The sequence below is a fragment of the Allobosea sp. P2_A10 genome (assembly GCF_056405115.1).
Genome location: NZ_JBFUCS010000005.1, coordinates 217,666 through 272,977, shown reverse-complemented (window position 1 = coordinate 272,977; position 55,312 = coordinate 217,666). Strand labels below are relative to the sequence as shown.

Below are 55,312 nucleotides of genomic sequence, written 5' to 3'. Positions count from 1 at the left end.
TATCTTGCTGCGGGTACTCGCTGATCGCGTCGCAGGGAGTTTGCCGATGGCCGGGGGAGAGCAGATGAACCGCTTCGTCTGCCGCGATTGCGGCTCGCCATCGATCGTGATCCCGCCACGGCTGGTTGACGAGGCGCCGGTGTCATGCGGCGGCTGCTACAGGGTGATTTCGAGCTGGAGCGAGTACAAATCCCGTATCAGCAGCCTGATCGTATCCGAATTCGACACGATCCCCGGGTCGTCGCGCACCTGCATCGATCCGCTGTCTGTCCGGCTGTTGCCGCGCGAGATCAGCATCTGCCAGCCGGCCTAGCCGGCGAAGCTCGCAATGGCCATCGCGACGCCGATGTCCCAAAGTGGTTGGCGAGTCTCGATTCGAGATGCCGATGCTTGTGGCGGCGAGAGGTTGATGCAGGGTTTCATCATCGAGAGCACCCGGTCCGGCCGGCCACCAGGCATTTTGCCATGAGCCGCGGCATCGCGCGTGGTGGCAAGGCGATCTATGGCGCGCCGCTTGGCATCCTGATGCTGGAGGCGCACTTTCCACGCATTCCCGGCGATATGGGCAATGGCACGACCTGGCCGTTTCCGGTGCTTTATCGTGTCGTGACAGGGGCAAGTCCCGACCGGGTCGTGCTGCAGGGCGCGGCAGGCTTGCTGCCCGATTTTATCGCCGCCGCGCAGGATCTGGTCAGGCTCGGTGCGGAGGCCATCACCACCAATTGCGGGTTCCTGTCGCTGTTCCAGCGCGAGCTCGCTTCGGCCGTCGGCGTGCCGGTCGCGACTTCCTCGCTGATGCAGGTTCCGTGGGTGCAGGCGACATTGCCGCCGGGCAAGCGCGTCGGGGTCGTCACGGTGAGCGCATCGAGCCTGACGCCGGCGCATCTCGCCGGTGCGGGCGTGCCGCTGGATACGCCGGTGACCGGAACCGAGAATGGCCGCGAATTCTTCCGCGTGCTGATCAAGGCGGAGAAGGACGATATGGATGTCGACCTCGCCGAACAGGATGTCGTGCAGGCCGCGCGCGATCTCGTGGCTGGTCATCCCGAGGTCGGCGCGATCGTGCTCGAATGCACCAACATGCCGCCCTATGCCGCGGCGGTGCAGGCCGCGACCGGGCTGCCGGTCTATGACGTCTACTCGCTGATCACCTGGTTCCATGCTGGCCTGAGACCGCGCGTTTTCGCTTGAGCCCGGCGCGTCGCGGCGATTGCATTCCGATCCGTTTCCAGCAGAATGAGCGCACTCTGCATACAGAGTGTATTTTCAAGCGCCAGATTGGTAGCGGGCGACCGCGCCGTCCGGCGGTCGCGCTACTCCAGGACTTTGCATGGCTTACGACCTCATCATCGCCGGCGGCACGATCGCCACCGCGTCGGATACTTTTTCCTGCGATATCGGGATCAGGGACGGACGGATCGCGGCGCTCGGACATGGACTGGGGGCTGCGACCGAGACGATCGACGCCAGCGGCAAGCTAGTCCTGCCGGGTGGCATCGACAGCCATGTCCACATCGCCCAGCCGAGCGGCGAGGGCATCGTCATGGCCGATGATTTCGCCTCGGGCACGCTCTCGGCGGCCTTCGGCGGCAACACCACCGTCATGCCGTTCTGCGTGCAGGAAAAGGGCACGAGCCTGCGCGAGACGGTGAAGGCCTATCACGGCCTCGCCGACGGCCAGTGCCATGTCGATGTCGCCTTCCATCTCGTGATTTCAGACCCGACCGAGCAGGTGCTGGGGCAGGATCTGCCGGCGCTGATCGAGGATGGCTACACCTCCTTCAAGGTCTTCATGACCTATGACGGCCTCGCCCTGAACGACCGCGAGATGCTCGAAGTGATGTCGGTCGCGCGCGAGACCGGCGCGCTCGTCATGGTCCATGCCGAAAATTACGACGCGATCCGCTTCCTGACCGACCGGCTGGAACGCGGCGGGCACATCGCGCCGAAATTCCATGGCACCTCGCGGCCTATTCCGGTCGAGCGTGAAGCGACGCATCGCGCGATATCGCTCGCCGAACTCGTCGATGTCCCCGTGATGATCGTCCATGTCTCGAACCGCGAGGCGATGGAGGAGATCGCGCGGGCGCGCTCGCGCGGCCTCAAGGTCTATGGCGAGACCTGCCCGCAATATCTCGTGCTGACCGAGGCCGACATGGACGGGCTCAACATGGAAGGGGCGAAATATGTCTGCTCGCCGCCGCCGCGTGACCGGGCCAGCCAGATCGCCTGCTGGGAGGGGCTGGAGAGCGGCATCTTCAACGTCTTCTCCTCCGACCATTGCCCGTTCCGCTATGACGACCCGGCCGGCAAGCTGACGCCGAAGGGCCGGACCTCGTTCCGCTGGGTGCCCAACGGTATCCCCGGCGTCGAGACAAGGCTGCCGATCCTGTTCTCGGAGGGGGTGGGCAAGGGCCGGATCACGCTGAACCAGTTCGTGGCTCTGTCATCGACCAACCACGCAAAGACCTATGGCCTGACCCATAAGGGCTCGATCGCGATCGGCATGGATGCCGACATCGCGATCTGGGATCCCGACCGCGAGGTTACGATCAGCCAGTCGCTGCTGCATCACGGGGCCGACTACACGCCCTATGAGGGCATTCAGGTGAAGGGCTGGCCCGTCACCACGATCGTACGCGGGCAGGTCGTGGTGCAGGACGGCGCGCTCAGGGGCAAGCCCGGCCAGGGCATGCATATCGCCCGCGAGCGCTCGGCGCTGGCTGCGCCTTCCGGACGGCTGCCGACCTCGTTTGAACCGGCCGGGCGGCGGGTATGAGGTCGCCCCGACTGCCGGGGCTTGATAGCAGCGGCGTGCGGGTTCAAAAGCGCGTTTGCAACCTGAGCACGAAGACTGCGCCATGACCCTGATCGAGCCGGCCGAAGCACCCGAGCAGACCGGCGGCTACAACCTCTCCAACCTCGCCTACAGGGCGGTGTCGGAGATGATCCGCGGGCGGCGTCTCAAGGGCGGCGAGCTGATCGTCGAGGCCAAGCTCGCCGATGTGCTGGGCATCTCGCGCACGCCGCTGCGCGAGGCGCTGCAGCGGCTGGAGGGCGAGGGGCTGGTGGTCAAGGCCGCCAACCGCTCCTTCATGGTCCGCAATGTCGATCTCGGCGAATATCTGCAGAGCCTCAAGGTCCGTGAAATCCTCGAAGGCGAAGCGGCTTTCCTCGCGGCGGGGCGGCTTTCGCTGTCGAAGCTGCTGATGGTGCGCACCGAAATCGAGGAACTGATGGCGGCGACGACCTATCACACCGACGCGCATTGGCGTTCCGACGACACCGTGCACGGGCTGTATATCGATGGCTGCGGCAATGCGGTGATGGGGAACATGATCCGCTCGCTGCGCGTCACGACGCGGCTGTTCGAGATCGCGCGTCTCGCCGACCGTGTCGGGCAGGATGCGGTCGAGCATCTCGAGATCGTGCTGGCGCTGGAGGCGGAGGACGCCAAGCGGGCACGCAAGGCGGCGCAGGCGCATATCAAGAGCCTGTCGAAATACTCGTTGGCGAATGTGTCCTGAGCGATCTGCTCCGATCGTTCCACGACCTCCGTCGTCATTCCGGGCCAGCGCAGCGCAGACCCGGAATCCATCGTAGGGCCTAAGTCTTCGCAGGGATGGCTCTACGATGGATTCCGGATCGGCGCCGCTTCGCGGCTTGTCCGGAATGACGCGCACTTCTGAAGCCAAGATCCTCACGCTCTCGACCGGATCAGCGCGACGCCGCTCGCGATCACCACGCCCGCGCCCAGCAGCGTCGCCGGCGTCGGCACTTCGCCGAAGACGACATAGCCGAGCAGGCAGGCCGCGATGATCTGGGTGTAGATCATCGGCGAGACGATCGCGGTCGGGGCCATGCGGAAGGCCTGAATCAGCAGGAGATGGGCCAGCGTGCCGAATGCGCCGCCGATGGCGAGCAGGCCCCATTCCCACGCCGCCATGCCAGACCACGACCAGGGCAAAGCGAGCGTCGTGATCAGCAACGCGAAGAAGCCGACATGGAAGAGCATGGCGAGCGGGTCTTCGTCTCCTGCGATCGCCCGCGTCAGGACATGATAGCCGGCATTGGCCAGCGCCATGGCGAGCGGAAAGACGAGATGTCCGCCGGCCTCAGGCGCTCCGGGCTGCAGCGCGACCATGACGCCGACAAAGCCGATGACGATCCAGAGCCAGCGCCGCCAGGACGGTCGCTCGTGGAGGAAGATGGAGGCAAGGATCGTCGCGATCAGCGGAGCCGAGAAGGTGATCGCATAGGTCTGCGCCAGCGGCATCGTCTTCAGGGCCAGCACGATGAAGACGGTAGTGCCGACCAGCATCGCACCCCGGCAGAACTCGATCAGAGGGTGGCGCGTCGCCAGCATCCGCCGCGCTCCAAGAAACGGCATCAGCGCGACGAGATAGACGACCTGAAAGAGATTGCGGCCCCACGCCAGGAACAGCACGTCGTGGCGCTGCGCCAGCGATTTCAGGATCGAGTCGAGGCTGACGAAGCAGAAGGTCGCAACGACCATCAGCAGCGCGCCAATCAGGACGGCGCGCTGCCGGGGAGGGGGAGCCGGATCAGAAATAGGGCGTGAACCCGGTCGGGTTGATCATCTTGATGCCGAACCACTTCACCCAGAGCGCATCGGTGCGGCCACGACGATGCATGTCGAAGATCGCGACATTGAGCCAGTCCTTCAGCCCGGTCGAATTCTTGGCGAGGCCGAAGCTGCAATAATAGACGTCGACCGGCGTCTCGACGACCTTCCACTTCACGTCCTTGAAGCGGTTCATCTGCTCGCCGACGAAATCGATCACGTCGATCATCGCGTCGCCGCGCCCTTGCGCCAGCGCCCGCACGGCGTCCGGGTAGTTGTCGAGCAGCGTCACCTTGGCCTGCTTGAGGTTGTCCTCGATGAACTTGACCGGCGTCGTGCCGCGCACCTGGATCAGGGTGACGCCCGGGCTGTCGAGTTCCTTCCAGTCCTTGTAGGGTTTGGCTTCGGTCGTCAGCACGCCGAAGACCTCGGTGTGAACAGGCACGGTGAAGTCGATCACCTTGGCGCGTTCGGGATTGCGCGTCATCGCGCCCATCACGAGGTCGATCTTGCCGGAAGCGACGAAGGGGATGCGGTCGGGCGAGCCGGTCTGGACGATCTCCAGCTTGACGCCGAGCGTCTTGGCGATCTCGGTGGCGAAATCGACGTCGAAACCGACGATCTCGTTCTTGTCGTCGAATTTGGCGAGCGGCGGCAGCGTCGGGTTGACGCCGACCTTGAGCGTGCCCGATTTCAGGATGTCGTCGAGCGGGCGCGCCTGTGCGGCCGGCGGGCTGAGCGTCGCGAGGCCGAGCAAGGCTGCGAGGCTGAGAGCGTATGTCTTGAACATGGTTCCCCTCTGGATTGTCTGGTCCGACGCCCTGATGCGCCGCCTCGTCGGCATCGTTCCGGGCTGGACAGGCAGCGCCGATTGTCTATGATTTGTATACAATATGAGTGCCGTGCAAAAGGCAAGACCACGAGGTTCGCGGATTTCGAGATGAATGCAATGCGGTTCGACAATGGCTTTCGGCGCGGCGAGACCCTGAGCTTCAGCGCCGATGGCGTGACGGTTCGCGCGCATCGCGGCGAGACGGTCGCGGCTGCGCTGATGGCTGCCGGCATGCTGGGTCTGCGCCGGAGCCCGCGCGACGGCGCGGCGCGTGGGGCCTTCTGTTTCATGGGGGTCTGCCAGGAATGCGCGGTGCATATCGAGGGCGCGTTGAAGCGGGCCTGTCAGGTTCCTGCCAGCCAAGGCCTCGTCGTCGAACTGCGGGGCGCAGTCTGAGATGGCGGCCGCCGCACATCAGTCGGCCGATCTGATCGTCATCGGCGCCGGGCCTGCGGGCGCTGCAGCCGCGCTTGCGGCGAGCCATGCGGGCATGGAGGTGGTGCTGCTCGACGAGGCGGCCGCGCCGGGCGGGCAGGTCTACCGGGCCCGGCCGGCCGGGCTTTCGCTAGCGCCGGAAGCTTCTGGGCCGGACGATCGCGCCGGCGATGCGTTGCGGGCCGCTGTCGCGGCCTCGTCGGTGACGTGGCGTGCCTCGGCGCTGGTCTGGTCGATCTCGGGCGCGTTTCGCGTCGATGCGGTGACGCCGTCGGGCCATGAGAGCTTCACCGCGCCGCGCCTGATCGCGGCGACCGGCGCGCATGAGCGGGTCGTGCCATTCCCGGGCTGGACGCTGCCGGGCGTGATCGGGCTGGCGGCTGCGACGATCCTGCTGAAGTCGCAGGGCATGGTTCCCGGTCGCCGCACCGTCGTCGCCGGTTGCGGGCCGCTGCTGGCGGCGGTGGCGGCCAAGATCGTCGCCGGCGGCGGGACGGTTGCGGCGGTGGTCGATCTGGCGGGCCCCAGCGACTGGCTCAGAGCGCTGCCGAAGCTCGCCTCGCGGCCCGATCTGCTGAAACAGGGCGTTGGCTGGGCGCTGAAGCTCAGGCAGGCGCGGGTTCCGGTATTGTTTCGTCAAACGGCGCTGCGAGCCGAGGGCGGCGAAGCGCTGGAGCGCGTCGTGATCGGCAGCGTCGATGCCGTAGGCTGCCCGACCGGCGGCGCTGAGCGGGTTTTCGAGGTCGACGCGCTGGCGGTCGGGCACGGGCTCGTGCCGGGCTCGGAGATCCCGCGCCTGTTGCGGGCCGCGCATCGTTTCGACGCGGCGGCGGGCGGCTGGGTGCCGGAGCGCGATGGCTTCGGGCGCTGCTCGGTTGCGGGACTTTATGCGGCCGGCGACGGCGCGGGCATCGCCGGCGCGGAGCCCGCCCGGCTCTCGGGCTACCTCGCGGGGCTGGCCGCCGCGCATGATTCCCGCTTCGTCGACGCCGCGACGGTCCAGCGCGAGGCCGCTACCATTCAGGCCGAACAGGCGCGGCTGCGGGGTTTTGCCGGCGCGGTCGGGCGGCTGATGCGAGCGCGCCCGGCGATGGTCGGGGCGATAGCGCCCGACACGGTGGTCTGCCGCTGCGAGGATATCAGGCGCGCCGAGATCGAGGCGGCGATCGCGGCCGGCGCGCGCGAGGTCAACCAGCTCAAGCATTTCACCCGCTGCGGCATGGGGCCGTGCCAGGGCCGGTTCTGCGGCGAGACGGCGGCCGAACTCCTCGCCCGCCATGTCGGCTCGCGAGAGGCGGCGGGGTACTGGACCGGCCGGCCGCCGCTGCGCCCGGTTCCGCTCGCCGATCTGCTCGGCACGTTCGATTATTCGGACATCCCCGTGCCGGAGGCTGCGCCGCTATGACGGCTGCCTATGATCTCGCGGTCGTCGGCGGCGGCATCCATGGCGCGACCGTGGCGCTGTTTTGCGCGCGCGCCGGGATGAAGACCGTGCTGTTCGAGCGCGGCAGCCTGTGCCGCGAGGCGTCGGGCGTGAACGCCGGCACGCTGACCATGCAGATGACGCGGGTGGCTCTGATTCCCTATGCGCTCAAGGCGCATGCGATGTGGGCCGCGGCGCGGGACTGGCTCGGACACGATGTCGGGGTCGTGGTCTGCGACGGGCTGTCGCTCGCGTTCACGCAGCGCGAGGCCGAGCTGCTGAGTTTCCGGGCCGGAAAACGCCGCGAGGCCGGCGCGCCGATCGAGCTGATCTCGGGCGTGGCCGCCCGAGAGGTCGAGCCCGGCGTGGCGGAAGGCGTGCTGCTCGCCGGCCATTGCAAGGTCGACGGCTACGCCAACGCCTATCTGACGGGGCTGGCCTATCGCCGCGCGCTGATCGAGGCCGGGGTGGATTTGCGCGAGCAGACTCCTGTGTCCGGCGTCGCGCGCGAGGCGTCGGGTTTCAGCGTGCTGACCCAATCGGGGGCCGTCGCGACCCGGCGGCTGGTGCTCGCCGGCGGCGTCTGGCTGGAGGAGATGACGGCCTGGCTCGGCATCGATTTAGCCATCAAGGTGTTGATCAACCAGCTCGCCGTGACCGAGCGCGTCGCGCCGGTAATGCGCACCGTGGTCGGCATCGCCAGCGGGTTGCTCTCGCTCAAGCAGTATCCGCACGGCACGGTCGTGATCGGCGGGGGCTGGCAGGGCAAGGGCGACCGCGCGCGCGGCGGGGCCGAACTCGTGCCTGAAAGCCTGATCGGCAATATGCGCCTCGCCTGTCATGCGATACCCGCGTTGAAGCAGGCCCGGCTCGCCCGCGCCTGGGCCGGGCTCGAGGCCGAGACGCGCGACGCGCTGCCGGCGGCCGGGCCGATTCCCGGCATCCCCGACGCCTATGTCTGCGGCAGCGTCCATTCCGGCTACACCAGCGGCCCCTACATCGCCCGGCTGCTGGCGCAGCGCATTCTCGGCCAGGAATCGGTCGATCCGCTTTTCCCGATCGACCGCCTGCTGACGCCGCCGGTCGCTCCTCTTCTTCCATCCGCCGCAGGCAGGGCCGCCGATGAACAGCCACACCATGTCTGAGCCCTTCGTGGCCGATGCGAAGGTCGCGGCCGCGATTGCGCGGCTTACCGGCATCCATGCCGCGACTTTGTGTCCGCTGAAGCCGGATTTCAGCCTCGACGAAGCGGCGCTCGCCGAACATGTCGGCGCTGTCGGGCGGCATGATGGCATCGAGGGGCTGCTGATCAACGGCCATGCCGGCGAGAATTTCCTGCTGACCCGCGAGGAGAAGCGCCGCGTCGTCGAAATCTGCCGCGAGACACTGGGGCCGGACGTCTTCCTGACCAGTGGCGTCAATGCAGAATCGAGCCTCGACGCCGCTTTGCATTCGGCAGACGTGGAGGCCGCCGGCGCGGACGCGATCCTGCTCTTCCCGCCCAATGCCTGGGGGCTGTTCCAGGACACGGATTCCGCGCTGCTGCATCATCGGCACGCGATGGCGGCGGGCAGTCTGCCGTTCCTGCTCTATCAGGCGCCGGTCGGCGCCGGCGCGATGCCCTATGACCTTGCGACGCTGGCGCGGCTCGTTGTCCTGCCGCGCGTGTGCGGCATCAAGGAGGGCAGCTGGGAGGTCGCGACCTATGACGAGAACCGCCGGCTCGCGAAGTCCCTGCGGCCCGATCTCGCCGTGCTCGGTTCGGGCGACGAGCATCTGCTGACGAGCTATCTGATCGGCTCCGAGGGCAGCCAGGTCAGCCTCGCCGCCGTCACGCCCTCACCGCTTGTGGCGCTCTGGCGTACGGCGCAGGCCGGCGACTGGGACGAGGCCAGGCACTGGCACGAGGTCATTCATCCGCTCGCCTGTGCGGTCTATCGCGAAGCGCCGGGCGGCCGGGCGACGCCGCGGCTCAAGGCCTGCCTGAAAATCCTCGGCCGGCTCGCCTGCGACGCTGTGCGCCCGCCCTTCATGCCCTTGCCCGTGGAGGAGTATCGCCGCCTGGAAAAGGCGCTGGCGCATGTCGAAAAAGCCGGCGCGCTCCGTTGACAAGCGTCTGCGCCAATGCTCCGATTGCATGCTGATCGTATACAATTAGTCGATTGCCTACCCGCCATTGTCGTTGAGGAGGAGGCCTGAATGTCCGTTTCGCGCTTTGCTTGCCTGCTCGCCGCCTGTGTCGCGCTGGCGGGATTTTCCGCTCCGGCTTTGGCCCGTTCGCTCGACGACATCCTGAAAGCGGGCGAGCTGCGCGTCGGCGTCAACCCGACATTGCCGCCGCGCGCGCTGTTCAACGAGAAGAACGAGATCGACGGTTTCGAGCCGGAACTGGCCAAGGCGGTGGCAGAGAAGCTCGGCGTCAAGCTGACGCTGGTGCAGGTCGGCTCGCCCGATCGCATCCCGTTCGTGGCGGCCGACAAGGTCGATGTCGTGATGGGCGCGATGAGCCGCACCTCCGAGCGCGCCAAGGTGATCGACTTCACCGCGCCGATCCATTCCGAGAATTACGGAATCGTCACCACCGACGGAAAGCCCTTCACCAAGCTCGCCGACCTCAACAGCGAGAGCGTGACGCTGATCCAGGTCCGCGGCACCACCGCGATCCCCTACATCCAAAGGATGCTGCCCAAGGCCAAGCTCGTCCTGCTTGACAACTACAACGATCGCGACCGGGCGCTGGCGCAGGGCAGGGGCGACGCCTCCTTCGACGGCATCGACGCCGTCGCCTATCGCTTGAAGATATTCCCGGCGATCAAATGGAAGATCATTCCGTCACCGGAATATGGCGTGACCTATTCCAGTTTCGGCGTCGCCAAGGGGAATTACGGGCTTCGCGACTGGCTCAATATCGCGCTCTACGAGCTGCATGTCGCCGGGGTGGTCGAGACGATCTGGGAAAAGTGGTTCCTCAAGCCGATGGACACGAAAGTGCCCGTCACACCGTATTTCTGATGGCCGATCGCGCTCCATCGATGACACCATCTCCGTCATTCCGGACAAGCCGCGTTAGCGGCGCCGATCCGGAATCCATCGTAAGGCGCCGTTGTGCTCCAGGATGGATTCCGGGTCTTCGCTTCGCTGCGCCCGGAATGACGGAGCCGGTGCCGCGATACATGCGGTCGCCCTGATGTCCTACACCCTCCAATACGGGCAGGTGACGCCCTATCTCGGCTATCTCGCCGGCGGCGCGTGGCTTGCCCTGCAGCTCGCCGCGATCGCCTTCGTCATCGGCTGGGCGGTCGGGATCGTCTGTGCCTCCGTGCTCGAATACGGGCCCAGGCCGGCGCGCTGGCTGGTCAAGGCGTATGTCGTGTTCGTGCTGAACACGCCGCTGCTGGTGCAGATCTTCTTTTTGTATTTCGCCTTGCCCGACTGGGGCATCGTGCTGAGTTCGTATGGCGCGGTGCTGCTCGGCATGTCGCTTAACGCCGGCGCCTATCTCACCGAAATCCAGCGCGCCGGTTTCCGCTCGATCCGCAAGGCCGAGGTCGAGGCGGCAGAGACGCTGGGCTTCTCGCGCGTGCAGACGATCCGCTACGTCGTCCTGCCGCATATCTGCAAGGTTTTGTTTCCGCCCCTGTCGAACCAGTACATCATCCTGACGATGACGACCTCGATCGCCGCCATCTTCGGCGTCGAGGAGCTGACCGGGCGGACCTACAACATCAACGCCCAGACCTTCCGCTCGCTCGAGATCTTCTCGATCGCGGCGGTCTACTACATCGCGCTGACGCTGGTCGCGAGCGCGGCGCTCTACGCCGTCGGGCGCTATTTCTTCCGCATCAAGGGCAAGGTGTTCTAATGGGAGGGCAGCTCTGATGGCGGCGCTCCTGGAGGAAGCCCCGCGCTTCTTCAGCTACTACAACATGATCTTCCTCGGGCAGGCCTTCGCGTTCACCGCGCTGCTCTCGCTCGTCGGCTGTGGCATCGGCTTCCTCGTCGGCTTTGGGCTCGCCGTGCTGCGCAACGACCGCATCACCGGCTTTGCGCCCCTGCGCTGGTTTGCGACCCTCTATGTCGAGATATTCCGGCGCATCCCGTTCCTGGTGAAGCTGATGGTGGTGTTCTTCGCCTTCCAGCTCGTCGGGGCCGATCTCGGCATGTTCGCGGTTGCGGCCACCACGGTCGCGCTGTCGTCATCTGCCTTCTCTGCCGAAAACATCCGGGCGGGGCTTGAATCGGTCCACAAGAACCAGTGGGACGCCGCCGAAGCGATGAACATGGGCGGGCTGACCGCTTTGCGCCGCGTGATCCTGCCGCAGTCCTGGCGCGTGATCATCCCGCCGTCGATGACCTATTCGGTCGGGCTGGTGAAGAGCACCTCGATCGCCTCTCAGATCGGCGTGCTGGAGCTGACCTACGCCGCCAAGATCCTGAATCAGAAGGGGTTCTCGGCCGCGATCTGCTTCGGCACCATCCTGATTCTGTATTTCGTCCTCTGTTATCCGCTGAACCTGTTCGCATCGCATCTGGAGCGCCGGCTTGCCCCATCTCGTCATCGATAGGCTTTCGGCCGACTACGGCGCGACGCCCGTCCTGCAGGATGTGAACCTGTCGGTCGAGCGCGGCGAGATCGTCTCGATCATCGGACCCTCCGGTTCGGGCAAAAGCACGCTGCTGCGGGTGCTGACCGGGCTCCTGAAGCCGCGCGCCGGCGTCGTGCATGTCGCCGGCGAGCAGGTCGACTATGGCAGCGCCAAGACGCTGAAGAAGGTGCGCGACCGCTTCGCCATCGTCTTCCAGCAATACAACCTGTTCCAGAACATGACGGCGCTGCGCAACGTCACCATCGCGCCGACCATCGTGAAGAAGCGCGACGCCGGCGAGGTCGAGCGCGAGGCGCGGGCCCTGCTGGAGAAGGTCGGCCTCTCGCATCGCATGGAGGCCTATCCCGACGAGCTCTCGGGCGGGCAGCAGCAGCGCGTCGCGATCGCGCGCGCTTTGGCGCTGCGGCCCGAAATCCTGCTGCTCGACGAGGTGACCTCGGCGCTCGATCCGGAACTGGTGGCGGAGGTGCTGGACACCATCCGGGTGCTGGCGGCGGAGGGCATGACCATGCTGATCGTCAGCCACGAGATGGGCTTCGTCCGCGAGGTCTCAAGCAAGGTCGTGTTCATGGCCGATGGGCGCGTCGTCGAGGTTGGCCCGCCGGCGCAGATCTTCGACGCGCCGCAGACCGAGCGCTGCGCCGATTTCGTCCGCCGCATCCTGCGGCATTGAGGGAAGAGCCCGATGACCTATGGCATGCACTATCTCAAGGGCGCGGTGGATTGCCATGTCCATAGCTGCCCGCATCTCAACGGCCGCAGCGCCAATGTCTTCGAATCGGTGCGCCAGGCGGCGGCGGCCGGCATGCGCGCCATCGGGTTGATGGACAACTTCCAGAACTCGACCGGCTATGCCGCGCTCGCCGCGGCCGAACTCGGCCATCTCGGCATCGAGGTTTTCGGCGGGCTGATCATGCAGCCGACCGCAGGCGGCGTGACCTATGAGGCGGCGCGCAACGCGGTCGATTACGGCTATGGGCCGGGCACCGGCGCGCGCTTCCTGTCGCTGCCGACGCATCACACCAAGGCGGTGGCCAGGCGCGAGGGGCGCACGGGCCTGTATCTGGAAGCGGCCTTCGGCGTGCCCGAGAGCGGCAAGGTGCCCGATCCCGTGCCGGCGATCATGGATCTCTGCGCAGAGCGCGACATCGTCTTCGATTGCGGCCATGTCGAGGGCTGGGAGGCGGTGGCCCTGGCGCAGGAGGCCAAGCGGCGCGGCGCGACGCGGGTCCGGACGCATTGCGGGCGCTACGACGTCGACGTGATCCGCGAACTGGTCTCGCTCGGCGCCTATGCCGAGTTCTGCTTCTTCCTGCTGACGCATGCGACGCAGGTCGGTCTGACCCATGTCGACCAGGAGAAGCACAAGGCGCCTGGGCAGACGGTGCAGGATCTCGCGCCGCGCGTCCGGGCGGCGGGCGACCGCGCCATCGCGTCAGGTGACGCCGGCATGTACCTGCTGCCGCCGCCGGTCGAAGCCTTCCGCGAATTCATGCTGCTGCTGGAATCGGAGGGCTTTACCGAGGCCGAGCTCAGGCGGATGAACACGGACAACCCGACCGCCCTGTTTCGGGTCGGGGCGTTCCAGTGATGCGCGACCGGGCGTAAGCGCTGCGACTTATCCCCGGCCCCCGACTGCCGAAGAATACTGGCCTCGCAACCGGCGCGCGCTTTGCCCGCCCAACCCGCGAGGCCATCCATGACCGCAACGCCGCGGCTCTCCCTGCCCCTGCTCGCCGCCGGCCAGGCGCAAAAACACGTCACGCACAATGATGCGCTCGTCCGGCTCGACGGGCTGATCCATCTGATGGTCGCCAGTCGCTCGCAGACCGTGCCGCCATCCTCGCCGGCCGAGACTTCGGCCTACATCATCCCGGCTGGCGCGACCGGCGTCTTCGCCGGGCGCACAGACGAGCTTGCGCTGTACGAGGATGCCGGCTGGACTTTCCTCGCGCCGCGCAAGGGTTGGCAGTGCTGGGTCGAGGATGAGGCGGAACTGCATGTCTGGACCGGCACGGAGTGGCGTCGCGCCAGCCCGCTGTCGAGCCTCGGAGCGAGCCTGTGGGGCGTCAACGCGACTGCCGACACGACCAACCGCCTCGCGGTCTCGTCATCAGCCAGCCTGTTCAACCATGCCGGCGCCGGCCACCAGATCAAGCTCAACAAGGCCGCCGCCGCACAAACCGCGAGCCTGCTGTTCCAGGACGGGTTTTCGGGCCGCGCTGAAATCGGGCTTTCCGGAGACGACGATTTGCGTTGCAAGGTCAGCCCGGACGGAGCGAGCTGGATCGAGGCCATGGTGATCGACCGGGCGACCGGCTCGGTCTCGCTGCCGGCGACCTCCTGGGCGCATGACAACCCGCTGCCGAACCTGCTGGTCAATGGCGACATGCAGGTCAACCAGCGCGGCTTTGCCGGCGGCGCGCTCGCGGCCGGTCTCTATGGCTTCGACCGCTGGAAGGCGCATAGCGGCGGCGCGACGCTGTCGCTGAGCGGCTTCGATATCGGCCTGAGCGTGGGCGCGATCGTCCAGCCGGTCGAGCCTTCGCTGTGGGGCGTGGCGTCCTTCGCCTCGACGCCGCTTTGCGTCTCCGTCGAAAATCTGAGCGGCGGCAGCCTTTCGGTGACGCTCGGCAGCGTGTCGGGTACGATCACGGCCGGGACGGGGCGTCGTTCCGTAACATTGACGCCGGCTGTCGGCGACAGCGGCACGCTGTCCCTGCGGCTTGCGCCGGCTTCGGGAGCGGTCTCCTTCCGGCGCATCAAACTTGAATTCGGAACGGCCGCGACCGGCTGGCCGGTCCGGTCTCTGGAACAGGAGCGGCAACTCTGCCGGCGCTATTTCTGGACGCATGAGGGCATCGTGTTGATCGACGCCTATCAGGTCGCGGCCGGCACGTTCCGGCAGCAGATCGCCCTGCCGGTGCGGATGCGGGCTGCGCCGTCGGTGAGCTATGCGATCTCGCAGGAGATCAACATCCAGGGCGGCACCGATCGTGGCGTCACCGTGCAGTCGCCCGACCGCGCCTATGCCCATATGGCGGCCCAAGTGACGGGGCGGGTTCGCGCCGCCTTCGACGACATCGTCTTCGACGCGGAGCTGTAGCTACTCGCTGACGAGCCTGCGCGCCTTGAGCAAGGCGAGCAGGCCTTCGTCGCGGCGCGCTTCAAGCTCCGCGATCGAGCGGCCGGCGGCCTCCTCGGCGACGCCCGCGACGATCGCCTGCTGAACCTCCGGCCCGAGTCCGGGATTGCCGAGCGATTCCCAGCGTCGGAGCTGACTCGGGCCGAGATGGGCGAGATAGCCGGCGATGCCGCCTTCGCCGCCGCCTAGATGGTAGGTCATGTGCGGCCCCATCAGAGCCCAGCGCAGGCCCGGCCCGTTGCAGAGCGCGGCGTCGATGTCGGCGACGCTGGCGACGCCCTGCTCGACCAGATGGACCGCCTCGCGATAGAGCGCGGACGCCAGCCGGTTGGCGATATGGCCTGGCATTTCGCGGTTCAGGATCACCGGCCGGCGGCCCTGCGCGCGATAATAGGCAGCCGCCCGCGCGACCACGCCGTCGTCCTCGCCGACGATCTCGACCAAGGGCACGAGATGGGGCGGGTTGAACGGATGGGCGACGATGATGCGGGCCGGCGTCGCGCAATCTGCGACGATCGCGCTGCGCACGAGCGCAGACGTGCTGCTGGCGATGATCGCGTCCGGCGCGGCGAGGCGATCGATCTCGGCAAGCAGCCTGCGCTTCACGGCCTCGTTTTCGGGGCCGTTCTCCTGCACGAAGCCAGCGCCGTCGAGCGCCTTGCCGAGATCGGTCGAGAAACTTATCGCGCCCGTGCCGGTCAGGCCGAGTTCGACAAGCTGGGCCCTGGCGCGCTCGACATAAGTCAGGAACTTCGCTTCCGCCGCTGGCGAGGGATCATAGGCGGAGACTGTGAGGCCATGCGCCGTTGCCAGCGCGGTCCAACTCGCGCCGATCATGCCGGCGCCGACGATGGCGAGGTGCTGGACAGGAGTTGTCATGATGCTTTGGCCTTCGCAATTGGCAGCGCGTCATTCCGGGCGCAGCGAAGCGGAGACCCGAAATGATGCGTAGGGAGACCCCTTTTCACTCCGGCTTCAGCCCGGTCGCCTTGATCAGCTCGCTCCATTTCTTCATCTCGCTGTCGATCAGCGCGGAGGCCTCCGCCGGGGTGCCGGGTCTGGGCGTCACGCCCTGGAGCTTCATGGCGTCCAGCGCTTTCTGCCCGCGCAGCGCCTTGCCGATCTCGGCATTGAGCTTGTCGATGACGGGTTGGGGCGTTCCCGCAGGGGCGAGCACGCCGAACCAGGAGCCGATCTCGAAATCGGGCAGGCCCTGCGCGATCGCGGTCGGATAGTCCGGCATGAAGGGCGAGGGCTCGCGGCCGGTGGTGGCGATCGCCTTGAGCGAACCAGCCTGAACGTGTTGAAGCACCGAGGGGATGGTGTCGAACATCACCTTGACCTGCCCGCCAATCATATCGGTCATCGCCGGGCCGGAGCCGCGATAGGGCACATGGCCGAGTTTCGTGCCGGCGCGCGCGTTGAACATCTCGCCGGCGAGATGCTGGGGCGAGCCATTGCCGGACGAGGCGTAGTTGAAATCATCGGGTTTGGCCTTGGCCAGCGCAATCAGTTCGGGAATGGTTTTCGCCTGTACCGAGGGGTGGACGACCAGCGCCAGCCCGACGGTGCCGGCCAGCGTCACCGGAGCGAAATCCTTCTTCAGGTCGAAGCCGGGCTTGGCCTGCAGGCCCATATTGATCGAGTGGCTGGTCAGCGCGCCCATCAGCAGCATGTAACCGTCAGCCGGAGCGCGTGCGACCGAAGCCGCGCCGACGCTGCCGGCCGCGCCCGCGCGGTTCTCGACGATGACGCGCTGGCCGATGCTTTGCGACAATTCCTCGGCGATGACGCGGCCGATGATGTCGGTCGCGCCGCCCGGCGCATAGGGCACCAGCAGCGTGATCGTCTTTGTCGGATAGGCCTGCGCGAAGGCGGGTGCAGCGGCGGCGATGGCGAAGACGGCGAGCGCGCCGCCCAGAAGCGAACGTTTCAGCATGGACGATATCCTCCGGTGGGGCGCGGGCCGGTTGCTCCGGCCTCGCATCGGGTTCAGCAGAAGTCGAAGTCGCAGCCCTCGTCGGCTTGCAGGACGCTTGAGAGGTAAAGCCCGCGATAGCCGCGCGACGGTTCGGTCAGATGGGCCGGGGCTATCCATTCGCCCTGCCGGCGCTCGAGTTCGTCGGCGTCGACCAGAAGCGCGATCTCGCGGGCGGGAACGTCGAGCCGGATCATGTCGCCGTCGCGGACGAGGCCGAGCGGGCCACCGACCGCCGATTCCGGCGTGATGTGCAGCACGATGGTCCCGAAGGCCGTGCCGCTCATGCGGGCGTCGGAGATGCGGACCATGTCTTTGACCCCGGCCTGGGCGAGCTTCCTGGGGATCGGCAGATAGCCTGCCTCGGGCATGCCGGGCGCGCCCTTGGGGCCGGCATTGCGCAGGACGAGCACATCGTTTGCCGTCACGTCGAGCGCGGGATCGTCCATGCGCGTCACCATATCCTCGACCGAATCGAACACCACGGCCCGGCCGGTGTGCTGGAGCAGGCCGGGGGAGGCGGCGGAATGCTTGATGACCGCTCCGCCCGGCGCGAGATTGCCGCGCAGGATCGCCATTCCGCCGGTCTGCTTCAACGGGTCGGCGGCGCTCCGGATCATGGTCTGGCCAGGCACGATCTCGGCTGCGTCGGCGATCTCGCCGATGGTCTGGCCTGTGATGGTGACGGCGTCGCAATCGAGATGGGCGCGCAGTTCCTTCATCAATCGGGGCACGCCGCCGGCCCAGTGGAAATGCTCCATGTAATGGTCGCCCGAGGGCTTGAGGTCGATCAGCACGGGAACCTGCCGGCCGATCTCGTCGAACTCCTCCAGATCGATGGTCATGCCGGCGCGGCGGGCGATGGCCGACAGGTGGACGAGCCCGTTGGTAGAGCCGCCGATCGCCTGCAGCACGACCATGGCATTGCGGAAGGCGGCTTTGGTGAGCAATTCGCCGGGCTTGAGTCCGCCCCTGGTCAGTGCCACCGCCTGCTTGCCGCTGGCTTCGGCCGCGCGGATGCGGTCGGCATGGGTTGCGGGGATCGTGCCCGAGCCGGGGAGCGCGATGCCGAGCGCCTCGACGAGGCAGCCCATGGTTGAGGCAGTGCCCATCACCATGCAGGTGCCTTGCGTCGGAGCGAGCCGGCCGCTCAGCACCTCGATCTCGGCTTCGTCGATCTGGCCGGCGCGGTGCTGGCCCCAAAGCCTGCGGCAATCGGTGCAGGCGCCGAGCACCTCGCCCTTGTGATGGCCGACCAGCATCGGGCCGGTGATGAGCTGGATCGCCGGGATATCCGCCGAGACCGCGCCCATCAGCTGGGCCGGTACCGTCTTGTCGCAGCCGCCGATCATCACGACCGAATCCATCGGCTGGGCCCGGATCATCTCCTCGGTGTCGATCGCCATCAGGTTGCGCAGGAACATCGAGGTCGGGTTCGAGAAGCTCTCGTGGATCGAGATCGTCGGGAACTCCATGGGCAGCCCGCCGGCCAGCATGACGCCGCGCTTCACCGCCTCGATCAGGCGCGGCACATTGCCGTGGCAGGGGTTGAAGTCGCTGAAGGTGTTGGTGATGCCGATGATGGGCAAGTCGAGCGCGTCGTCGGAGAAGCCCGCCGCCTTGATGAAGGCCTTGCGCAGGAAGAGCGAGAAGCCCGGGTCGCCATAGCTGGCGAGATTGCGGCGCATGCCGCGCGGAGCGGGCGTTTTAGGGTCGTTGGAGGCTGTCATGACTGGAAGAGACTTGCTGTCGCCAGGATTGTCAACAATCATGTTGGAGCTGGAGGCACTCATATGATCATGCTCGCCGCGATACCCTTGCCGGCCGTTAAACCGGCGACGCCCGAGCGCACGCGTATCGTCGCGGACGCGATCGAGGAGGAGATCGTGCTCGGCTGGCTGTTGCCGCGCGAGCGGCTGGTGGAGGAGGATCTTGCCGCCCGCCTCGGCGTGAAGCGCCATGTCGTGCGCGAGGCGTTGGCCGAACTGGAACGGGTCGGGCTGGTCGAGCGCGTGCCCAACAAGGGTGCGGCGGTGCGGTTGCTGGAGCCGCATGAAGTCCGCCAGATTTATTCGGTGCGTGAGGCGCTGGAGACGCTGGCCGCGCAGCAGATAGCGCTGCCGGCCGATGGCGAGGTCGTCGCGGCGCTCAAGGCGATCCAGACGCGCCATGCGGCGGCAGTCGCGGCAAGCGATGCGCGCGCCGCCTTCCGCGCCAACATGGCCTTTCACGAGGCATTATTTGCGGCCTGCGGCAATCGTCATCTGGTCGAACTGATTCAGACGATGGCCTCGAGGGTCCACGGCGCGCGCTCGATCACGGCGGCGAGCCCTGAGCATCTGGCGCTGGCCCGCGAAGAGCACTGGGCGATGATCGCCGCGCTCGAGGCCGGCGACCGGGAGAAGCTGGTCGCGCTCTGCCGGGCGCATCTGACGCCCTCGCGCGACGCCTATATCGCCGCCGTCGAGCGCAGGCAGGCGGCCGCTCAGTCCTTGTAGATGCTTTTCACATGCGCGTTGATCGCCGCGATCTCGGGCAGAGTTCCGCCGTTGCGGGCCTTCAGATGGTCCTCGTGCCAGTACCAGTCGTCGAAGCCGACATTGAGAACCTGATAGCCGGCCTCGCGGAGCAGCGTCCGCATCTCGCTGCGGCGCGGCTCGACGAAATTATGCTCGATGGTGAAGAGTGCGACGGCGTGCCGCTTGAGATCGATGGTCCTGAGGATGTCGAGCTCCGAGCCTTCGGTGTCGAGCGAGACGTAGTCGAAGCCGTATTCCGCAAAGCCGTCGGCAGCGGCCATCTCCTCGAAGGTGATGGTCTCGACGGTGATCAGGCCGTTGTCGCTGATCGCCTGACGACGATAGTCGGCGTAGCCGTCTGATTCGGCATATTCGGCGAGCGTGCCGATCTCCTGCGAGGCGACGAAGGAGAGCTTCTGTCCGCCTTCGCGGTGTACCGCCTTTTCGAGGCAGGTCGAATGGCGAAAGCGCTTCAGATCGGCGAACAGCACGGGATTGGGCTCGACCAGCACGCCACCCCAGCCATGCTCGGCCTCAAGGAAGCGGGTGTTGCTGTGGAGCACGCCGTCGAAGGCGCCAATCTCTGCAAAGCGCCCGCCGGTCCGGCCCAGGCACATCGCCAGAACCCAGCGCTCCTGCTCGATCTGCGAGTTGGTCAGGGTCTCGAAAGCGTCCTGCCAGGTCATATGGGGGGAGGATTGCATCGGCTTCCAGGCTATCGGTCTGGAGCCGCGCTCCCGTTTCTGGACCATAGCCGAGGTACGATCCCCGACAAGCGAAACGCGCCGTCAATTCCGGCGATGGGTGGCCGTCATGGTCGGGCTTGACCCGGCCATCTCTGAAACCAGAGCGAACTGGTCATGAGATTCTCGGGGCAAGCCCGAGAATGACGCGCTTGGTTCTCGGCGTCCGTGCGCAGTCTCAATGGATCTCCGGCTCGGCCACCTTCGCGGTGCCCTCAAGATAGTCGAAGTCGCAACCCTTATCGGCCTGCCGGATATGGGCGGCAGACATCTTGCCCCAGCCGCGCGGATAATCACGGTCGGGCGGTGTCCAACTCTTCAACCGCGTGGCGATCTCCGCATCGCTGAGATTCACCGAGATGGTGCGCGCCTCGACATCGACGCTGATGATGTCGCCGCTGCGCACGGCTGCCAGCGGGCCCCTGATATAGGCCTCGGGCGCGACATGCAGGACGCAGGCGCCGTAGCTGGTGCCGGACATGCGCGCATCGGAGATGCGCAGCATGTCGCGCACGCCCTGCTTGAGGAGCTTCTTCGGGATCGGCAGCATGCCCCATTCCGGCATGCCGGGACCGCCGACCGGGCCGCAGTTCTTCAGCACCATGATGTGGTCGGCGGTGACGTCGAGATTCTCGTCGTTCACCGCCTTCATCATGGCATCGTAGTCCTCGAAGACGATGGCCGGGCCCGAATGCCTGAGCAGGCGCGGTTCGGCGGCGGAGGGCTTGATGACGCAGCCATCGGGCGCGAGGTTGCCGCGCAGCACGGCGAGGCCATTGGCGGTCGAGACCGCCTTGTCGAGCGGGCGGATGACGTTGTCGTCATAGACGGTGGCGAGCGCGATCGTCTCCGAAATCGGCTTGCCGGTCACGGTCATGGCGTCGGTGTGGAGCTTGCTCTGCAACTGCTTGAGCAGCGCGGGCAGGCCGCCGGCATAGAAGAAATCCTCCATCAGGAAATCGCCGGAGGGGCGCAGGTTGGCGATGACGGGAACCGTGCGGGAGAACTTGTCGAAATCGTCGGGCGTCAGGCTCACGCCGGCGCGGCCGGCCATGGCGATCAGATGGATGATGGCGTTGGTCGAGCCCGCCACCGCCATGTGCACGGTCAGTGCGTTCTCGAAGCTCTTTCGCGTCAGGATGCGGTCGGGCGTCAGGTCTTCCCAGACCATCTCGACGATGCGCTTGCCGGCGGCAGCCGCCATGCGCGGATGGGCTGCGTCGGCGGCGGGAATGGCGGAGGCTCCCGGCAGCGTCAGGCCCAGCACCTCGGCATGGCTCATCATGGTCGCCGCCGTGCCCATCGTCATGCAGGTGCCATAGGAGCGCGCGATGCCGCTCTCCATGTCCTTCCACTGGTCTTCGGTGATGTTGCCGGCCTGCTTCTCGGCCCAGTATTTCCAGACATCGGCGCCCGAGCCCAGGATCTTTCCGGCCCAGTTGCCGCGCAGCATCGGGCCGGCCGGCACGAAGATGAAGGGCAGGCCGGCGCTGCATGCGCCCATGATCAGAGCTGGCGTGGACTTGTCGCAGCCGCCGAGCAGAACCGCCCCGTCGAGCGGATGGGAGCGGATCGATTCCTCCGCCTCCATCGCCAGGAAGTTGCGATAGAGCATGGTCGTGGGCTTCTGATACTGCTCGGAGGCCGACATCACGGGGATTTCGACCGGGAAGCCGCCCGCTGCCCAGACCGCCCGCTTCACGGCCTCCGCGCGGTCGCGCAGATGGGTGTGGCAGGGATTGATCTCGGACCAGGTGTTGAGGATGCCGATCACCGGCTTGCCCATGAACTCCTCATGGCCGAAGCCCATCTGCAGCGCCCGCGAGCGATGGCCGAAGGAGCGTAGGTCGCTCGTGCCGAACCAGCGATGGCTGCGCAGGGTTTCCGGCGTCTTGCGGGGGTGGGAGGTCATGGCGTTTCCTTGGGCGGTCTTCTGGTGTTGGTATCGGGAACACCGTCATGCTCGCCCTTGTGGCGAGCATCCACGTCTTCATCACAGGGCTCGGCGACTGAAGACGCGGATGGTCAGGACAAGCCCGACCATGACGGGGGAGGCGATAGGCCGCGTTACTCAGCCGCCGCGCGCATTGCGCCCCAGCCGGCGACGATGGCGCGCAACTCGGCCCGCTCGGCATCATTGAGCTCCGGCAGGCCCGGCAGGCGGACGGGGCCGACATTCGTGCCCAGCAGGCCAAGCGCCTCCTTGACCACCGTCACGTTGGCGCCATTGCCGTATTTCGTCCGCATCGTCTCGAAGCCGGCGATGGCGCTGACCTCGGCGCGCGCCGTGGCGTAGTCGCCGGCCTCCAGCGCCCGCCAGATCGCCAGCGATCGTTCCGGCGCGACATTGACGAGGCCTGAGGTGAAGCCGCGCGCGCCCAGCGCATGGAATGGCGCGGCCCAGCCTTCCGCCAGCCCGCAGATCCAGTTGGCGCTGGTGCCCGCGGTGGCGCGAACGCATTCGGCCAGCAGCATGACGTTGGTCGAGGCGAATTTGACGCCGGCGACATTGGGGTGGGTGGCGACCCGCGCAAGGTCCTTCAGCCCGATCGCGTCCGAGCGGATATAGGCCACGACCGGCAGGTCGAGCGCCTCGGCGATGGCGACGATATAGTCGGCCTGCGATTGCGGCGCGGCGAAGGGGTCGAGCGGGTGGTGGACCATCACCGCATCGCAGCCGGCCTTGGCCGCGAGCTTTCCGGTCGCGACCGCTTCCCGCAGCGAGCGGCCGATACCCGCCGTGACCAGCGCCTTGCCGGCCGCGGCTTCGGCTGCGACCGCATGGCTGCGTACGACCTCGTCGGTCGTCATCGGATAGAACTCGCCGGTATTGCCGGCCGAGACGACGTTGTGGATACCGGCTTCGGCGATCCGCCGGACGATTTTGCCCGTAACCGCCCAGTCGGCCTCGCCGTCGCTTTTCCATGCCGTGACGTGCACGCCGGAGATGCCGCGCAAGCCGCTGCGAATTTTGTCACTCGTCATAGTTCAACCCTTCCGCATCGGCGCCGAAGACCTGCCGCACATGGGCTTTCGCCGAACGGACGATATGGCGGCGCATTCTCGTCTCGCTGAGCCCGGCGTCGCGCCCGGCCAGAGCCTCGTAGATCGACCTGTGTTCCTCAAAACCCTGGCGGCGTTCGTCCGGCTCGGCCAGCAGCGCGATGCGCTGGGCATGGTCGTACATGCGCTGGCCGTCGAGCCGGCGTTCGAGATAGCCGCAGCCGGAGATGCGGTGGATCGCGCCATGATAGGCCTCGTTCAGCATGACGAGATCCTCCAGCGCGCTGTGCTCAGTCGCATGCGCCATCTCCTCGATCAGCCTTGCCATCTCGGCGATATCGGGCGCGCCGATCCGGTTGGCGGCGATATGGGCCATGACGCTTTCGAGCGCGGCGCGTCCCAGCGCCATCTCCAGAGCCTGCTTGGCGGAAAACTCGACGAAGACGCCGCGCCGTGCCTCCGTGCGAACCAGTCCCTCGCTTTCGAGCTTTCGGATCGCGTCCTTCACCGGCGTCGTGCTGACGCCGAGCATCTCGGCAAGATGGCGCTCGTTCAGCCGTTCGCCGTTCCGGAAGCGCCCGGCGACGATCGCGCGGCGCAAGCGCTCATGGACATGTTCGCGCAGCGAACGCAGCAGGTGCGGCGCAACGGGTTCGATGGCGATCGGTTCAGGCATGTCGGTCCCGAGGCGGCTGAGCTGTCTCCGGGAGGTTAACCCCGGTCAGACGTGCTGGCGACAGCATCGCCGCATCAAACATCACAAACGGCAAGGACCGGCAAGTCTGAAATTTCAGATTTCAATTCTGGAATCCCATGCTATGTCGGTGGTCATGAGACCCGGAAACAGGGTCGGGCCGGCGCAATGCGCGGCCGAGGGAAACGCACGAACGGGAGATGTTCAGATGTCTTTGAGCCGACGCTGCCTGCTTGCCGCCACCGCGTGCCTGATGGGCGCCTCGCTGGCGCAGGCCCAGACGGCCTATCCGTCCAAGGTCGTGACCATCGTCGTGCCATTCGCGGCGGGCGGCACCACCGATATTCTCGGCCGGCTTCTGGCAGAGCGGCTGAGCGCGCGGATGGGCGGGCGCTTCATCGTCGAGAACCGGGCCGGTGCCGGCGGCAACACCGGCGTCGCGGCCGTCGCGCGCTCCGAGCCCGATGGCTACACGCTGACCATGGGGACGGTCTCGACCCATGCGATCAATCCCGGTGTCTACGCCAAGATGCCGTTCGACCACATCAAGGACTTCGCACCGATCTCGCAGGTCGCGAGCGTGCCCAACATCCTGATGGTCAACATCGATCTGCCGGCCAAGACGGTGCCGGAACTGATCGCGCTGCTGAAGGCGAACCCGTCGAAATATTCGTTCGGCTCGTCGGGCGCCGGCACCTCGACGCATATGGCGGCCGAACTGTTCAAGGTCGCGACCGGCACCGAAATGGCCCATGTGCCCTATCGTTCGAGCGGGCAGGTGACGCAGGATTTGCTCTCGGGCCAGATCCAGGTGTCCTTCGACAACATCACCATCGCCTGGCCTCATGTCGAGGCCGGCAAAATCAGGGCCCTGGCGACAGCGACGCCTGAGCGCCTGGCTGTCGCCAGGGACCTGCCGGCGCTGGCCGAGTTCATTCCCGGCTATGCCGCGACATCCTGGCACGGCTTCTTTGCTCCCTCGGCCGTGCCCAAGGAGATCGTCGCGCGGCTTTCGACCGAAACGCAGGCGATCATGCGCGAGCCCGGCACGATCGAGCAGATGAAGAAGCTCGGCGTCGATCCGGTCGGTTCGACGCAAGAACAGTTCACCGCCCATATCGCGTCCGAGACCAAGCGCTGGGCCGAGGTCGCGCAAAAGGCGAATGTGAAGATCGAGTGATCGATCGCCGTTTCCCAACGCGCCGTCGTCCCGGGCGGAGCGTAGCGGAGACCCGGGACCCATTCCCGAACCGTTCAGGAATGGATCCCGGATCGGCGCGGCTTTGCCGCTTGTCCGGGATGACCCGTTTTGGAATGGCTCGCGCAAGCGGCGAAAGCAGAAGACAATGACGACCACCCTCACCGACGAAAACCGCGCCAAGCTCAAGCGCGTCTCGACCGCGACCCTGACCACGGCGCTGTTCAAGCGCGGCTTCCGAAACGTCTTCATCCAGGACGTCAGGCCGCTGAGCCTGAAGAGCGAGAGCATGGTCGGCGAAGCCTTCACGCTGCGCTATATTCCGGCGCGGGAGGATCTCGACCATCTCGGCATGTTCGAGGGCACGCAGCATCCCCAGCGGCGCGCCGTCGAGGATTGTCCGCCGGGCCATGTCATGGTGATCGATTCGCGGAAGGACCCGCGCGCGGCGTCGGCCGGCGGCATCCTGGTTTCGCGGCTGATGCAGCGCGGCGTCGCGGGCGTCGTCACCGATGGCGGCTTTCGCGATAGCCCCGAGATCGCCGCGATGGCGATCCCGACATATCACAACCGCCCGAGCGCCCCGACCAATCTGATCCGCCACCATGCGCTCGACATCAATGCGCCGATCGCCTGCGGCGATGTCGCGGTCTATCCGGGCGATATCTGCGTCGGCGACGGCGAGGGCGTCTGCGTGATCCCGGCCCATCTCGCCAACGAAATAACGCCCGAGGTCTACGAGCAGACGGCCTATGAGGATTTTGTCGCCGAGCGCGTGCGCGGGGGGCAGGGCATCTTCGGCCTCTACCCGGCGAATGCCGAGACGAAGGCGGAATTCGCCAAATGGCGGCCAGGCTGGTCGTGAGGGCGGATTAACCTCGCCTTGAGCCAATCCGGCTAGTTTGCATGCAGTCCCAACACGCAAACGACAAGCAAAGCTGGACATGGAGAGAACGAGGCAGCCGCGGCAGACGCCGCAGAACGGCGGGCTCCTGACGCGCTATCACGCGTGGATTGGCCGCGTGCTCCGGCTGCCTGTGCTGAACGAGGCGGAGGCGGCCTTGCTGCGGCAGTCGCAGGCCAGCATCTTCACGACGATCCTGCCGCCGATCCTGATCTCGAACGTGCTGGCCGCATGGGTGATCGCGCTTGCGGCGATCTATTATGGCTGGGTTGTGCTGCCTGTGCTGTGGGCGGCAAGCGCCACCGCAATCGGGCTGCTCGGGATCAGGCGCATCGGTCAGATCAAGGCGCGGCAGCGCAACGAGCCGCCTTCGGAACGTTTCGTCGCGCGCATCATCGCCGATTCGGCAGTCATGGCGCTGCCCTGGCTGGCGATCGCCTTATGGCTCAATCCTGGCGTCGCGCCCCAGATGGAGGTGCTGTTCTCGACCATTCTGGCGGGCCTCGTCTTTGCCGGCATCTTCACCATGGCGAGCGTGCCGGCGGCGGCGCTGATGTTCTCGGGGCTGATCATGTTCGGCCGGATGACGCATCTCGCCTTCACCGGGCTCGATCAGGCGCTCGCCAACCTCGCCATGCTGCTGATCTACAGCGTCGTTCTGGTCATCTCGCTGCGGGCGTTCGCTTTGCTGTACATCGAGCGTGTCCGGGCTTCCATGGGCGCGGCGAGCTTGCGCGAGGAGGCGCAGGCGCGGGCGCTGGACGAGGAACGGCGGCGCCAGCAGGTCGAAGCTCAGGCTGCGGATTTCCGCGACGATGTCGGCGATATCCTCGGCGGCTTTTCGCATTCGGCCAGTCGAATGAACCAGGCGGCCGAGGCGCTGCGGACGATCGCACGCAGTTCGCATGAATCGCTGTCTGGAGCGCTCGGGCGCGTCGGCTCGGCCAAGAGCGACATCGCCTCCGTCGCGGTCTCTTCGCAACGACTCACTGATACGATCGGCCTGATCCGTCGGGAAGCTGACGCCACAACGCAGCTCGTGCGCGCCGCAGCGATCGATGTCGCGGCGTCGGTCGCGATCAAGACGGAGCTGACCGGCGCGGTGCGCGACATCGGCCAGGTCTCCAATCTGATTCGCGACATCGCCTCGCAGACCAATCTGCTCGCGCTCAATGCGACGATCGAGGCGGCGCGCGCCGGGCCTGCCGGCCGGGGCTTCGCCGTCGTCGCCAACGAGGTCAAGGATCTGGCGGCGCGCACGGGAGCAGCGACTGAAGACATCGCGAGACGAATCGAGGAGGTGCGCCTGGCGACCGAGCGGTCTCTCGCGGCAGTGATGAACATCAGCAATTCGACGGACGCGATCGTAGGCGCGACGGGCGGCATCGTGGTGGCCGTCGATCAGCAGGCCGAGGCGATCGAAACCATGCTGGCGTCACTGGCGCGCGCCGTCTCGGAAGCCGAGCAGGCGGCGAGTGCGATCGAGCGCGTCACGACCGAGGCCGCACGGACGCTGGAGAACGGCGAGGAGATTTCGCAGGCCGCCGCGGGCGTCGATGGCTCGGCGCAGCGGCTCGACCGGTCCGTGGCGCAGTTCTCGCGTCAGGTCGTGAAGCGCTGAAACCGACGGCTCAGACTCCGTAGAAGTCCCGGTACCACGCCACGAAGCGGGCGATGCCGGTTTCGATCGGCGTATCCGGCCTGAAATCGACCTTCGCCATCAGATCGTCGACATCGGCATAGGTCGCCTGCACGTCGCCGGCCGGCATCGGCAGATGACGCTTGATCGAAGGCCTACCGCAGGCGGCTTCGATCACGGCGATGAAGCGGTCGAGCCTGACCGGGCTGTGGTTGCCGATGTTGTAGATCCGCCAGGGCGCGGCGGCCGTGGCGGGGTCGGGCTTCGATGCGTCGAAGGCCGGGTCGGCGGTCGGCGGTAGCGCGGCGAGCCTGACGATCGCTTCGCTGACATCGTCGACATAGGTGAAATCGCGGCTCATCTGTCCCTCGGCGTAGACATCGATGGGGCTGCCTTCGAGGATCGCCTTGGTGAACTTGAAATAGGCCATGTCGGGCCGGCCCCACGGGCCGTAGACCGTGAAGAAGCGCAGGCCGGTCGCGGGCACGCCGTAGAGATGGGCGTACGAATGCGCCATCAACTCGTTGGCGCGCTTGGTCGCGGCATAAAGCGAGACCGGATGGTCGGCGCCGTCATGCTCGCTGAACGGCGTCCTGGCGTTGACGCCATAGACCGAGCTCGACGAGGCGTAGATCAGGTGCCCGACCGGGACACGCCTGCAGGCCTCCAGCACCGAGAGGAAGCCGTCGAGATTGGAGCGGGCATAGGCGCGCGGATTGTCGAGCGAGTAGCGCACGCCCGCCTGCGCCGCGAGATGGATGACGATGTCGGGCCTGTAAGCCTCGAACGTCGCGAGGAAGAGATCGTGATCGGCGATATCGAGCGGCTCGAAGGAAAAGCCGTTGCGCGGCGCGAGCCGGTCGAGCCTGGCCTGCTTCAGCGTCGGGTCGTAATAGGGGGTGAGGTTGTCGATGCCGAGAACCTGGATGCCCCGGTCGAGCAGGGCCTGCGTGACATGGAAGCCGACGAAGCCGGCGGCACCGGTCAGCAGGACGCGTCGCAATGGGGCATTGGTCATCGATCAGGAATAGCACCGAAAGGCGAAGCGGGCGGGCGCCGGCCCCAGGGGAACGCACCTAGGTTTCGTTCAACCGCCATGCGCTGGCAAGTGCCTGTCGCGGCTGCGCTTGTCGGCGCGACAATGCGATGCCTGTCCTTCAGACGCCACAGGATCGAATCCGAATCAGGAAACAGGCCAGGATGGAGGGGAGTCGCCGTTCGGGATCAATCCATCAATGGCGCGCGATCGGCCAGCTCCAGAAATACCGCAGCGCACGCCAGCCACATGATCATCGTGTAGGCCAACATAGTCTCCTCCGCCCGGTTTTCTTATTGCCGCCGCAACCGCGATTCAGTCTTCTCCATTCCCTGAATTTTTGTCAATTTTCTGCCGCGAAAGCCAGAAAATTCGATGATGCGTTGCAATAGGCCTGTTCGCTGGCGCGGCATGAAACCCGGCCAAAGCGGGCGATCTCTCAGGCCGCGATCGAACCTGCTGAGATGTTATCAGTCCCGTCCGATGGCGACGGCATCCAGCGCGTCAAGGCGGCGCGACCGGCCTCGGTCAAGGCGTAGATGCCGCGATCGGCGCGCTCGAACCAGCCATAGACGTTGCGGCGCAGGATCTTCTGGGCATCGGGGAAGGATCGCTTCAGATCGCGCGGCCGTTGTGGCGCTACCATCATCGCGGCGGCGCAGGCGAGCGCCTGCTGGCGATAGGCCGTCATGACGGGCGCGCGCGTGCCGCCGCCGGCGACGGGATCGCCCTGGCGGCGTTTGTGCTCGTCGACCAGTCGTGAGCGCAGCCTGGCGTTCTTGCGGGGCGTCGGCGCGGCCGGCGAGACCAGAATATCGACGCGGCCCGACGCGGCGACGCCAAGCAGACCGAAGCCGAGATGACGGCATAAATTGCGATAGCGCTTGTCGCTTTCGCGGCCCTTGCCGCGCGCCGAGAGGCAGGCCGCGAGCCAGATCTCGTCGCCCAGGCCCATCCGGTCGACGCCCTGCAGGATGAGTTCGAGATTGAAGCTCAGCTTGAGTTCGCCGATCACGACCAGCCCGGGGTCGTCGTCGCGCAGCGCGACGAGATCGCAGCGCCCGATCTCGCCCTTCACGGTGTAGCCGAGATCTTCCAGGAAGCGCTTGACCGGCGGATAAAGGGTGGTCTCCATGCGGCGTCTCCCGATGCGGCCGATGCGCCGGTCTGTGCCGATCAGCCGCTGAGAATCGATTCTGCGCCGGCAGCGGTTTCGGAATGGCAAACGGTAGGGCCGTGACGATCGGCCTATAACCTGCCGGAATGCGTGGCAGCCGATTTCGACTTTGACAAGCATGGAAGCGCCACGCCAGTTTTTGACTGGCAAAATCAGGGAGAAGTCCATGTCGTTTCGTGATTTGAAGGTCGCGTGCCTGGCCTCTCTGCTCCTGATCGATGTCGCGTCGGCGCAGGAGAGCGTGCTGCAGATCAGCGCCGGCGCGGCCGACATCGCGACGCTCGACGCTCACCGCGCCAGTGCGACCAACGACAAATCGATCGTCGGCTGGATCTATAGCGGGCTCGTCCGCTTCAAGCCGGGCAGCGCCGATCCCAAGGATCTCGAGCCCGATCTCGCCGAGCGCTGGGAGACCTCGCCCGACAGCAAGGTCTGGACGTTTCATCTGCGCAAGGGCGTGAAGTTCCACGGCAAATGGGGCGAACTCACCGCCGACGACGTGGTCTATTCGCTGACCCGCTCGGGCGATCCCAAGCGCTCGACCTTCTCGTCGGATTTCGCCGCCATCGCCGCCATCGACAAGGTCGACGACTACACCGTCCGCATCACGCTGAAGTATTCGGACGCCAGCTTTCTCGGCCGGGTTTCGAACTATCACGGCGGCAACATCGTCAGCAAAAAGGCGGCCGAGGAGCTGGGTGACAAATTCGGCGCGAACCCCGTCGGCACCGGCCCGTTCGCCTTCGCCGAACACGTCACGCAGCAATTCGTGAAGCTCGTCGCGCATGAGGGCTACTATCGCGGCAAGCCCAAAATCGGCACGATCATGTCGCGGATGATCCCCTCCGACAGTGCGCGCGAACTCGCCTTCTCCTCGGGCGAACTCGACGTGATGTACGGCAAGCGCGAGCAGCGCTGGGTCGATTCCGCACGGCGGCGGCCGGGCTTCAACGTCGACATCTTCCAGCCCGGCGAATTCCGGCTGCTGCACATCAACCGCTCCATCCCACCGCTCGACGATATCCGCGTGCGACGCGCCGTGGCCATCGCCGTCAATGTCGACGACCTCGTGCGCTATGTCGGCCGGGATGTCGGTCCAAAGGGCTGCTCGGTGGTGCCGCCGGGCTATCTTGGCGAGGACTGCTCGGTCGGCAGCTACGCCTTCGACACCGCCAGGGCGAAGGCGCTGCTGGCGGAGGCCGGCCACCCCAACGGCATCACGCTGAAGGCCATCGTCTCGAACATCTCGGCGCAGCAGCCCTTTATGGAGATCATCCAGGCCCAGCTCGCCAAGGCGGGGATCAAGCTGGAAATGTCGGTCGTCGACCACCCGACCTATCAGAGCCAGATCCGCAAGGACCTCAGCGCGCTGGTGTTCTACGGCGCGGCGCGCTTCCCCATAGCCGACACCTATCTCAGCGAGTTCTTCCACTCGAAGGCGATCGTCGGAACGCCGACGGCTGCGACCAACTTCTCGCATTGCGCCATTGCGGACGCCGAGATCGAAGCGGCGCGCGCCGAACCCAACGCCGACAAGCAGAAGGCGTTCTGGAAGGAGGCGCAGCGCAAGATCCATGACGATGTCTGCGCGGTGCCGCTGTTCGACCTGCGCCAGGTCTGGGCGCATAGCGACCGGGTCGATTTCGGCTACGAGCTCAAGGGCGCGATGAACCTTGCCCCGCCGATCACCGAAGCCACCACGGTGAAGCCGCGCTGACCCCGGTCGCCCTGGGCTTGGCGGCGGAGCGGCCATGACAGCCCATGTCGTGAGCAGGTTCGCCGAGCATGTCGCCTCAGCGCGGGATCGCGAGCTCGCGCCGCAAGCGCGGGCGGCGGCGATCGCCTGCATTCTCGACCTCGTGACGGCGGTCGTGGACGGGCTCGATGCGCCGGGCGTCGCCGCGGTCCGCAAGGTCGCGCTTGCGAGCCATGGCGCGGGTCCCTGCGCGGTCTGGTTTGCGGGCGCGTCGAGCAGCGTCGCCGGCGCGGCCTGGTGCAACAGCGCAGCCGCTGCCGTGCTCGATCTCGATGACGGCAACAGGCTCGCAAGGGGGCACCCCGGTGCCGCCGTGATCCCGGCCGCCATCGCAGCGGCGCAGGAATGCGGCGCCTCGTTCGAGGAGCTGATCGCCGCCATCGTCATCGGTTACGAGATCGGCGTGACGGTAGGCGCGGCGCGGCGGTTCTACGCCAATACTGGCATGTGGTCCTGCCATGGCGTCGTCGCGGCGGTCGGCTTTCTGCGCCGGACGCCGCCCGAGCAACTGGCGCATGCCTTCGCCATCGCCGGGATGAGCGCGCCAAACCAGCTCCATGTCGGCGGTGGGCCGAAGCAGGTCTTCCCCGTCGGCAGCGATGTGAAAGAGGGCATTCCTTGGTCGACCGTGACCGCGATCAATGCGGTGCTGCTGGCGGAAGCCGGCGCGACCGGCCCGCTGAACCTGCTCGACAGCGAGGCGCACTATGCCTTCGGCGATCTCGCGGGGCTTGGCGACCGCCTCCATATCTGCGGGACCTATTTCAAGTTCCAGTCGTGCTGCCGGCATGTCCACGCGCCCGTCGATGCGCTGTGCGGGCTGATCGACCAACATGGGCTCGATCCGCGCGAAATCGAGGCAATCGAGGTCGGAACCTATAGCGGAGCGCTGCGGCTGGCCAATCCGCCCGAGCCGGTCAATCTCATCGATATCCAGTTCAGCATTCCCTATTGCCTCGGACTTGCGGCGCTGGATGGTCCCGAGGCGCTGCTGCCGCTGACCGATGCGGCGCTGGCGCGCGCCGACGCCAGCGCCTTCGCGAGAAAGGTTACGCTGGTTCTCGATCCCGATATCGAGCGCGTCTTCCCGGCGCAGACGCTGACGCGAATTATCCTGTCATGCGGCGGGCGGCGCTATGAATCGCCGGTGACCGGGCCGCGCGGCGAGGCGAGCGACGCGCCATCCTGGGCCGAGCTGGAGCAGAAATTCCGCATGGCCAGCAGGCTCATGGCGACATCGGAGCAGCAGGAGAGGCTGCTTTCGGTGATCGGCCGCCTGCAACAAGGCGAGGCTGAACCGCTGCTGGAGGCGTTCGCGGCGATGCGGCTCACGCGCCGCTGAGGATCGTGCGCGAGATCTGCTCGGCGGTCTGGCGCGCCTCCTGCAGGAACGCGTCGACGAGCCTTGCATTGCGGCTGTCGCGCAGGCGGCAGAGTTGGAAATCGAGCTGCACCGCCGGCTCGAAGCGCCGGATCGCGAGCTGGCTGCGCAGCCCGCTGACGATCAGCGGGTGCACCAGCGACACACCCAGCCCCGCCGCGACGAACTCGCATAATGTCGGCGAGACATTGGCGACCAGCACGGTGTTGCAGGCGACGCCATGCTCCTTGAACACGCTCATCACGCGCTGGCTGGTGTGGCTTTCGGGATCGAAGGCGATGAAGGGCTCGCCGTCGAGATCCTGCGGCGTGATCACCGTCTTCTTCGCCAATGGGTGCCCAAGCGGCATGATGCAGACGACCGGATGGGCCATCAGCGGCTCGGCGACGATATAGGGGTTTTCGATGGGGAAGATCACCAGCCCGACATCGAGCTGGCGCGTCACCAGTCCATCGGCGATCCATTGCGAGCTGCGCGACTGGATCGAGCAGAACACATTGGGCTGGCGGCGCAGGAAGCCGCAGGTTGTCTGCTGGATGAAGGAGCCCGAGAGCGCCGGCATCACCCCGACCAGAAGCCTGCCCTGCTCGTCGCGCCGGATGGTGTCGACCGCGTTCTCGACCTGGCGCAGGCCGGCGAAGATCCTGTCGATCTCCTCATAGAGCCGCATGCCGCGCTGCGTCGGCGCGAGCCGGCCCTTCAGCCGGTCGAACAGTCTGAGGCCCGTATCCTCCTCAAGATGGGCGATCAGCTTGCTCATCGCGGGCTGCGAGATCGCCATGATCTCGGCGGCGCGGCTGACCGTGCCGTGCTCGATCACGGCCTTGAAGGCCTCGATCTGGCGGAGGTTGATGCGGCGCGGCATGCCATAACCCACACGAATACGGAGCCCAAAAATACGACTTTGACGAAATACAGGATGGGTCCCTAACCTGCGATCACGCAAGAGGGAAATCGATGCGCCCGGACGTGGTTGTGATCGGCGGGGGAACGGTTGGAGCCGCGATCGCCTATGGGCTGTCGAGCCGGCGCCTGAAGGTGCTGCTGCTCGACGGCGACGACGGCGATTTCCGCGCCGCCCGCGCCAATTTCGGGCTGGTCTGGCTGCAGGGCAAGGGCATGGACATGCCGGCCTATCAGGCGCTGACGCGCGAGAGCATTGCGCTTTGGGGTGCGTTCAGAAGCGACCTGACCGACACGACCGGCATCGACCTGCAATACGAGCAGAATGGCGGCCTGAGCTTCTGCCTGGGCGAGGCCGATTTCGAGAAGCGCGCACTGCAATTGCAGCGCCTGCACAATCAGTGGGGCGGGGCGCAACCGGATTGGGAAATGCTCGACCGGGCCTCGCTGCAGCGGCTGCTGCCGAAGCTGAAGCTGGGGCCCGACGTCACCGGCGCGAGCTTCGGGCATCGCGACGGCCATGCCAATCCATTGCGGCTGCTGGCGGCGCTGCATGCCGGGCTCGTCGCGCGCGGTGGAGAGCTGCGCAGCCACGCCACCGTTCGGGCGATCACAGGCGTCGGGGACGATCTGCGGATCGAGTTCGGCGACGAGCAGGTCACGACGCCAAGGCTGGTGATCGCGGCCGGCCTCGGCTCGCAGGCGCTGGCGCGGCAGGTCGGGCTGGAGGTTCCGTTGCGCCCCCAGCGCGGGCAGGTGCTGGTCACCGAGAAGCTCGAACCGTTCATGCCGCTGCCGGCGAGCGGGCTGCGCCAGACCGGGGACGGCACCGTCATGATCGGCGCGACGCAGGAAGAGACCGGTTTCGACGTCTCCACCACCGGCGCGGCCGCAGCCCATCTCAGCCGCAAGACGGTGCGGGTCGCACCGGCGCTCGCGGATGTCACACTGGTCCGGCAATGGGCTGGCCTGCGGATCATGACGCCCGATGGCTACCCGATCTATGCGCAGTCGCGGAGCCATCCCGGCGCCTTCGTCGCGCTTTGCCATTCGGGCGTGACGCTTGCCGCCGTGCATGCGGGAAAGCTCGCCGACGCCATTGTCTCCGGCACCTTGCCGGCGACGCTCGACCCCTTCCATCAAAGGCGTTTCGATGTTCCGAAAGCTGCATGATCCGGCAGGCCAGCCGGTGACGATCTATCTCGACGGCGAGCCCGTCGCCGCCACGCTCGGGGAGAGTATCGCGGCCGTGATGCTGCGCCAGAAGGAGTGCTGGGTCCGCACCACACCGGTGTCGCAGAGCCCGCGCGCGCCCTATTGCCTGATGGGGGTGTGCTTCGAGTGCCTCGCCAGGGTCGACGGCACGTTGTCGGTGCAGACCTGCCTGACCCAGGTCGCGGCCGGCATGCGCGTCGAGCGCCAGCACGGCAAGCGGAGCCTCGAGGTATGACCGAGACCGACCTCCTCATAGTCGGCGCGGGACCGGCCGGCATGGCGGCGGCCGTCAGCGCGCGCCAATGCGGGCTCGATGTCCTGGTGATCGACGACCAGCCGTCGCCGGGCGGCCAGATCTGGCGCGGTGTCGAGACCGTGGCGGCGACCGATCGCGGCAGGCTGCTCGGCGACGCCTACGCCGCGGGGCAGGCGAGCGCTGCAGCCTTTCGCGCCAGCGGCGCGGTCTATGAGGCCGGAGCGCAGCTCTGGCAGGTCGAGCCCGGTTTTCGCGTCTTTCTCACCAAGCAGGGCAAGGCGCGCGTCGTCGCCGCCAAGGCCGTGATTCTCGCGACGGGCGCGCAGGAGCGCCCGGCGCCGTTCCCGGGCTGGACGCTGCCGGGGGTGCTGACAGTCGGCGCGGCGCAGATCATGCTGAAGAGCGCGGGGCAGATTCCGGAGAAGCCGGTCTGGGTCGCCGGCTGCGGCCCCTTGCCCTTGCTCTACATGACGCAGCTTCTGGCGGCAGGCGGCGCGATCGCGGGCTATCTCGACACGACGCCGCGCGGTCGGCTGATGGCGGCGCTGCCGCATCTGCCGGGCGCGCTGCGCGGCATCGGCGATCTTCTGAAGGGGCTGTCGTGGACGGCGGCGCTGAAGCGGGCCGGGGTGCGCGTCGTCAGACACGTCGCCGAGATCGAGGCGCGCGGCGAGGGCCGGCTGGAAGCGCTGCACTTCCGCACTGCGGACGGGCAGGATGAAACTGTGCCGGCCGAACTGCTCTTGACCCATGAGGGCGTCGTCCCGAGCATCCATCCGCCACTGGCGCTGGGCTGCGAGATGGCGTGGTCGCAGGCGCAGGCCTGCTATGCGCCGGTTCTCGACGCATGGGGCGAGAGCTCGCAGGCCCGCGTGTTCGTCGCCGGCGACGGGGCGGGCATTGCGGGAGCAAAAGCGGCCGAACTTCGTGGGCATCTGGCCGGGCTTGCGGCCGCAATGAAGCTCGGACGGCTGGGAGAAGCGGACGCCGCCGCGCGTGCCGCGCCGCTGCGCGGGGCGCTGGCCCGCGAACTGGCTGTCCGTCCCTTTCTCGATGCGCTGTTTGAGCCGCGCGCGCAGGTCTTCGCGCCCGCCGACGAGACGATCATATGTCGTTGCGAGGAGGTGACGGCGCGCCAGATCCGCGACCACGCCAGGGTCGGCCGGCCCGGCCCCAACCAGGTCAAGGCTTTCACCCGCGCCGGGATGGGGCCGTGCCAGGGTCGGCAATGCGGCTACACGGTCAGCCATCTGCTGGCGCAGGCGGAAGGACGCCCCGTCGAGGAGGTCGGCTTCTATCGCATCAGGCCGCCGCTGAAGCCGGTGACGCTCGGCGAGCTCGCCTCGCTCGACCAGCAGGACGACGCCGCGTGATCGGGCAAGCCTACGATGCCGTTGTGATCGGCGGCGGGCTGCACGGCCTGTCGGCGGCGCTGCATCTCGGCCGTTCGGGCCTGCGCGTCGTCGTGCTGGAGCGCGCCTGGGTCGGCCGGCATGCCTCGGGCGCGACTGCGGCTGGCGTGCGTACGCTCGGGCGCGACCTCGCCGAACTGCCGATTTCGCTGGAAGCGATGGCGATGTGGCACCGCATCGAGGATATCGTCGGCGATGATTGCGGCTTCCACGCCCATGGCCAGATCAGGGTCGCGGAATTCGAGGACCAGATGCCCTCCCTGCAGCAGCGCCAGGCGAAGGTTCGCGCGCTCGGACATGACCATGAGGAGATCATCGACCGGGCCGAGCTGCTGCGTCTCGTGCCGGCGCTGAGCCCGCATTGTTTCGGCGCACTGATCGCGCGCCATGACGGCGCGGCCGATCCGCACAAGACGCTGGCCGCCTTCCGGCGCAACTGCGAGGCGGCCGATGTTGTGATCGTCGAGGGCTGCGGCGTCGAGGCGATCGAGCGCCGGGGCTCCGACTGGCTCGTTGTCTGCGGCGAGCGCAGCTTTTCGGCGCCCGTCATCGTCAACGCCGCCGGGGCATGGTCGGCATGGCTCGCGGCGATGATCGGCGATGAGATCGAGCTTGGCCACAAGGCCTCGATGATGATCGTGACCGAGCGGCTGGCACCGTTCCTCGATCCGGTCGTCAGCGTCGTCGGGCGCTCGCTCTCCTTCAAGCAATCGGGGCAGGGCACGCTCGTCATCGGCGGCGGCCTGCAGGGCTCGGCCGATATCGAGGCGCAGCGCAGCGCCGTGAATTTCCTCGAACTGTCGAAGGGCGCGCGCGCCGCGACCGACCTCTTCCCGGCGGTCAGGGATGTCAGGATCGCGCGCAGCTGGGCCGGGATGGAGGCGAAGACCCGCGACCTGCTGCCAGTCATCGGCGCTTCGCCGCATGCGCCCGGCATATTTCACGCTTTCGGTTTTTCCGGGCACGGTTTCCAGCTCGTGCCGGTCGTCGGCGCGATCCTGCGCGATCTCGTCGTCGATGGCGGCACCAACCGGCAGATCGCGGCCTTCCGACCCGAGCGCCTGATGCCGGGAAGGGCGGCGGCATGACCGGCTACGCGCTCAGACGCCTGCTGCTGGCGATCCCGACGCTGTTCGTCATGCTGACGGCGATCTTCGTGCTGGTGCGCCTCGTGCCGGGAGATCCGGCGTCGGTGATTCTCGGCGACCACGCCAACGCAGCCTCGCTGGAGGCGCTCAGGCTGCGGCTCGGTCTCGATAAGCCGCTGCATCTGCAATATCTCGCCTTCATCGGAGACGTGCTCTCGGGCAATCTCGGCCAGTCGCTGAGCAGCGGCCGCAGCGTCGTGCAGGAGGTGCTGCTCGTGCTGCCCTCGACCATCGAACTGGCGCTGGCGGCGATCGCGATCGGCATCGCGCTCGGCCTGCCGCTGGGGATCGCGGCGGCGATCCATCGCAATGGCTGGATCGACTATGTCACCCGGCTGATCTCGCTGATCGGCCTGTCGCTGCCGGCCTTCGTCTCCGGCATCCTCTTGCTGATCGCCTTTGCGATCCAGCTGCGCTGGTTTCCGGTGCTGGGCGGTGGCTCGGGCAGCGCCTCGGAGCGGCTGCGCGGGCTGGCGCTGCCAGCCTTCAATCTCGGCATCATCATGATGGCCTATGTCGTGCGCGTCACGCGGGCGGCGATGCTGAACGTCCTGACCGAGGATTATATCCGCACCGCGCGCGCCAAGGGCGTCGGCTCGACGCAACTCGTCCTGCGCCATGCCCTGCGCAACGGGCTGATCCCGATCATCACGGTCGTCGGGCTCTATTTCGGCACGCTGATCGGCAATTCGGTGCTGACCGAGATCATCTTCAACCGGCCCGGCCTCGGCAAGCTGATCCTCGGCGCGCTGAATGCGCGCGACTACACCCTGCTGCAGGGGTTGATGATCATCTTCGCGATCTGCGTCATCGTCGTGAACACGCTGACCGATCTCGCCTATGGCCTCGTCGATCCGCGGGTGAAATACAAATGAGCGACGCCGCCGCGCCGACCGAAATGCTGCGCCCCGGCGGTCTCTGGGTCGCCTTCTCACGCAACCGGCTTTCCTGGGTCGGGCTCGTCCTGCTGGCGGCGATCGTGATGGTCGCGATCCTCGCGCCCTGGCTGGCGCCCTACGATCCGCTCGAGCAGAACCTCGTGGCGCGGCTGGAACCGCCCTCGGCCGAGTTCTGGCTCGGCACCGACAGCTATGGCCGCGATGTGCTGTCGCGGCTGCTTTACGGCGCGCGGATATCGCTGATCGTCGGCTTCGTGGCGATCCTGATCGCGCTCATGGCGGGTGCGACGCTCGGCATCCTCTCGGGCTATATCGGCGGTGCCTTCGACCAGTTCGTGATGGGGCTGCTCGACGTGATGCTGTCCTTCCCGACGCTGCTGCTCGGGCTGATGATCGCGGCGATGCTGGGGGCGAGCCTGGAGAACCTGATCATCGCCATCGCGATCACCGAGATCGCGCCCTTCGCCCGGGTCGCACGGGCGCCGACAGTGACGCTGAAACAGCGCGAATTCGTGGAGGCGGCGCGCGCCTATGGCTGCAGCCCCTTTCACATCATGCGCGTGCATATCCTGCCCAATATGCGCTCGGACGTGGTGGTGATGACCTCGCTCTGGATGGCCTCGGCCATCCGCACGGAAGCGGCGCTGAGCTTCATCGGGCTGGGCGTGCCGCCGCCGACGCCGACCTGGGGCAGCATGATCCGCGAGGGCTTCGAGAACATCCTCGACGCCTGGTGGCTCGCGGTGTTCCCGAGCCTGGGCATCCTCGTGACCGTGCTGGCGCTGAATCTGCTCGGCGATGCGCTGCGCGACGCCTCCGACCCCCGCTCGCGCGAGGCTTGAGCGGCCCGAGGAGCCGTCAGTTGCCCGCCGCGTCGGCGACGATGCGCTCGAAGATCGGGTCGAGCTCTCGACCCAGCGCCTTGATCGCGTCGCCGTCATAGCGGCCGAACACCGCGCCCGGCCGATGGTAGCGGATGCTGGCGGTTCCGTCCGCCTCCTCGACCAGATGCAGGCGCACCGGCGCCTCGATGCCGGCGTCGAGATTGGCCGAGAGCATGCGGGTCGCGAAATCATTGCGGAAGACGCCGATGACGACGTCGCCGCGAATCGTCAGGCCGCGCGCCTTGGCGCCGTCGCTGGCGGAGGCGCGCGTGACGGCATTCATCCCGCTCTTGGCGATCGCCGCCGTCAGCCGTTCCTCGATCTGCGCGAACGGCACTTTTGTGGAGACGACGCGGTAGCCCTCGCCGGTCTGCGCCAGAGCGCGCGTGGGCGCGCCGAAGAGCGCGGCTCCCGAAGCGAGTGCGGCAACGACCGCGAAGGCGAGTGACAGGCTGCGACGCGACATGGCGATTGGCTCCGGGTTGTATCGCCCTCACGATAGAGGTCTGCGGCCCAACGGGCCGTCACTATGGCGTTACCCGCTGGCCGCCTCTTTGATCTCTCCAGCTTGTGACTTCGTCCCGGCCTGTCGTCCCGGCATGAACGGCGATGAGGGGGCCTTGAGATGAGTTTGTCGAATACCGCTGCGCCGCTTGAGGGAATGACAGGACGAGCGCTGCCGTCGCAAGGCGTGGTCGTGCGGCTTGCGCTTTTGTCGGTGGGCGTCGTCGTCGTCCTGGCCGCCATCGCAGGCGCAGGCTGGCGCGAGCCTGTTCTGGCGCTGGTCGGGGCAGGGCTTGGCTTCGTGCTGTTCCAGTCGACCTTCGGCTTCGCCGGCAGCTTCCGAGCGGTTCTGGAGCGGCGCGATTTCGGCGGCTTCCGGGCGCAGGCGATCGCGCTGGCGCTGACCAGCGTGGTGTTCTTTCCGCTGCTGGGAACGGGCCACGCCTTCGGCCTGACGCTGAGCGGCTTCGTCACGCCGATCGGGGTGTCGTTCGTCATCGGCGCGGTGCTGTTCGGCATCGGCATGCAGATCGGCGGCGGTTGCGCCTCGGGGACATTGTTTGCGCTCGGCGGCGGCAATCTGCGGCTGGTGATGACGCTGGCCTGCTTCATTCTCGGCTCGGCCGTCGGAGCGTCCCATCTCGGCTTCTGGCAGCTCCTGCCGGTGCTGCCGACGGGAACGACGCAGGACCTGCTGGGCTGGCCGGCGGCGCTGATCGTCCATCTCGCGATCTTCGCCGCTATCATCAGGACCGTACCCGCACCGCCGCCCGAGCCTGAGCCAAGCTCGCTCAGTGGCCTGCTGCGGACGCCGTGGCCGCTGCTCTGGGGCGCGGTCGGGCTTGCGGTTCTCAATGCGCTGACGCTGGTTCTGGCCGGCCGACCATGGGGCGAGACCGCCGGGTTCACGCTCTGGGGCTCAAAGCTCGCCGCCGCGATCGGTTTCGAGCCGGCGTCATGGGCCTATTGGCAGGGCCATGACGCGGCGCTGTCGGCCAGCGTCTTCTCGGACATCACCTCGGTCATGGATCTCGGCATCGTCGCGGGGGCTACGCTGGCGGCCGGCCTCAGCGGCCGCTTCCTGCTGCGTTCGGGCGGGGAGGGTCGGGCCTGGCTTGGCGCGGTGCTGGGCGGCTTCCTGATGGGCTATGGCGCGAGGCTGTCCGACGGCTGCAACATCGGCGCGTATTTTTCGGCGCTCGCCTCGGGCAGCCTGTCGGGATGGGTCTGGGTCGCGGCCGCCTTCGCCGGCAGCGCGCTGGGCCTGAAGCTGAGGCCGCTGTTCAGGCTGCCATAGCGTCGCTGCAAGCTCGGCGCGGAACCGCTGCGGACTGGTGGGCCATCGGTCGCGGTTTCGTCATGCAGAGATTTGGTAGCGGGAGAGGGACTTGAACCCCCGACACGCGGATTATGATTCCGCTGCTCTAACCAGCTGAGCTACCCCGCCCCATGATCAGGCCGCCGTGTCTGGCGAGCCGTCAGGACGGCGCGGTATAGGGGGCGAAGCGCGCCGCCGTCAAGCCTCGGGATGCCGGCATCGCTCCAGATGACATGCGCAAGACGCTCGTTGCGCCGTCATCGGTGGGTTTACCATGCGCGCTGAGCATTCTCGTCGCCTTGAAGCGCGGGTTTCCCGGCATAGTTCTCATTGATGCCGGCTGAAGGGGCCGCGGCGAGGATGGCAGGCGATGTCCGTCGCCACCGCTCGCCTGCGTGGCTGGCTTTTTCGGAGACCGCTCTCATGACGATCCACACACAGTCTTTCTCGTTCTCGTCCCGTGCCCTGACCCCGGTGTTCCGGCCGCGTTTCGCAACGTTCGCGGCAGCCGTCGCGCTCGGCGCCGGCGCGCTGTTTGGCTCTGCCGGCAGCCCTGCCTTCGCCGCCGATCGCCCGGCCTGGGAAGAGGGCTGCTCCTACAAGGTGCCGTCCGGCATCCCTGGATTGGGCCTGAGCATGGCCGCCGACATGTGCGCGCGGCTGCGCTTCTGCCAGAGCATGACGGATCAGGGCAAGGACATGTCCCGGATGGCCTGCATCGGCTTTGCGCCTGCGGCGCGTCCGACGGACCGCCGCCTCTGAGGCTGGCCCGTGGCCTGGTGCCCGGCTTGCCGCGTCAGGCCGGGAGCGAGGCGGTCTTGCGCAGGCGCACGACCTTGAAATAGCCCCGGCCGACATGGACCGTTTCATAGCGGCCGGTTTTGTCAGCCCAGCCTGTCAGCCGGCCGACCTTGAAGTCGCTGCTCCAGCCGATGGCCTTGGAGATCGGGGCGAGCGCGGTCCACATCGGCGCAAGCAGACCGTCGTCATCGACGAGGCGGCTCGAGATGATGATCTCGCCACCGGGCTTCAGGACGCGGTCCATCTCGTAAAGCGCCTGTTCGGGATCGGGCACCAGCGTGATCACGAACTGTGCCGTCACGGCGTCGAAGCGCTCATTGGCGAAGCCGAGCCGACAGGCGTCCATCACCATCAGTCCCCGGACATGGCTCAGGCCCTGTCCCGAAACCTTGCGGTTGGCGACCTTCAGCATGTCGAGCGAGAGATCGGCCCCGATGACGTGCGTTTCGGGCGTGAAATAGGGCAGCGTCAGTCCGGTCCCAACGCCGATTTCCAGGATGTCGGGGCCGCAGGCGCAAGCCGCCGCCACAGCCTCACGCTGCGCGCGGGCGAGCAGGCGCTGATAGATCCTGTCGTAGAACTTCGCCCAGGTCGCGTAGACGCGTTTTTGGCCTTCAAGGTCATAGGTCACCGACATGGGCGGCTCGCAGGCTTAACGTAACTGTTCAGGAATGGGCGAGGGCGAGCGAGGGCGCCCTCGCCGGCAGCGCTAGCGGTGGCCGCAGGATCGTGCCGCCGCCGAGCACGCGCGCGCCGGGGCCGGCATCGGTGTAGATCACGCAGGCCTGGCCGGGCGAGACGCCCTCCTCGTCGCTGGTAAGCTCGATCCTGAGCCCATCTACATCGCGGGTCAGACGGGCCTCGCGCGGCGCGCGCGTCGAGCGCACCCGGACGGCGACGTCGAGGCCGTCGGGCGGCAATGCGTCGAGGGCAAAATCGCCGAGCCAGTTCAGGTCGCGCAGGCGGATCTCGCGCACGCCCAGAGCCTCGCGCGGACCGACGATGACGCGGGCGGCGTCGGCGTCGAGGCGCAGCACGTAGAGCGGCTCAGGCGTGCTGAGACCGAGCCCCTTGCGCTGGCCTACGGTGTAGCGCAGCACGCCGTCATGGGCGCCGAGCACGCGCCCGTCGAGGTGGACGATGTCGCCGGGGCGCGAGGCGCCGGGCTTCAGCCGCTCGATGACATCGGCATAACGGCCATTGGGCACGAAGCAGATGTCCTGGCTGTCGGGCTTGTCGGCAATGGCGAGGCCAAGTTCGGCGGCGAGCGCGCGGGTCCGAGCCTTGTCGATGGAGCCCAGCGGGAAGCGCAGCAGGTCGAGCTGCGCCTGCGTCGTCGCGTAGAGGAAATAGCTCTGGTCGCGCGCGGCGTCGGCGGCGCGGAACAGGCCGCGATGGCCGTTGTCGAGCGGCTTGCTCAGGACATAGTGCCCGGTCGCCAGCGCGTCCGCCCCGAGTTCCTGCGCCAGGCCGAGCAGGTCGCGGAACTTCACGGTGCGGTTGCACTCGACGCAGGGGATCGGCGTCTCGCCGGCGAGATAGCTCTCGGCGAAGCGCTCGATCACCGCCTCGCGAAAGCGGCTCTCATAGTCCAGCACATAATGGGGAATCCCGATCGCCTCGGCGACGCGGCGTGCGTCATGGATGTCCTGGCCGGCGCAGCAGGCTCCGGCGCGGTGGACAGCCGCGCCATGGTCGTAAAGCTGCAGCGTCACGCCGACGACGTCGTAGCCCTCGCGCTTCAGCAGCGCGGCCACCACCGAGGAATCGACGCCGCCCGACATCGCCGCGACGACGCGCGTGGCCGCTGGCGGCTTGGCGATGTCGAGGGAGTTGAGGGCTGCGGTCATGCGAAGGGTCCGGTCGGCTGGCGGGCTCTATACCGGCTTTGGCGGCGGCGGGCCAGTCGGGCTGGGCAAATCCTGCCGGGCGGCGGTGATGCAGCAGCGCTTCTTGCCGCACGCCATGCCGCGATCACAGCCCAAGTCATTGATTTTATGTGTGCGGTGCATGGCGCGGGACTTGCTGTCCGAGGGGAGGGGCGCTCCGTCGCCCGTGTTCCGGAATTGCCTGATGTCGGTCCAGTCGCTGCCTTATGTGTCTCCCATCGCCGAGCCGGCTCCGGTGCGCCGTCGCGCGGTCGAGCCGGATTCCAGCCGCGACGACGCAGCTTTCACCTTGCCTGACGACCCGAGACAGGACACCGCTCCCGCCGCCGAACCCGCGAGGCCTCGCGCCAAAGCCGAGCCCGTCGCCGCTGCGGCAAAGGCAGAGGCCGAACCGGTCGCCAAGCCTGCGGCGGCTCCCGTCGCCACGACGGCTCAGGCTGCGGTCGCGGTCAACTCCGCCGAAACGACACAGGCTGCGCCCGCGCCCGCGACAACCCAGCCGGCGAAGCTCGATATCGGTGCGCTGATCTCGATTGCAGTGGCGGTCGCAGGCGAAAGCGCAGCGCCGTCCAAGGGCGAAAAGGACGGCGAGACCAAGAAGGTCGAGGCCGAGGGCGATGCCGTGGCAGCGCCGACCCCCACGGACCTGTCGGCCCTGCTCGCGACTGCGCCGATCGAACCTGCCGCCGCGACGACGGTTCCCGTCGTTCAGGCCGACCTGTCGGCGGCGCTTTTGCTGGCGCCGACCCCGGTGGCGGCTCCAGTTCCCGCCGTCGCCGAGGCTTCGGTCGAGACTGGCGCGATCGACACAGCCGGCGCCAAGGCTGCTGTCGCCCTGCCCGGGATCGCAGTCGCGCTGACAGCCGCCAAGCCCGTCGCGCCGCAGGCCGCGCAGGGCATCCCGGCCGAAGTCGAGACCGACGCGCCGACGACAGGCGAGGGCGACAAGACCACCGCGTCGGGCGCCGGCGAGAAGCCGCTGCTCCATGCTGGCAAGGAAGCGGCGGCTGAGCCCGCCACACCAGCCGCAAACCAGAGCGCCGCATCCGGCGAGTTCAAGCTCGCCGAAGTGCTGCAGCCCGCGCAAGGGCAGATCGACCTCTCGGCGCTGGCGCAGACGCGCCTGGCGAAGCCCGACGCGCTGCCGGGCCTTGCGGAGCTGGATCAGGCGACCGCTGGGCAGACCGCGACGCATGGACAAGCAGCTGCCAACGGGCAGGCGACGCCGCTGCATGTGGTGCCGATCGAGATCGGGCTGCGCGCTCTGGCGGGCTCGCGGCAATTCGACATCAGGCTCGACCCCGCGGAACTCGGCCGCGTCGATGTCAGTCTCGACATTTCCGACAAGGGTGAAGTGAAGGCGCGGCTTGTCGTCGACCGCGTCGAGACCTTGCATCTGCTTCAACGCGATGCGCGCACTTTGGAACGCGCCTTCGAGCAGGCTGGCTTGAAGCCCTCCGATGCGGGCGTCGACATCACCCTGCGCGATCCCGCCGACCAGTCCGGCTTCCGCCAGAACCGCCAGCAGGACGACGCGCCGCGCCGCACCCGCGCCGCCGCGACCAATGACGACGTCGCCATTCCCACCCAGTCCGTGCCGGTCCGCCGCCTCGTCAGGCTCGGCGGCGTCGACCTCAGCATCTGACGGCAAGGAGTTTTCGCCATGGCCGCAGTGACCAACACCACCTCGACGACGGGAACCGGGTTCCAGAACGCGGCCGCTACCGCGGCATCGTCCTCGACCAGCACAAGCGTGACCGGCAGCCAGTCGGCGATCGCGGGGAATTTCGACCAGTTCCTGACGCTGCTGACGACGCAGCTGAAGAACCAGAGCCCGCTCGACCCGCTCGACACCAACCAGTTCACCGCCCAGCTCGTGCAGTTCGCCGGCGTCGAGCAGCAGCTCAAGAGCAACGACACGCTGAGCGCGCTGCTCAGCCTGAGCAAGGCGACGACGACGACCAATGCGGTCGGCTTCATCGGCTCGACCATCACCGCCGATGGCGCGGCAGCCCAGCTCAAGGGCGGCTCGGCCGAGTGGAAGGTCAGCCTGCCCCGCGCCGGCAGCGCCAACGTCACGATCAAGAACGCCAGCGGCAATGTCGTGCAGACCTACACCACGAGCCTCAGCGCCGGCGACCAGACCTATAAATGGGACGGCACGACGTCGACCGGCACGAAGGCGGCCGATGGCGAGTATTCGATCACGATCGACGCCAAGGACGTGTCCGGGCAGGCCATCACGGCAACGACCGAGATCAAGGGCGTGGTCGACGGAGTCGATCTCTCGGGCACCACGCCGATGCTCAAGATCGGCACGATCAGCGTCGCCATCGACAAGATCAAGAGCGTGGTGAAGCCGCAGTGAACGGCGAATCACGATTCGAGACAGGCCTCGGCTTCGTTTTAGCCAATTCTTAAAGCGGCGCCCCTATGCTCATCACAAGTAGCTCTGTTGAGTTGTGTGAGTGTGTCATGACCGAGCCTTTGCGACCGCGGGTGAAATATGTGATCGGGCCGGACGGAAGTCCGCTGACGATCGCCGATCTGCCGCCGATGAATACGCGCCGCTGGGTGATCCGGCGCAAGGCCGAGGTCGTCGCAGCCGTGCGCGGCGGCCTTCTCAGCCTCGAAGAGGCCTGCCAGCGCTACACGCTGACGGTCGATGAATTCCTGAGCTGGCAGATGTCGATCGACCAGCACGGCCTCGCCGGGCTGCGTACGACCCGCATCCAGCATTACCGGCAATAGCGCCAGGCGCATTGCCGAAAGGCTTCAAGGCGTCGGTCCAGCGGGACCGACGCCTTTTTGCATTTCGGAGCCTCAAAGCCGTCAAATTCACAATCGTTAACCCGACGCTAACCATGCACTGGGAAAAACTTGCCTAGTGAGCCGTGCTTCGTGTGCGGTCCGGACGGCTTTGTGGAACGGATGGCGGCGTGAACGGCATCGTCGGTCAGTTTACGAAATTCGGAGCGGCGCGCCTGGCGGCGATGCTGGCGGTGACGCTCGCGCTCGTCGGCTTCTTCGGTTTCGTCATGCTGAAGATGTCCCAGCCATCGATGGGCGTGCTGTTTGCCGATCTCTCGCAACAGGATGTCAGCTCGATCCTGAAGGATCTCGACACGCGCGGGGTCAAATACGAGCTGCGCGGGGACGGGCAGACTGTTCTCGTCGACAGGGCGGCCGTGCCGCGGCTGCGTCTCGACCTCGCCAGCAAGGGCATCCCGGCCGGCGGCGGCGTCGGCTACGAGATCTTCGACAAGGGCGACGCCTTCTCCTCGACCTCGTTTGTCCAGAACATAAACCACCTGCGGGCGCTGGAGGGCGAGCTTTCACGCACCATCCGCTCGATCAGCCGCGTCCAGGCGGCGCGCGTGCATCTCGTCATCCCCGAGAAGCGCCTGTTCGAGCGCGACCGGGAACCCCCAAGGGCCTCGATCGCGCTCAAGCTCGCCGGTGAACTCGACGCCGCACAGGTCAGGGCCGTGCGCCACCTCGTTTCCTCGGCCGTCGACGGGCTGAAGCCCGAGCGGGTCTCGATCGTCGATGAGCGCGGCCGGCTCCTGGCCGACGGCGCCCAGGGCGAGCAGGGCATGGCCGGCGTCGGCCTCGAGGAGCGCCAGTCGGCCATCGAGAAACGCGTCAAGATGCAGATCGAGGACATCGTCGCCAGCATCGTCGGCAGCGGCCGGGCTCGCGTCCAGGTCACGGCCGCCATCGACGCGAACCGGATCGAGAGCCGTTCGGAGACCTTCGACCCGGAAAGCAAGGTCGTGCGGTCGAGCCAGAACCGCACGGAGACCTCAGCCACGACGGAGGCCGCTGCTGGTGCGGTCACCGTCGGCAACGAACTGCCCGGCGCCCAGCAGAATGGCGCCGGCGGGCAGAACCAGAAGGACGCCTCCTCGAAAAACGAAGAGGTGGTCAACTACGAGATCTCGCGCACGACGCGCACCGAGGTACTCGAAGGCGGTCGGGTCAAGAAACTGTCGGTCGCGGTGCTGGTCGACGGCACCTATACGCGCAACGGCAACGAGGTCGCCTATCAGCCTCGCCCCGCCGAGGAACTGGAGCGCATCGGCCAGCTCGTCCGCACCGCCATGGGTTTCGACCAGGCGCGCGGCGACAAGGTCGAGGTCGTCAATCTGCGCTTCGCCGAGGCCCCGCCCACCATCACCGAACTGCCCGAGCTGACGCTGGTGCAGCAGCTGCTCGCCTTCACCAAGGAGGACCTGATTCGCTTCGCCGAGCTCGGCGTGATCTCGCTGCTGACGCTGATCGTGCTCATGGTGGTGGTGCGGCCGTTGCTTAAGCAGGCGCTGGCGGCCGAGCCGGTGCTGCGGCACATCCCTGCCTTCATGCGCGAAGGCGCGGTCGCCGTCCAAAGCGAGGGCACCGGCAACCCCGCCATCCCGCGCGTGAGCACGACAGCCGAGGCGATGGCGCTCGTCGGCGAAGCGCCTTCCGAGCGCATGCTCGCGGTCGCCCAGATCAAGGGACAGCTCAAGGCCCAGTCGGTCGAGAAGATCGGCGTGCTGGTGTCGCAGAACCCGGCCGATTCGGTCGCGGTCCTGCGCGGCTGGATCCATGAAAAGGCTGCGGCATGACGGGTCTTTGAGCCATGGCTGAACGCTCAGTCGCGACACGCAATTCCGGGCTCGACGCCGATGCCGGCTATGGCAACGGCGTCACCACCGTCGCCGAGATGAACGGGCCGCAGCGCGCGGCGGTGATCCTGCTCGTGCTGGGTGAGGATCACGGCCGTTCGATCTGGCAGCAGTTCGACGACGAGGAAATCCGCATCATCACGCGGGCCATGGCGGAACTCGGCACTGTCGATGCCGACGAGGTCGAAAGGCTGATGCTGGATTTCGTCGGCAAGCTCTCCAGCGCCGGTGCGGTCACGGGCTCCTTCGACCGGACGATCTCGCTGCTGGAGAAGATCCTGCCGACCGACCAGGTCGCGATGATCATGGAGGAAATCCGCGGACCCGCCGGCCGCAACATGTGGCAGAAGCTCGGCAATATCGACGCCGTCGTGCTCGCGAACTTCCTCAAGAACGAATATCCGCAGACGATCGCGGTGATCCTCTCGAAGATCCGTGCCGACCATGCCGCCAACGTCCTGCGCAACCTGCCCAACGATCTCTCGATCGAGGTGGTCAGCCGGATGCTGCGGATGGAAGCGGTGCAGAAAGAGGCGCTCGACCACATCGAGAACACGCTGCGCACCGAATTCGTCTCGACCCTGACGCAGACCCGGCGGCGCGATCCCCACGAGATGATGGCCGAAATCTTCAACGGCTTCGACCGCCAGACCGAGTTGCGCTTCCTGACGGCGCTCGACGCCACCAACGAGGAGGCCGCCGGCCGCATCCGCGCATTGATGTTCACCTTCGAGGATCTCGGCAAGCTCGATCCAGCCGGCCTGCAGACGCTGATGGGGCAGGTCGACAAGGACACGCTGGCGCGCGCGCTCAAGGGCGCCAACGAGGAGATGCGCACCTTCTTCTTCAGCGCGATGTCGACCCGCGCCGCCAAGAACATGCAGGACGACATGCAGAGTCTCGGTCCGCTGCGCCTCAAGGAAGTCGACGAGGCGCAGACCAAGATGGTCGTCCTCACCAAGGATCTCGCCGACAAGGGCGAAATCGTCCTGTCCAAGGGCGGCGCCGAAGACGAGTTGGTCTATTGACGATGAGCACCGCGACGAAATTCATGTTCGGCACCGACTTTCGCGAGGGCGGAAGGCGGGCGGCCGGGGAAGCGGAGATCGCCGCCGCACGGACCGAGGGCTTTCAGGCCGGCGAGGCGCAGGCGCGCCGCGAGGCGGAAGGCCAGCTCAACGGCCTCGTCGCGCAACTCGCCCGCAGCGCCGAGCGGCTGCTCGCCCAGGACGACGCCCGCGCAGCCGATATCGAGCTCGAGGCGGCGCGCGTCGCCATCGCGACGGCGCAGGGCCTTGCCGGCGCCGCGCTCGCCGAGAAGCCGCTCGCGGCGATCGAGCATGCGGTGCGCGAATGCCTGTCGCATGCGCGGCATGCACCCCATCTCGTGCTGCGCGTCAATGAGGATGCCGTCGAGGCGGTCGAGGTTCTGATCAAGCGGCTGGCGCAGCAGGGTGGCTTCGCCGGCAAGCTCGTCGTGCTCGGCGAGCCCGATATCGCGCAGGGCGACGGGCGCATCGAATGGGCCGATGGTGGTTTCACGGTCGACGCGCAGGGCCTGTCGCGACTGGTCGAGCAGGCGGTTTTGACCGTTTTCGGCGCCGCCGCTGGTCAGGCCGGGCAACATAATCCCGGCGCGCGCCATGGAGATGACAGATGAGCGACAACGATCTCCATTTGCCGCCGCTGAACCCGGCCGATCTCTCCTTCGATCATGACGCCGCGGCTTCCGTGGCGCGCTCGGGGCCGGTCGCGGTCAAGACCGCCGAAGATCTCGAACAGGTCTTCGACGTGCCCGTTACGGTCTCGGCCGTGCTCGGCCAGACCAGGATCGCGGTCGGCGACCTCCTGCAGATCGTGCCCGGCGCGGTGCTCGAACTCGACCGGCGCGTCGGCGAGGCGATCGACATCTTCGTCAACGAGCGGCTGGTGGCGCGCGGCGAGGTCGTCGTCGTCGAGGACCGGCTCGGCGTGACCATGACCGAAATCATCAAGGCCGACCGGTGATGCCCGGTCGTTCCGACATCATTGCAAGCAGGAAGGCCTGAGCCATGCGCCTCATCATCGTCGGCGGTCTCAAGGGACAGATCATCGCGGCCGCCAAGATCGCGATCTCGCATGGAGCGAGCGTCACGCACACCGAAAGCCTCGAGCAGACGCTCGCGGTGCTGCGCGCCAAGGGCGCCGACCTGCTGATGGTCGATGTCGTCCAGCCGATCGCGAAATTCGTCGCGGCGCTGGAGGCGGAGCGCATCCGCACGCCCCTCGTCGCCTGCGGCACCTCGACCGATGCGCGCGCGGCGGTGGCTGCGATCCAGGCCGGCGCGCGCGAATATGTGCCGCTGCCGCCTGATCCCGAGCTGATCGCCGCCGTGCTGGAGGCGGTCGCCGCCGACAGCCAGAGCCTGATCTGGCGCGATCCGGCGATGGAGCGCGTCGTCAACCTCGCCTTGCAGATCGCGCGTTCGGACGCGCCTGTCCTCGTCACCGGCGAAAGCGGCACCGGCAAGGAGGTGATCGCGCGCCATCTGCACCAGAAGTCGCTGCGCAAGGACAAGCCGTTCGTGGCGGTGAACTGCGCCGCAATCCCCGACAACCTGCTCGAATCGGAACTGTTCGGCCATGAGAAGGGCGCCTTCACCGGCGCCATCGCACGCCGCATCGGCAAGTTCGAGGAGGCGAGCGGCGGCACGCTGCTGCTCGACGAAATCTCGGAAATGGATGTCCGGCTTCAGGCCAAGCTGCTGAGGGCGCTGCAGGAGCGCATGATCGACCGTGTCGGCGGCACGACGCCGGTCAAGGTCGATCTGCGCATCATCGCGACCTCGAACCGCAATCTCGGCGACGCCGTGCGCGAAGGCTCGTTCCGCGAGGATCTGTTCTATCGGCTCAACGTCGTGCACCTGCGCCTGCCGGCGCTGCGAGAACGACCAGGCGACATTCTGGCGCTGGCCGATCATTTCTCGAAGAAATACGCCGAGGTGAACGGGTTGCCGCTGCGGCCGATCGCGTCGGATGCGCGCAAGCTGCTGCTCGGCAACGCCTGGCGCGGCAATGTCCGCGAGTTGGAGAACACGATCCATCGCGCCGTGCTGCTGGCGCAGGGTGTCGAGATCGGCGTCGATGCGGTGCTGACGCCCGAAGGCGAGACGCTGGGACCCGCCAATGGCCGCGACACGGCTTCGCGCGCGGCGCAGACGGCCGAGGCCGTCACCCGCTCGCTGGTCGGGCACACCGTGGCCGATGTCGAGCGCGAGCTGATTCTCGACACGCTCGATCATTGCCTGGGCAATCGCACCCATGCGGCCAAGATATTAGGGATTTCGATCCGCACGCTGCGCAACAAGCTCAGCGAATATGGCGCGGCGGGGATTGCGGTCGCGGAACCGGGTCAGGCGCGCGTCAGCGCCGCCTGACCCCTGTTCACGACGTCGCGGTCACCAGCGGCGATAATAGCCGCGGCGGCCGTAGTAGCGCGGCCGACGCCGGTAGACGACGACGGGGCGGCGATAATAGCGCGGCCGGCGATAGTAGTACTGGCTGAACTCGGTGTCGGCCTTGTCGAGGCCGTCCTTCGTCTCGGCGGCGATCTGATCGTCCGCCTTGGCCGGCTGCGGCTCCGGCATGGGGGCAGGATTGGGAGCAAGCTTGGGCTGGGCGGCTTCCGCGGCGGCCATGCCGCCAACGCTGGCTGCGGCGATGCCGCCGACCAGGGTCATGATGAATGAGCGTCTATCCACGACATCCTCCGAAGGCTGGTTTTCCATCCCGTTCCACACCCCGCATCACAGCGTGAAACCGGTCGCGAACGATAACGTATTTTTCCGGCTTGTATTCCCTCCGGTCAAAATTCTTTGATCATCCCTAAGATGCGCCGGAAGGACCATCGTCGGTTGCATTGAGGGGCCTCGCGATCTCTTCCAGAGAACGGCCTTCGGCCCGGACCGCAAACAGAGCGGCCACGAGCGCCGCGCCCAGCATCAGCGCCGCGCCGAACAAATAGCCGCCAAAGACGCTGCCTCGCGAACCGGTGTCGATCAGCGCGCCGAACAGCCATGGTCCGGCGACGCCGCCAGCGCCTGTGCCGACCGCATAAAAGGCCGCGATCGCCAGCGCCCGCATCTCGACGGGGAAGGTTTCGCTGACCGTCAGATAGGCGGAACTGGCGGCGGCTGAGGCGAAGAAGAAGACGATACTCCAGCACGCCGTGAGCTGCGGAGCGGTGAGCAGGTCGCGCCAGAACAGGTATCCAGTCGCTGTCAGCAAAAGCCCCGACATCGCATAGGTGAAGGCGATCATCGGCCTGCGGCCGACTGTGTCGAACAGGCGTCCAAGCAGCAGCGGCCCCAGCACGTTGCCGGCTGCGAAAGGCAGGATGAACCAGCCGACCGCCTGCGACGGCACCTTGTAGAAATCGGTCAGCACCAGCGCATAGGTGAAGAAGATCGCGTTGTAGAAGAATGCCTGCGCGACCATCAGCGCCAGCCCGACCAGCGCCCGCTGCCGGTGCCGGACAAACAGGACATGGAAGACCTCGCCAAGCGGCGTGATCGCGCGGGGCCGCAGGCTCGTCATGGGCAGGTTTTCCGCCGGGCTCCAGACCACGCCCGCGCGCCGCTCGATCTCGGCGACGATCGCCGCCGCCTCTTCGGGACGGCCATGGCTCAACAGCCAGCGCGGACTTTCAGGAATCCATTGCCTGAGCACGAGCACGATCAGGCCTAGCCCCGCGCCGATGAAGAAGGCGAGCCGCCAGCCGAGCTCCGGATCGACCCGGGCGGGATCGAGCAGGACGATCGCGCCGATGGCGCCGAGCGCCGCGCCGACCCAGAATGAACCGTTGATGACGAGATCGACGAAGCCGCGCACGCGGGCCGGCACCAGCTCCTGGATCGTCGAATTGATCGCGGTGTATTCGCCGCCGATGCCCATGCCGGTGAAAAATCGGAAGACGATGAAGCTCGCGAAGCTCCACGAGAAAGCGGTCGCGGCGGTTGCGGCGAGATAGACGAAGAGCGTGATCGTGAAGAGCTTCTTGCGGCCGAGCCGGTCGGTGAGCCAGCCGAAGAACAGGGCGCCGAACACCGCGCCGGCGAGATAGGCCGCGCCGGCGATGCCGATCTGCGTGTTGGTGAAACGCAGCGTCGGGCTGTCCTTGAGCGCGCCGGAAATCGAGCCGGCGAGCGTGACCTCAAGCCCGTCGAGAATCCAGGTGACGCCGAGCGCGACGACGACCAGCGTATGGAAGCGCGACCAGGGCAGGCGGTCGAGCCGGGCCGGGATGTCGGTGGTGATCCTTGCCTGTGGGGCAATGGCCTTCGCCGTCATGCCGGCGTCCTCCCGGGCAAGCACCGTCCTGCTTCGGGGCGGCGTCGGTCGCCTGACGAAAAAGGCGGCGCCTTGCGACGCCGCCTTTCAACTCGCTGGATATCGCTATCAGCGCACGATCACGCGGCGACGCACGATCACGCGGCGCGGCCGGCGGATCACCGTGCGGCGCACCACGACCGGGCGACGATAGGGGCGGGGGCGGCGGCGGACGACGCGCTCACGCACCACGACCTGATTGAAATCGGCGTCAGCCCGATCCAGGCCAGCCTTCGCCGCCGCGTCGATCTCGCCCGCTGCCGGCATGGCGGGAACGGTATCGAGCTTGCGCACCGCCGCCTGCGCCATCGCCGTGCCGCCGAGGCCCGCAGCAGCGACGCCACCAAACAGGCTCATCACGAATGAACGTCTATCCACGTCTTCCTCCAGGATTTTTGGCTTGTCCAAGCCGTTTCGTTACTTGTGCAAGCCGTTTCGTCGACCCGCGACGAGTTGGGCGGCCGAATGCGGCCGCAACACGGCCATTCGATAACGGTCCGTTCAGGGAAAGGTTCCGGCGCGGCTTTTTTCGACGACCTTAACCACTCGTTCACCATGCACCCGGCAAGAATTGCCGGGCTGCGCGTCTGGTGCGCGACGGACGTTGGGACGTGGAGCGGGCTGGTCGATGACCGATGTGACGGCAGGAGCAGGCGGCGGCTTCGACATGAGCCGCGGGGCGTTGGGGAAGCTCCTCAACCGGCCCGACCTGTTCCTGGCGATCGGCGTCATGGGCATCCTCGTGGTGCTCATCTTCCCGCTGCCGGGCATCATGCTCGACATGCTGCTGGCGCTCTCGATCATCCTGTCGGTGCTGGTGCTGATGACGGCGCTGTTCATCGAGGAGCCGCTGGAGTTCTCGGCCTTCCCGACCGTGCTGCTGATCGTCACCATGCTGAGGCTCGCGCTCAACCTCGCCTCGACGCGGCTCATTCTCGCCCATGGCCATGAGGGGAGCGCTGCCGCCGGCCACGTCATCGAGGCCTTCGGC

At 67.0% G+C, this 55,312-nt stretch carries 55 protein-coding genes and 1 tRNA gene (1 of these 56 cut by a window edge); 37 read left to right on the top strand and 19 right to left on the bottom strand.

Annotated elements, in window-relative coordinates; translation table 11 throughout:
- Positions 1-64: 64 nt before the first annotated feature.
- From AC1DZY_RS10340 to AC1DZY_RS10325, 4 genes are all read left to right on the top strand, one after another.
- Entirely contained in the window at positions 65-313 is a 249-nt protein-coding gene (locus tag AC1DZY_RS10340) for a hypothetical protein (RefSeq protein ID WP_476820019.1), read from the top strand.
- 152 nt (positions 314-465) lie between these two features.
- Positions 466-1,191, top strand: coding sequence for an aspartate/glutamate racemase family protein (locus AC1DZY_RS10335; protein ID WP_476820018.1), 726 nt, complete (start codon positions 466-468; stop codon positions 1,189-1,191).
- A gap of 139 nt (positions 1,192-1,330) precedes the next feature.
- On the top strand, positions 1,331-2,779 hold the full coding sequence (gene hydA, locus AC1DZY_RS10330; protein WP_476820017.1) for a dihydropyrimidinase: 1,449 nt from the start codon (positions 1,331-1,333) through the stop codon (positions 2,777-2,779).
- A gap of 82 nt (positions 2,780-2,861) precedes the next feature.
- Positions 2,862-3,527: a GntR family transcriptional regulator gene (locus AC1DZY_RS10325; RefSeq protein ID WP_476820016.1), complete on the top strand. Its 666-nt coding sequence runs from the start codon at positions 2,862-2,864 to the stop codon at positions 3,525-3,527.
- Positions 3,528-3,700: 173 nt separating this feature from the next.
- Here AC1DZY_RS10325 and AC1DZY_RS10320 read toward each other — a convergent pair whose 3' ends face one another.
- On the bottom strand, positions 3,701-4,519 hold the full coding sequence (locus tag AC1DZY_RS10320; RefSeq protein ID WP_476820036.1) for a DMT family transporter: 819 nt from the start codon (positions 4,517-4,519) through the stop codon (positions 3,701-3,703).
- Positions 4,520-4,565: 46 nt separating this feature from the next.
- A complete protein-coding gene (locus tag AC1DZY_RS10315) occupies positions 4,566-5,375 on the bottom strand; it encodes a transporter substrate-binding domain-containing protein (RefSeq protein ID WP_476820015.1) in 810 nt (269 codons plus the stop codon).
- 150 nt (positions 5,376-5,525) lie between these two features.
- Here AC1DZY_RS10315 and AC1DZY_RS10310 point away from each other — a divergent pair, with 150 nt between their 5' ends.
- The 10 genes from AC1DZY_RS10310 to AC1DZY_RS10265 all read left to right on the top strand — a co-directional run bounded on the left by AC1DZY_RS10310 (position 5,526) and on the right by AC1DZY_RS10265 (position 14,988).
- Positions 5,526-5,813, top strand: a complete 288-nt coding sequence (locus AC1DZY_RS10310) for a 2Fe-2S iron-sulfur cluster-binding protein (RefSeq protein WP_476820014.1) — start codon at positions 5,526-5,528, stop codon at positions 5,811-5,813.
- Position 5,814: 1 nt separating this feature from the next.
- The gene (locus AC1DZY_RS10305) at positions 5,815-7,257 is read left to right on the top strand and encodes an FAD-dependent oxidoreductase (protein WP_476820013.1); all 1,443 of its coding nucleotides are present in this window, start codon (positions 5,815-5,817) and stop codon (positions 7,255-7,257) included.
- Complete coding sequence (locus AC1DZY_RS10300) at positions 7,254-8,420, top strand: NAD(P)/FAD-dependent oxidoreductase (protein WP_476820012.1); 1,167 nt, start codon at positions 7,254-7,256, stop codon at positions 8,418-8,420. The genes AC1DZY_RS10305 and AC1DZY_RS10300 overlap by 4 nt, the downstream gene beginning before the upstream one ends.
- A complete protein-coding gene (locus AC1DZY_RS10295; protein ID WP_476820011.1) occupies positions 8,413-9,384 on the top strand; it encodes a dihydrodipicolinate synthase family protein in 972 nt (323 codons plus the stop codon). The genes AC1DZY_RS10300 and AC1DZY_RS10295 overlap by 8 nt, the downstream gene beginning before the upstream one ends.
- A 90-nt stretch (positions 9,385-9,474) precedes the next feature.
- Positions 9,475-10,287, top strand: coding sequence for a transporter substrate-binding domain-containing protein (locus tag AC1DZY_RS10290; RefSeq protein WP_476820010.1), 813 nt, complete (start codon positions 9,475-9,477; stop codon positions 10,285-10,287).
- Between the two features lie 175 nt (positions 10,288-10,462).
- The gene (locus tag AC1DZY_RS10285) at positions 10,463-11,137 is read left to right on the top strand and encodes an amino acid ABC transporter permease (protein ID WP_476820009.1); all 675 of its coding nucleotides are present in this window, start codon (positions 10,463-10,465) and stop codon (positions 11,135-11,137) included.
- A gap of 16 nt (positions 11,138-11,153) precedes the next feature.
- Entirely contained in the window at positions 11,154-11,840 is a 687-nt protein-coding gene (locus tag AC1DZY_RS10280; RefSeq protein WP_476820008.1) for an amino acid ABC transporter permease, read from the top strand.
- Entirely contained in the window at positions 11,818-12,555 is a 738-nt protein-coding gene (locus AC1DZY_RS10275) for an amino acid ABC transporter ATP-binding protein (protein ID WP_476820007.1), read from the top strand. Before AC1DZY_RS10280 ends, AC1DZY_RS10275 begins: the two co-directional genes overlap by 23 nt.
- A 12-nt stretch (positions 12,556-12,567) precedes the next feature.
- Positions 12,568-13,473 carry a DUF6282 family protein gene (locus AC1DZY_RS10270; RefSeq protein ID WP_476820006.1) on the top strand — a complete coding sequence of 302 codons (906 nt, stop codon included), beginning with the start codon at positions 12,568-12,570 and terminating at the stop codon, positions 13,471-13,473.
- Between the two features lie 108 nt (positions 13,474-13,581).
- The gene (locus tag AC1DZY_RS10265; RefSeq protein ID WP_476820005.1) at positions 13,582-14,988 is read left to right on the top strand and encodes a DUF2793 domain-containing protein; all 1,407 of its coding nucleotides are present in this window, start codon (positions 13,582-13,584) and stop codon (positions 14,986-14,988) included.
- On the opposite strand, the gene AC1DZY_RS10260 is transcribed toward AC1DZY_RS10265, so the two are convergent.
- From AC1DZY_RS10260 to AC1DZY_RS10250, 3 genes are all read right to left on the bottom strand, one after another.
- Complete coding sequence (locus AC1DZY_RS10260; RefSeq protein ID WP_476820004.1) at positions 14,989-15,906, bottom strand: 3-hydroxyacyl-CoA dehydrogenase NAD-binding domain-containing protein; 918 nt, start codon at positions 15,904-15,906, stop codon at positions 14,989-14,991.
- Positions 15,907-15,991: 85 nt separating this feature from the next.
- Entirely contained in the window at positions 15,992-16,966 is a 975-nt protein-coding gene (locus AC1DZY_RS10255) for a tripartite tricarboxylate transporter substrate binding protein (RefSeq protein WP_476820003.1), read from the bottom strand.
- Between the two features lie 53 nt (positions 16,967-17,019).
- Positions 17,020-18,735 carry an IlvD/Edd family dehydratase gene (locus tag AC1DZY_RS10250; RefSeq protein ID WP_476820002.1) on the bottom strand — a complete coding sequence of 572 codons (1,716 nt, stop codon included), beginning with the start codon at positions 18,733-18,735 and terminating at the stop codon, positions 17,020-17,022.
- Between the two features lie 63 nt (positions 18,736-18,798).
- On the opposite strand from AC1DZY_RS10250, the gene AC1DZY_RS10245 reads away from it, so the two are divergent.
- Complete coding sequence (locus AC1DZY_RS10245) at positions 18,799-19,503, top strand: GntR family transcriptional regulator (RefSeq protein ID WP_476820001.1); 705 nt, start codon at positions 18,799-18,801, stop codon at positions 19,501-19,503.
- Here AC1DZY_RS10245 and AC1DZY_RS10240 read toward each other — a convergent pair.
- The 4 genes from AC1DZY_RS10240 to AC1DZY_RS10225 form a co-directional block, all read right to left on the bottom strand.
- Positions 19,491-20,228: an FkbM family methyltransferase gene (locus AC1DZY_RS10240; protein WP_476820000.1), complete on the bottom strand. Its 738-nt coding sequence runs from the start codon at positions 20,226-20,228 to the stop codon at positions 19,491-19,493. The two genes, AC1DZY_RS10245 and AC1DZY_RS10240, sit on opposite strands and share 13 nt — an antisense overlap.
- Positions 20,229-20,445: 217 nt before the next feature.
- Positions 20,446-22,179, bottom strand: coding sequence for an L-arabinonate dehydratase (gene araD, locus AC1DZY_RS10235; protein WP_476819999.1), 1,734 nt, complete (start codon positions 22,177-22,179; stop codon positions 20,446-20,448).
- A gap of 155 nt (positions 22,180-22,334) precedes the next feature.
- A complete protein-coding gene (locus AC1DZY_RS10230) occupies positions 22,335-23,252 on the bottom strand; it encodes a dihydrodipicolinate synthase family protein (protein ID WP_476819998.1) in 918 nt (305 codons plus the stop codon).
- Positions 23,242-23,946, bottom strand: a complete 705-nt coding sequence (locus AC1DZY_RS10225; protein WP_476819997.1) for a GntR family transcriptional regulator — start codon at positions 23,944-23,946, stop codon at positions 23,242-23,244. Before AC1DZY_RS10225 ends, AC1DZY_RS10230 begins: the two co-directional genes overlap by 11 nt.
- Positions 23,947-24,172: 226 nt before the next feature.
- Between AC1DZY_RS10225 and AC1DZY_RS10220 the strand changes: the two genes are divergently transcribed.
- From AC1DZY_RS10220 to AC1DZY_RS10210, 3 genes are all read left to right on the top strand, one after another.
- Positions 24,173-25,144, top strand: a complete 972-nt coding sequence (locus AC1DZY_RS10220) for a Bug family tripartite tricarboxylate transporter substrate binding protein (protein ID WP_476819996.1) — start codon at positions 24,173-24,175, stop codon at positions 25,142-25,144.
- A 166-nt stretch (positions 25,145-25,310) separates the two neighbouring features.
- The gene (locus AC1DZY_RS10215; RefSeq protein WP_476819995.1) at positions 25,311-26,027 is read left to right on the top strand and encodes a ribonuclease activity regulator RraA; all 717 of its coding nucleotides are present in this window, start codon (positions 25,311-25,313) and stop codon (positions 26,025-26,027) included.
- A 157-nt stretch (positions 26,028-26,184) separates the two neighbouring features.
- On the top strand, positions 26,185-27,687 hold the full coding sequence (locus tag AC1DZY_RS10210) for a methyl-accepting chemotaxis protein (RefSeq protein WP_476819994.1): 1,503 nt from the start codon (positions 26,185-26,187) through the stop codon (positions 27,685-27,687).
- A gap of 10 nt (positions 27,688-27,697) precedes the next feature.
- On the opposite strand, the gene AC1DZY_RS10205 is transcribed toward AC1DZY_RS10210, so the two are convergent.
- Positions 27,698-28,723 carry an NAD-dependent epimerase gene (locus tag AC1DZY_RS10205; protein ID WP_476819993.1) on the bottom strand — a complete coding sequence of 342 codons (1,026 nt, stop codon included), beginning with the start codon at positions 28,721-28,723 and terminating at the stop codon, positions 27,698-27,700.
- 457 nt (positions 28,724-29,180) lie between these two features.
- Positions 29,181-29,876: a DUF2161 domain-containing phosphodiesterase gene (locus tag AC1DZY_RS10200; protein ID WP_476819992.1), complete on the bottom strand. Its 696-nt coding sequence runs from the start codon at positions 29,874-29,876 to the stop codon at positions 29,181-29,183.
- Positions 29,877-30,084: 208 nt separating this feature from the next.
- Here AC1DZY_RS10200 and AC1DZY_RS10195 point away from each other — a divergent pair, with 208 nt between their 5' ends.
- Positions 30,085-31,635, top strand: a complete 1,551-nt coding sequence (locus AC1DZY_RS10195; RefSeq protein ID WP_476819991.1) for an ABC transporter substrate-binding protein — start codon at positions 30,085-30,087, stop codon at positions 31,633-31,635.
- A gap of 34 nt (positions 31,636-31,669) precedes the next feature.
- On the top strand, positions 31,670-33,016 hold the full coding sequence (locus tag AC1DZY_RS10190; protein ID WP_476819990.1) for an MmgE/PrpD family protein: 1,347 nt from the start codon (positions 31,670-31,672) through the stop codon (positions 33,014-33,016).
- Here AC1DZY_RS10190 and AC1DZY_RS10185 read toward each other — a convergent pair.
- On the bottom strand, positions 33,003-33,920 hold the full coding sequence (locus AC1DZY_RS10185; RefSeq protein ID WP_476819989.1) for a LysR substrate-binding domain-containing protein: 918 nt from the start codon (positions 33,918-33,920) through the stop codon (positions 33,003-33,005). The genes AC1DZY_RS10190 and AC1DZY_RS10185 overlap by 14 nt on opposite strands.
- Before the next feature lie 92 nt (positions 33,921-34,012).
- Here AC1DZY_RS10185 and AC1DZY_RS10180 point away from each other — a divergent pair, with 92 nt between their 5' ends.
- From AC1DZY_RS10180 to AC1DZY_RS10155, 6 genes are read left to right on the top strand one after another with little or no spacing between them, the layout of a single operon-like run.
- Positions 34,013-35,131: an NAD(P)/FAD-dependent oxidoreductase gene (locus AC1DZY_RS10180; RefSeq protein ID WP_476819988.1), complete on the top strand. Its 1,119-nt coding sequence runs from the start codon at positions 34,013-34,015 to the stop codon at positions 35,129-35,131.
- Positions 35,112-35,408, top strand: coding sequence for a (2Fe-2S)-binding protein (locus AC1DZY_RS10175; protein WP_476819987.1), 297 nt, complete (start codon positions 35,112-35,114; stop codon positions 35,406-35,408). The genes AC1DZY_RS10180 and AC1DZY_RS10175 overlap by 20 nt, the downstream gene beginning before the upstream one ends.
- Positions 35,405-36,802, top strand: a complete 1,398-nt coding sequence (locus AC1DZY_RS10170; RefSeq protein WP_476819986.1) for an FAD/NAD(P)-dependent oxidoreductase — start codon at positions 35,405-35,407, stop codon at positions 36,800-36,802. The genes AC1DZY_RS10175 and AC1DZY_RS10170 overlap by 4 nt, the downstream gene beginning before the upstream one ends.
- Positions 36,799-37,929, top strand: a complete 1,131-nt coding sequence (locus AC1DZY_RS10165; RefSeq protein ID WP_476819985.1) for an NAD(P)/FAD-dependent oxidoreductase — start codon at positions 36,799-36,801, stop codon at positions 37,927-37,929. Before AC1DZY_RS10170 ends, AC1DZY_RS10165 begins: the two co-directional genes overlap by 4 nt.
- A complete protein-coding gene (locus AC1DZY_RS10160) occupies positions 37,926-38,864 on the top strand; it encodes an ABC transporter permease (protein ID WP_476819984.1) in 939 nt (312 codons plus the stop codon). The genes AC1DZY_RS10165 and AC1DZY_RS10160 overlap by 4 nt, the downstream gene beginning before the upstream one ends.
- Positions 38,861-39,730 (top strand): ABC transporter permease, encoded by an 870-nt coding sequence (locus tag AC1DZY_RS10155; RefSeq protein WP_476819983.1) that lies wholly within the window; start codon positions 38,861-38,863, stop codon positions 39,728-39,730. The genes AC1DZY_RS10160 and AC1DZY_RS10155 overlap by 4 nt, the downstream gene beginning before the upstream one ends.
- 16 nt (positions 39,731-39,746) lie before the next feature.
- Here AC1DZY_RS10155 and AC1DZY_RS10150 read toward each other — a convergent pair whose 3' ends face one another.
- Positions 39,747-40,238, bottom strand: a complete 492-nt coding sequence (locus AC1DZY_RS10150) for a DUF302 domain-containing protein (RefSeq protein WP_476819982.1) — start codon at positions 40,236-40,238, stop codon at positions 39,747-39,749.
- 195 nt (positions 40,239-40,433) lie between these two features.
- On the opposite strand from AC1DZY_RS10150, the gene AC1DZY_RS10145 reads away from it, so the two are divergent.
- Complete coding sequence (locus tag AC1DZY_RS10145; RefSeq protein WP_476819981.1) at positions 40,434-41,573, top strand: YeeE/YedE family protein; 1,140 nt, start codon at positions 40,434-40,436, stop codon at positions 41,571-41,573.
- 73 nt (positions 41,574-41,646) lie between these two features.
- Here the strand turns inward: AC1DZY_RS10145 and AC1DZY_RS10140 are convergent.
- Positions 41,647-41,723 (bottom strand) — tRNA-Met (locus AC1DZY_RS10140).
- 294 nt (positions 41,724-42,017) lie between these two features.
- Between AC1DZY_RS10140 and AC1DZY_RS10135 the strand changes: the two genes are divergently transcribed.
- Positions 42,018-42,356 carry a hypothetical protein gene (locus AC1DZY_RS10135; RefSeq protein ID WP_476819980.1) on the top strand — a complete coding sequence of 113 codons (339 nt, stop codon included), beginning with the start codon at positions 42,018-42,020 and terminating at the stop codon, positions 42,354-42,356.
- Positions 42,357-42,390: 34 nt separating this feature from the next.
- On the opposite strand, the gene AC1DZY_RS10130 is transcribed toward AC1DZY_RS10135, so the two are convergent.
- Positions 42,391-43,032 carry a class I SAM-dependent methyltransferase gene (locus tag AC1DZY_RS10130; protein ID WP_476819979.1) on the bottom strand — a complete coding sequence of 214 codons (642 nt, stop codon included), beginning with the start codon at positions 43,030-43,032 and terminating at the stop codon, positions 42,391-42,393.
- Between the two features lie 28 nt (positions 43,033-43,060).
- On the bottom strand, positions 43,061-44,245 hold the full coding sequence (gene mnmA, locus AC1DZY_RS10125; RefSeq protein WP_476819978.1) for a tRNA 2-thiouridine(34) synthase MnmA: 1,185 nt from the start codon (positions 44,243-44,245) through the stop codon (positions 43,061-43,063).
- Between the two features lie 223 nt (positions 44,246-44,468).
- Between mnmA and AC1DZY_RS10120 the strand changes: the two genes are divergently transcribed.
- The 8 genes from AC1DZY_RS10120 (at position 44,469) to flbD (ending at position 52,370) form a co-directional block, all read left to right on the top strand.
- Positions 44,469-45,929, top strand: a complete 1,461-nt coding sequence (locus tag AC1DZY_RS10120; protein ID WP_476819977.1) for a flagellar hook-length control protein FliK — start codon at positions 44,469-44,471, stop codon at positions 45,927-45,929.
- An 18-nt stretch (positions 45,930-45,947) separates the two neighbouring features.
- On the top strand, positions 45,948-46,652 hold the full coding sequence (locus AC1DZY_RS10115; protein ID WP_476819976.1) for a flagellar hook assembly protein FlgD: 705 nt from the start codon (positions 45,948-45,950) through the stop codon (positions 46,650-46,652).
- A gap of 107 nt (positions 46,653-46,759) precedes the next feature.
- Entirely contained in the window at positions 46,760-47,035 is a 276-nt protein-coding gene (sciP, locus tag AC1DZY_RS10110) for a CtrA inhibitor SciP (protein ID WP_038359348.1), read from the top strand.
- Between the two features lie 188 nt (positions 47,036-47,223).
- The gene (fliF, locus tag AC1DZY_RS10105; RefSeq protein WP_476819975.1) at positions 47,224-48,894 is read left to right on the top strand and encodes a flagellar basal-body MS-ring/collar protein FliF; all 1,671 of its coding nucleotides are present in this window, start codon (positions 47,224-47,226) and stop codon (positions 48,892-48,894) included.
- A gap of 98 nt (positions 48,895-48,992) precedes the next feature.
- Entirely contained in the window at positions 48,993-49,982 is a 990-nt protein-coding gene (gene fliG / locus AC1DZY_RS10100) for a flagellar motor switch protein FliG (protein WP_476820035.1), read from the top strand.
- Positions 49,979-50,614 (top strand): FliH/SctL family protein, encoded by a 636-nt coding sequence (locus tag AC1DZY_RS10095; RefSeq protein WP_476819974.1) that lies wholly within the window; start codon positions 49,979-49,981, stop codon positions 50,612-50,614. Before fliG ends, AC1DZY_RS10095 begins: the two co-directional genes overlap by 4 nt.
- The gene (gene fliN, locus AC1DZY_RS10090; RefSeq protein ID WP_476819973.1) at positions 50,611-50,961 is read left to right on the top strand and encodes a flagellar motor switch protein FliN; all 351 of its coding nucleotides are present in this window, start codon (positions 50,611-50,613) and stop codon (positions 50,959-50,961) included. The genes AC1DZY_RS10095 and fliN overlap by 4 nt, the downstream gene beginning before the upstream one ends.
- Positions 50,962-51,005: 44 nt before the next feature.
- A complete protein-coding gene (flbD, locus tag AC1DZY_RS10085; RefSeq protein ID WP_476819972.1) occupies positions 51,006-52,370 on the top strand; it encodes a sigma-54-dependent transcriptional regulator FlbD in 1,365 nt (454 codons plus the stop codon).
- A 21-nt stretch (positions 52,371-52,391) separates the two neighbouring features.
- On the opposite strand, the gene AC1DZY_RS10080 is transcribed toward flbD, so the two are convergent.
- From AC1DZY_RS10080 to AC1DZY_RS10070, 3 genes are all read right to left on the bottom strand, one after another.
- Positions 52,392-52,694, bottom strand: a complete 303-nt coding sequence (locus AC1DZY_RS10080) for a hypothetical protein (RefSeq protein ID WP_476819971.1) — start codon at positions 52,692-52,694, stop codon at positions 52,392-52,394.
- A 124-nt stretch (positions 52,695-52,818) separates the two neighbouring features.
- Positions 52,819-54,282, bottom strand: coding sequence for an MFS transporter (locus AC1DZY_RS10075; RefSeq protein WP_476819970.1), 1,464 nt, complete (start codon positions 54,280-54,282; stop codon positions 52,819-52,821).
- 108 nt (positions 54,283-54,390) lie between these two features.
- Positions 54,391-54,729, bottom strand: a complete 339-nt coding sequence (locus AC1DZY_RS10070) for a hypothetical protein (RefSeq protein ID WP_476819969.1) — start codon at positions 54,727-54,729, stop codon at positions 54,391-54,393.
- A 220-nt stretch (positions 54,730-54,949) separates the two neighbouring features.
- On the opposite strand from AC1DZY_RS10070, the gene flhA reads away from it, so the two are divergent.
- A protein-coding gene (flhA, locus tag AC1DZY_RS10065; protein ID WP_476819968.1) for a flagellar biosynthesis protein FlhA crosses the window boundary here: on the top strand, positions 54,950-55,312 show its beginning. The gene runs 1,761 nt beyond the window's last position; the window shows 363 of its 2,124 coding nt (coding positions 1-363); the start codon lies at positions 54,950-54,952; its stop codon lies beyond the right edge, outside the window.

Coding starts and splice junctions, on each gene's coding strand:
- AC1DZY_RS10280 (WP_476820008.1), top strand. CDS start 11,154: ATGGCGGCGCTCCTGGAGGAAGCCCCGCGCTTCTTCAGCTACTACAAC.
- fliG (WP_476820035.1), top strand. CDS start 48,993: ATGAACGGGCCGCAGCGCGCGGCGGTGATCCTGCTCGTGCTGGGTGAG.
- AC1DZY_RS10325 (WP_476820016.1), top strand. CDS start 2,862: ATGACCCTGATCGAGCCGGCCGAAGCACCCGAGCAGACCGGCGGCTAC.
- AC1DZY_RS10305 (WP_476820013.1), top strand. CDS start 5,815: ATGGCGGCCGCCGCACATCAGTCGGCCGATCTGATCGTCATCGGCGCC.
- AC1DZY_RS10290 (WP_476820010.1), top strand. CDS start 9,475: ATGTCCGTTTCGCGCTTTGCTTGCCTGCTCGCCGCCTGTGTCGCGCTG.
- mnmA (WP_476819978.1), bottom strand. CDS start 44,245: ATGACCGCAGCCCTCAACTCCCTCGACATCGCCAAGCCGCCAGCGGCC.
- sciP (WP_038359348.1), top strand. CDS start 46,760: ATGACCGAGCCTTTGCGACCGCGGGTGAAATATGTGATCGGGCCGGAC.
- AC1DZY_RS10205 (WP_476819993.1), bottom strand. CDS start 28,723: ATGACCAATGCCCCATTGCGACGCGTCCTGCTGACCGGTGCCGCCGGC.
- AC1DZY_RS10145 (WP_476819981.1), top strand. CDS start 40,434: ATGACAGGACGAGCGCTGCCGTCGCAAGGCGTGGTCGTGCGGCTTGCG.
- AC1DZY_RS10175 (WP_476819987.1), top strand. CDS start 35,112: ATGTTCCGAAAGCTGCATGATCCGGCAGGCCAGCCGGTGACGATCTAT.
- AC1DZY_RS10075 (WP_476819970.1), bottom strand. CDS start 54,282: ATGACGGCGAAGGCCATTGCCCCACAGGCAAGGATCACCACCGACATC.
- AC1DZY_RS10335 (WP_476820018.1), top strand. CDS start 466: ATGAGCCGCGGCATCGCGCGTGGTGGCAAGGCGATCTATGGCGCGCCG.
- AC1DZY_RS10130 (WP_476819979.1), bottom strand. CDS start 43,032: ATGTCGGTGACCTATGACCTTGAAGGCCAAAAACGCGTCTACGCGACC.
- AC1DZY_RS10215 (WP_476819995.1), top strand. CDS start 25,311: ATGACGACCACCCTCACCGACGAAAACCGCGCCAAGCTCAAGCGCGTC.
- AC1DZY_RS10295 (WP_476820011.1), top strand. CDS start 8,413: ATGTCTGAGCCCTTCGTGGCCGATGCGAAGGTCGCGGCCGCGATTGCG.
- AC1DZY_RS10170 (WP_476819986.1), top strand. CDS start 35,405: ATGACCGAGACCGACCTCCTCATAGTCGGCGCGGGACCGGCCGGCATG.
- AC1DZY_RS10315 (WP_476820015.1), bottom strand. CDS start 5,375: ATGTTCAAGACATACGCTCTCAGCCTCGCAGCCTTGCTCGGCCTCGCG.
- flbD (WP_476819972.1), top strand. CDS start 51,006: ATGCGCCTCATCATCGTCGGCGGTCTCAAGGGACAGATCATCGCGGCC.
- AC1DZY_RS10150 (WP_476819982.1), bottom strand. CDS start 40,238: ATGTCGCGTCGCAGCCTGTCACTCGCCTTCGCGGTCGTTGCCGCACTC.
- AC1DZY_RS10255 (WP_476820003.1), bottom strand. CDS start 16,966: ATGCTGAAACGTTCGCTTCTGGGCGGCGCGCTCGCCGTCTTCGCCATC.
- AC1DZY_RS10310 (WP_476820014.1), top strand. CDS start 5,526: ATGAATGCAATGCGGTTCGACAATGGCTTTCGGCGCGGCGAGACCCTG.
- AC1DZY_RS10155 (WP_476819983.1), top strand. CDS start 38,861: ATGAGCGACGCCGCCGCGCCGACCGAAATGCTGCGCCCCGGCGGTCTC.
- AC1DZY_RS10135 (WP_476819980.1), top strand. CDS start 42,018: ATGACGATCCACACACAGTCTTTCTCGTTCTCGTCCCGTGCCCTGACC.
- hydA (WP_476820017.1), top strand. CDS start 1,331: ATGGCTTACGACCTCATCATCGCCGGCGGCACGATCGCCACCGCGTCG.
- AC1DZY_RS10180 (WP_476819988.1), top strand. CDS start 34,013: ATGCGCCCGGACGTGGTTGTGATCGGCGGGGGAACGGTTGGAGCCGCG.
- AC1DZY_RS10220 (WP_476819996.1), top strand. CDS start 24,173: ATGTCTTTGAGCCGACGCTGCCTGCTTGCCGCCACCGCGTGCCTGATG.
- AC1DZY_RS10185 (WP_476819989.1), bottom strand. CDS start 33,920: ATGCCGCGCCGCATCAACCTCCGCCAGATCGAGGCCTTCAAGGCCGTG.
- AC1DZY_RS10245 (WP_476820001.1), top strand. CDS start 18,799: ATGATCATGCTCGCCGCGATACCCTTGCCGGCCGTTAAACCGGCGACG.
- AC1DZY_RS10225 (WP_476819997.1), bottom strand. CDS start 23,946: ATGCCTGAACCGATCGCCATCGAACCCGTTGCGCCGCACCTGCTGCGT.
- AC1DZY_RS10270 (WP_476820006.1), top strand. CDS start 12,568: ATGACCTATGGCATGCACTATCTCAAGGGCGCGGTGGATTGCCATGTC.
- AC1DZY_RS10200 (WP_476819992.1), bottom strand. CDS start 29,876: ATGGAGACCACCCTTTATCCGCCGGTCAAGCGCTTCCTGGAAGATCTC.
- AC1DZY_RS10190 (WP_476819990.1), top strand. CDS start 31,670: ATGACAGCCCATGTCGTGAGCAGGTTCGCCGAGCATGTCGCCTCAGCG.
- AC1DZY_RS10115 (WP_476819976.1), top strand. CDS start 45,948: ATGGCCGCAGTGACCAACACCACCTCGACGACGGGAACCGGGTTCCAG.
- AC1DZY_RS10120 (WP_476819977.1), top strand. CDS start 44,469: ATGTCGGTCCAGTCGCTGCCTTATGTGTCTCCCATCGCCGAGCCGGCT.
- AC1DZY_RS10260 (WP_476820004.1), bottom strand. CDS start 15,906: ATGACAACTCCTGTCCAGCACCTCGCCATCGTCGGCGCCGGCATGATC.
- AC1DZY_RS10250 (WP_476820002.1), bottom strand. CDS start 18,735: ATGACAGCCTCCAACGACCCTAAAACGCCCGCTCCGCGCGGCATGCGC.
- AC1DZY_RS10300 (WP_476820012.1), top strand. CDS start 7,254: ATGACGGCTGCCTATGATCTCGCGGTCGTCGGCGGCGGCATCCATGGC.
- fliN (WP_476819973.1), top strand. CDS start 50,611: ATGAGCGACAACGATCTCCATTTGCCGCCGCTGAACCCGGCCGATCTC.
- AC1DZY_RS10265 (WP_476820005.1), top strand. CDS start 13,582: ATGACCGCAACGCCGCGGCTCTCCCTGCCCCTGCTCGCCGCCGGCCAG.
- AC1DZY_RS10230 (WP_476819998.1), bottom strand. CDS start 23,252: ATGACGAGTGACAAAATTCGCAGCGGCTTGCGCGGCATCTCCGGCGTG.
- araD (WP_476819999.1), bottom strand. CDS start 22,179: ATGACCTCCCACCCCCGCAAGACGCCGGAAACCCTGCGCAGCCATCGC.
- AC1DZY_RS10340 (WP_476820019.1), top strand. CDS start 65: ATGAACCGCTTCGTCTGCCGCGATTGCGGCTCGCCATCGATCGTGATC.
- AC1DZY_RS10160 (WP_476819984.1), top strand. CDS start 37,926: ATGACCGGCTACGCGCTCAGACGCCTGCTGCTGGCGATCCCGACGCTG.
- AC1DZY_RS10240 (WP_476820000.1), bottom strand. CDS start 20,228: ATGCAATCCTCCCCCCATATGACCTGGCAGGACGCTTTCGAGACCCTG.
- AC1DZY_RS10195 (WP_476819991.1), top strand. CDS start 30,085: ATGTCGTTTCGTGATTTGAAGGTCGCGTGCCTGGCCTCTCTGCTCCTG.
- AC1DZY_RS10285 (WP_476820009.1), top strand. CDS start 10,463: ATGTCCTACACCCTCCAATACGGGCAGGTGACGCCCTATCTCGGCTAT.